This is a genomic window from Streptomyces sp. cg36 (genome assembly GCF_041080675.1).
GTDB lineage: Bacteria > Actinomycetota > Actinomycetes > Streptomycetales > Streptomycetaceae > Streptomyces.
The window spans coordinates 57,672-112,755 of the sequence record NZ_CP163520.1 but is presented as its reverse complement, the minus strand read 5'-3'; the positions used below and the strand labels follow the sequence as shown (position 1 = coordinate 112,755).

Sequence of the window (55,084 nt, the reverse complement as noted above, 5' to 3'; positions counted from 1 at the left end):
CAGCGCAGCAGGCTCCACGCCCAGGCCGCCGTGGTGTCCACGCCGAGCGTCCGGCCGGCGGCCTGGGCGAGCGGGCCCGTCAGCAGCAGGGTGAGCGAGCCGGCCAGCAGCAGGGCGAGCAGCCCGAGCGCGGTGAGCACGATCCGGTGCGCCGTGCGCCAGGTCGAGCGCCGGTCCTCCAGTCGGTGCATGCGGTGCAGGGCCCGCCGGAAGACGGCGAGGTAACTGGAGGCGGACCACAGGGCGCTGGCCGACGCCGTCGCGAGCAGGGGCCACGCCGTCCGGTCGGCACCCAGCAGCCTGCTCAGGACGTCGTGCAGCGGAGCACCGGACTCGGCGGGTGCGTAGGCCGTGACGTGGGTGACGAACTCCGCTGCCGTGTCCGGGCTGATCATGCCGAACGCCAGCACGGTGATCAGCAGCGCGGGCAGCACCGTCAGGATCGCGTAATAGGTCAGGGCCGCCGCGTAGTCGGAGATGTCGTCGTCCCACAGGGACCGGGGGGTGCGGCGCAGCGCAGGCCACCAGGCCGCGGGCGGGCGCGGCAGCCGACCGGCCCGGCGCAGGAGCCCGGCCCGTATGTCAGCGGACACGGGACCCCCGGTGTCGGGGTGTGCTCAGCCGGAGCCTGGTGTACGAGGTGTACGGCGCGGTCGCCAGCTCGGCCTCGGCGGTCAGGGCGTGGAGCGCGGCCAGGACGGTGGACGGGGGTGTGCCCGGGTGCAGCCAGACGCGCAGGCCCACGTCCAGGCGTTGCCGGCGGCGGGGCAGTACCCGGGCACGGGCGCGCTCAACCCCGGGGACGGCCGCGGCGCGTGTGCTCAGGGCCTCCGCGAGGGCCTGGGGGCGGACCGTGGAGTGGGGTGAGGGCAGGGCCAGGTGCCGGGTCGGGCCCGGGCGGAGCTGGGCGAGGGACACGTACGCGAGGAGCACGGTCAGGGCGATCGTCGCGGCCAGGACGGTCGGGGTCCACCAGGCGTCGGCACGGAGCTGTGCCAGGCGGGTGCGGTCCAGCAGGACGGTGTCTGTGCGCGCGGTCGGCCACCATGACGGCAGCCGCGCCCCAAGGGGGCCGCTGGTCAGGGTGAGCCATGTGCCCGTCAGGAGCAGGGTGAGCCCGGCGACGGTGAGGACGGTGCGGTTGGCGGTCGTACGGGCGCGCCTCATCGCGTGTCACCTTCCGGGATGTGAGCGGATGTCGGCACGGGCCGGTCGGGCGCGGGGCCGTGCGTCGCCTCCCCCGGCAGGGGCGGGCGCCAGATCGGCTCGGGGACGACGGTGACGCGCAGGCGAGGGACGCGACGCAGATTGCATGCGGTCAGGGCGGCTCGGGCGGCGGAGGTGACGCAGTCCCGTGTGGCCGCGCGGTCGCCGAAGCAGAGAGCGGCCCGAACGGTGACGCGGCGCCTGCGCACCCGTACGCGTACCGCGCCGATCCCCGCCACGTCCGCCACCGCGTCACGGACCAGCAGCTGCACCACGCAACGGTCCACCGCCGCGTCCACGCGGGCCGCAGGGATCAGGACCGTGGACTGGCGGCGCCGGCCGGGGGTCACCGCGAGCAGGATCAGCCAGACACCGAGCAGCGCCGTCAGCGCGCCGAAAACGACCACGGCCGGATCACCCGGCCCGTGCTCCGACAGCCAGGCCATGGTCCGCGTCCGCCAGGCCGCGGTCGCCCGGTGAGCGGTGTGCACCTGGGCCAGATCGAAGGCGAGCGCACCGCAGGGCACGGCGGCCAGTGCCGTGAGCAAGGCGACGGGGACCCGGCGCTGCGACCACCAACGGCGCGGCGTAGGGCCCTGCTCGCTCTGCGGTGCGGGGGACGCGGGTCCCTCGGGGGCGGCCAGCGAGGTGACCGTGACCCGCGTGGATGCCACACTCAGTCCCGTCAACTGCCCGGTGCGTGCCGTGACATGGCGCTGCACCTCCCGCACGGTGTCGGCGAGGGGAGCCGGGTAGGGCAGCGTCATCCCGAGGGACAGCTCCGCCCGCCCGCCGCGCACGGATGCCGAGGCCCCGGTCGCCCGGGAGGATCCTTGCCGGGGGAGTGCCTCGGTGGCCGCCCGCGCGGCGATGCGGCGCACGGCCCGCTCCGAGACGGTGGTGGTGCCCCGCTCGGCGGAGGCCGTCATCGGCGGCTCCGCTCGACGGCGTCCCGTACGTCCTGGACACTGCCGCCGTTCTCGATCCACCGGCCCAGCGCCCAGCCCAGGCCGCCGAGTGCGGCCACGAGCAGGAAGGCGCCGAACCCGCCGAAGAAGGCGGCGAACGCCAGCGCCATGCCCGCGGCCATTCCCACTACTGGTGTGCTCATGTCCCTCTGCCTCTCACCCGTACGACTCCCCGTGTGCCCGCGCCCGGGCGCCGTCACTCCACGCGGGCCCCGGTGGTGTTGTCGGACTCGTCCTGGTCGGGCAGGTGGACGTCGACGACGGTGATGTTGACCTCGACGACCTCCAGGCCGGTGATCCGCTCCACCGCGTCGACCACGTTCTCCCGGACGTCCCGGGCCACGTCCATGACAGAGACGCCGTACTCGACGACCAGGTCCAGGTCGACGGCCGTCTGCCGTTCGCCCACCTCGACCTTGACCCCTCGTGCGACGTTGGCGCGGCCACCGGGCACCCGGTCGCGTACGGCGCCGATGGTGCGGGAGAGGCCGCCGCCCATGTCGTGCACGCCCGGGATCTCGCGGGCCGCGATACCGGCCACCTTCACGACGACGACGTCGGCGATCGAGGTACGGCCCCGGTCGGGCGCGGGCTGGTCGGCCCCGGCGGCGCCGCCGGACACGGCCGTGGTGCGGGGCGGCCTGCCGGTCTGCGGGGTGGACACGTCCTTGGGGGTGGGCACGGTCTGGGTGGTCATCGCGCGTTCCTCTCGGCTGTGCTTTCGCTGGCTTCTCACTTCGTCAGACCCGGACCGGGCGCGTCTGTGACGCGGGGCCGGAAGGAAATCGGCGGGATGCCGAAGGTGTGCCGCCCCGCCGGTGACGCCGTGTCAGTCCGGGGTAGCAGGAGGGTGTCGATGAGGGGGGACGGCGACCTGGCAGGTCTGGACGTTGCCGCGGTCCGCCTTGGTGGCGTCGGCGGCGGTGCGGGACGGGCTGGAAATGGAGGTGGTGAGTGCGGGCGGAACTACGGCTGCGGGGACGCCCCGGCTTTCGCGGGCCGCGCGTCCGGGACGCCGGCCGTGCCGGTATTCCGGTCGAAGCGCGCAGCCACAGCTCGCGCCGAGACCCCGCCGGACGGGTCGCACCCAAGGTGGGACGCATGTCCCTTCCCGCCGATCCGCGCCCACCTCGGCGACGAGTGACCTGGAAGACATCCATGCGTCCGCCGGTCGCCGAAGTGACGGCGCCCGTCCGCATCCGCCGGGCCCGCGCCGAACGAAGTCCCGCGTAACGGGGACGGCGCCGCGGTGTCCAACCCCTGGAGGACCGGCCTTCGAAAGACCCGACGAGAGGAGCCACCCAGTGGCGGGGGCCCGCACAGCGAGCACACCACCGGACAGCGCACCACCGGACACCCGGCCCGACACGGACGACGCCCTGCTGACGGTCCGTGCCACAGAGGGTGACGAGGACGCGTTCGCCGTGCTCGTGCGTCGGCACGCGCCGTCGCTCACCCGGCTCGCCACCCGACTCCTCGGCAACCGGACCGAGGCGGAGGACGCGGTCCAAGACGCCTTCCTCAGCGCCTGGCGGCGGCTCCCCGAGTTCCAGGGACGCTCCTCCTTCGGGACCTGGATCTACCGGATCGTCACCAATCGCTGCCTGAACGTGCTGCGCGCCCGCAGACCCACCGCCCCGCTGGAAGCGGTCGGCGACGTGCCCGCGGCCGAGCACAGCACCTCTCCGGCCCGGATCACCGAGGGCCGGGACGCGGCGCGCGCACTGCGCGAGGCCCTCGACCTGCTCTCGGCCGAGCAGCGCGCCTGCTGGGTGCTGCGGGAACTGGACGGGCGGTCCTACGAGTTCGTGGCGGAAACAGTGGGCATCAGCCAAGAAGCCGTCCGCGCCCGTGTCTTCCGCGCACGCCGCTGTCTCACACAAGCACTGGGGGCCTGGCGATGACCGACCGGATCGACCCGCCGCACGACACGTCCGCCCACGACGGTGACGACGAACTCCTGCCCTGCGGACGGCTGCTGTCCCGCGTGTGGACCGACTGGGAGGCCCAGTCCGCCGACGCCCACCAGCAGACCTGCCCGCACTGCCGGCAGGCGGTGCGCGGCCTCGACGAACTGGAGTCCGCCGTAGCCGGGTGGCGCACGGAGGCGGCGGACCTTGAGTATGACGACGCCGAGCCGCTGACCCGCCGGATCATGGACGTCGTCCGCCTCGAACTGCGCCCCGGCCGCCCCCTGCCGCTCGGCGAGCCCGCCGAGGACCTGTGGATCATGGAAGCGACTGCGGCCCGCGCCCTGCGCGCCGCGGCGGAGACGGTCGCGGGCGTCCGCGCCGGTTCCTGTCGCCTCCTCGACGTCCGCGCGGACGGCACGGTCGAGGTCCGCCTCGACGTCCACGCACCGACCGGCGTTCCCCTGCCCGACCTCACCGCGCGGGTACGGGAACACGTCGTCCACGCCGCCGACCGCGCCCTGGGCATGGCCGTGGCGTCCGTGCACATCCGGGTCACCGACCTCCTGCCTCCGACGGGCGACGACAACCGGGAAGGCCCCACGGCATGACCGAGCACACCACGAAGACCCCGCACAGCGCGCTGGCCGAGGAACTCGCCACCGCCGTGACCGGCGTACCGGGAGTGGCCTTCCTGCGGCCCGGCCTGGCCGACCGGCTGCGCACCGCCCTGGCCCGGCCGGGGCCGCACCCGGCCGGGCTCCGGATGACCCGGCCGGACGGCACGGGGCCCTGGCACATCGAGATCCACGTCGTGGCGCTCCGCACGGCGCGGACCGTGGACGTGGCCCGCCGTGTCCGTGACACCGTCGGGCACCGCCTGGGCGTCCTGGCCCCCGCCGAAGCCCCGCCCCGGGTCACCGTCACGGTCACGGGGCTCCTCTGAGGCCGGTCACCAGTGGGGCGGAGGCGAGGTCGCCATCAACTGCGCCGCGGCGATCCACACCCCGACCGCAGCCGCCGTCATCCGGAACCTTCGTACGCGCAGAGGGGAGACCGGGTCGGGTCCAGCACCGACCGGCCGTCCGGGAGTTGGTGCCGGAGCGCGTCCGGGGAGTACGGGCGGTACGGGCACGGTGCCGCCCGGCAGCGGTTCGGCGCCCCGCCGTTCTTTCAGCGTCCGGGGCGTGGAAGGCGGCACGACTCGGCGGGTGCGCCGGGGCCGCCGGACCGGCCGCAGGGCGGACTCGGGGGCGGCGCTGGTGGCGGGGCCGGGCACCAGCCCCTGCGCCAAGCCGGTGAGGAAGGCCGCGTAGGACGCCCGCCGCAGACCGGTCGGCGCGGTGCGTCCCGCCTCCCAGGAGCGGACCGTCGACGCGGTCACACCGAACGCGGCTGCCACCTGCTGCTCGGTGAGCCGCCACGCCCGGCGCAGTCGTACGCGCTCCTCGGGGGCCGGCAGCGGGACGTTGCCGTCCCGGCGACGGGGGTGGGACGGCATGGGCTGCTGGGGAAGAACCTCGATCGTCATGACCGTATGACAACCAGTCAGTACGTGATGTGACTTTACGTCAGGTAATGCACCCGTTTGCCGTAGCGGGCTGTCTTCAGCGAGGAGAGGACGTCAAGGCGAGGTGCCCATGCCCGATGCCCGGCCGCCGTCGTCCTGCCACTTCCTCCTCGCGGGCGGACGCGCCGCCTTCCGGCAGACGGCGTCCGGCGATCCCGCCGACTTCGTCCTGCGTCCCAGCGGCTCGCTACCGGGGCCGATCCCGGCAAGCGGCTGCGGAACCTGGCCGCCGACCGCCTGATCGCCCTCAGCTTCTTCGGCCGCGACATTGCCTATGGACAACTGGCCGCCGCCCGCGCTGCGAAGGCCGACCAGCGAGCCGGACTGACGTCGTCTGCGGCAGCGCGGCGCTCCAGAGCACGTCATTGGCGGAGGCCGAGGAACATGCGGCCACCGCCAGGGTGTCCCTGCGCTCCAGGGCTGCGCCTCCCCGGCGAGGCGCAGACGCAGGCGTTCATGGCCGGTTTGCAGCCACCGAACGCTCGTGGGCCCCGTGGGTCCCACTGGGCCACCACGGCCGGGCCCTTTCGGTCACCCCCTGCTGCTCCGCTCCACCGGGTCGTGGCGCCCCGCCTCCATGGCTCCGCCTGCCGGCACGGCGGAGCCATGGGGACGGCCTTGCCAGCCCCGTGACCTGGCGGTCGCCTACGCGGCGGCGCTCTCCGTCAGACTCGGCGGAAGGTCGTCGACCGAGGTGAAGACGTCGTCGAGGCGGACGATGCGCAGTACCTGCCACACTCGCGGAACCGCCCGCACCAGACACAGCCTGCCGCCGTGGCGGGCCACTTCGTCCCGCACGGTCAGCAGCAGCCGGATGCCACTGGCGTCCAGAAACGTCACCGGCCGCAGGTCCAGCACCACGTCGAGGGCGTCCCGGGGGGTCAGCTCACGCAGGCTCGCCGCGCATTCGTGGTACGCCAGGATGTCCAACTCACCGCGCATTTCGATGATGAAGGTCCCGCCGACCGTGCGAGTCCGCACGGAGAAGGCGAGTTCGTCTGTGCTCACGTCGAGCCTGCCTGTTCTCCTCAGAACGGTTGTGCCGTGACGCGCACGACACCTGTATCTATTACTCTCCGTGACATCCGTGAGGCGTGGAGAGGGGTCCATTTCACAAAGCTCCTGCTAGTCGTGATGCCCAGCCCGCTGGCGCCTCGCACCTCCGTGACAGTGTGTAATTCGGCCGCATTTCAAGTGCGGGATTCGGGCCAATGGCGCCGAACGTCCCTTCTGCGTAAGGACGTTCAGGACAGCCCCTCGTGGCGCAGCACCCCCTCCAGCGCGGCCCGCAGCGCCCGGGGAGGGTGACGTCGAGCAGGGAGGCGAGCGGGATGAGGGTGTGCTGGCCTCGTGGTCAGGTGCCTGCCTCGGGCTCTCGGGAGGATGTCGGGGCGCTGGGGTCGGGGTGCAGCAGGACAGGCAGGGTGGCGTGGCCGTTGGCGATGAACGAGGGCCACGGCCGCAGTCGGTCGGCAGGGACCGCGAGGGCCAGGTGGGGGTGGCGGGTGAACAGGGCGCGCAGGCCGCTGGTGGCTTCCAGGCGGGCCAGCGGCGCGCCGAGGCAGAAGTGGACTCCGTGGCCGAAGGCCAGGTGTTCGCTGGAGAGGCGTTCAAGGTCGAAGGTGTCGGCCTGTTCGTGGAGGGCGGGGTGGCGGCCGGCTGCGGCGTAGGAGATGAGGATCGCCTCGCCCTGGGCGATGGTGACACCGTCCAGGGGGATGTCCTGGACGGCGTAGCGCAGCGGGAGGTGGGCGACGGGGGCCTGGTGGCGCAGCGTCTCCTCGACGACCCTTTCCCACGTCACGGCACCAGTATCGATGAGGGCCCGTTGTTCGGGGTGGGTGAGCAGGGCGGTGATGGCCTGGTCGATCAGGTTGACGGTGGTCTCGTATCCGGCGCTGATGACCAGCAGCAGGGTGTCCAGCAGCTCTTGTCCGGTGAGGGGGTGTTCGTCGGTGTCGGTCGGAGTGGCCAGCAGGTCGCTGGTGAGGTCTTCGCCCGGCTGCCGGCGTTTGGCGGTGATCAGGTTGCTCAGGAGGGCGTACAGCTGTGCGGTGTTGGCTTGTGCTTCTTCGGGGGCGAGGGTGGTGTCAAAGACACGGTCGACGAGGTGACGCAGGTCGCTGACCGTGCTGGGGGGAAGGCCCATGAGGTGGGCGATGACCTGGATCGGTAGTGGCAGCGCGAACCGTTCCCGCAGATCGGCTGCTTCTCCCGGCGGAATCTGGTCCAAGTCGTCGAGGAGAGCCTCGGTGATCTCCTGGATGCGGGGGGCGAGGTGGGTGATGCGCCGGGCGCTGAAGGCGGGGCTGATCAGGCGGCGCAGCCGCCGGTGGTCGCCGCCGTAGGCGGTGAACATGTTCTCCACCGCCACCCATAAGGCGAGCGGCCATTTCCCGACGATGTCCTGGGGGAAGCGCGGCCAGTGCTGCCGTGGATCCTTGGACACCCGTGGGTCAGTGAGGAGTTGGCGGATCAGGGCCGGGTCGGTGACAGCCCACGCCTCGATGCCCAGCACATCGACGCGGGTGAGGGGCCCGCGTGCGCGGAGCGCTGCGTCCTCGCCCGCCCGGTCGCGGCCGGCGGGGTCCAGGACGAACGGAGTGTCGGCGCTCATGAGAGTCCCTCCTTCGGCGGCGGAAACAGTGGTGCTGGATGAGAACACCACCGGGAAGGCTGCCAGGGCCCGATGGAAGGGGCCAGGCCGCCGACGGAGCGATTGCGTGGAGGCCGGGCGCAGATCCGGCTCCGCTTACCTGCGGCTGCAGTCATCGCTGACCGGCCAGCAACGCCAACTGCCGTACCACCGTTGGTGGATTCGCCTTCGGCAGGCGCATCCGCACCTGGCGACTCGGTGCTGTCCACAGCTCACCTGGACGGGGTGCTCATCACCATGATGACCCGACGCCTCACCCGCAAAAGGCCCGGCACCAGCCACTGGGCGAAGAAGACGCCCTGATCATGCGGCGTCAGACATCGCGGACGGGTTCGAGGAACTCGAGCCGATTGCCCAACTTGTCGAACGCATAGAAGCGATCGTGACCAGGAAAGTTGTCATCCCAGGTGACGCTCACTCCTTTGTCCTCCAATCGCTTGGCGAGCGCCTGGAGCGAGGTCACAAGGATGCCGGGATGCGCTTTCCTGTTCGGGCGGAAGTCCCCTTCAACGCCCAAGTGGATCTCCAGGCCACCACCTCGGAACCAGCACCCGCCACGAGCCGCCAGCGCCGGCGGCTTCTCGACCTCTGCCATGCCGAGAACGTCTCCCCAGAACTCGCGGCAGAGGTCCTCAGCGCCTGGAGGGATCGCGAGCTGCACGTGATGCAGGCCGTCCAAGGAGTATCCGAGCGTTCCCAGAGCCACAACTTCTCCTCCACCAAGAAATCTTGGCGTCAAGATAATGAGAGCTGAGCGGTCCTGGCAAGGGCGGGGACCCGGCAGAGGGCGCCAGCCTGCACCGGCAGTCGGTCCATCAGCGCCGGAGGGCCCGTCCGGCCCGGTACGCCCGTTTTCCAACTGCGTGATCACCGACTGATGGGAGTCCCCCACACGGCACGGCGTCACGCGTCCTCGTCCACGTCACGGTCGAGGAACCGTCGGCGCCCTTGGTCGGCCCGCTCGGGCGTCCAGGCCCGAGCGGCTGCCGGGCGGATGAGACTGCCCCCTGGACGGCGACGTTTCGTAGGTCAACGACCGTTGCGCAGGCTGACCCCGCCTGCCGGCCACGCGTCGATCCGGACCCAGAAGTTAGCCTCGAGCCGACTCCGCAGTCCTCGTCGAAGTCCCCGGCGCCGGAGGCGCTGAGCTCCTGGCAGGTCGCGGCGGGCAGCGGAGTCCAGTCGGTGTCCTCGGGCACGCCGGGGTCCTTCACGGCGATGGTCGACATGCCGGAGCACTGCTCGTTCCCGGTGGTCTTGTCGGTGAAGCAGGCGACGACCTGGAACCCGCCCGCCGTGAGGCCCGCGTCCTTGGCCGTCTTGGCGGCGTTCCAGCTGAGCGAGGGGACCGGAGCGGCCGTGTCCGTCCGCTTCAGCGGCCAGGAGGCGGGGGCGCCGCCGGTGGCCGTGGTGACGTCACCGACCGGTACGGCCGTCCAGGTGTCGGTGTCGATCGCCTTGTAGCGGTAGGTCACGCCGTACTTGTCCGACGGCGCCACGCTTTCGAGCGTGAGGGGACGGCCGGTGCTCTCGCCGTCGGCCGAACTGGCGATGGCGTCGCCGTCGGCCGGGCTGTTCAGGCTTCCGTACCCGACGTTGAAGGGGTACTCCGTGACCGCGGAGATGTTGCCTCCCCGGTCGACCGCCGCCACGTAGAGGGTGTGCGGGCCATAGTTGGGGACGATGGTGGCGGTCAGGGGGTTGTCGCCCTCGCCCGCGGAGCCCTTGACGAGCTTGGTGGGGTCGGGGTCGTCCAGGCCCCAGAAGTAGCCGACACCGTCAACGGAGCCGGTGTCGAAGGTGCATGGCGCACCGCCGCTGATACGAGGTGTCCACACCTGTGCGGGGTAGCCGGGGCAGGTCACGCTCGGCGCGAAGCACGTGTTGACGCAGCGCGGTGCCACGGACCGTCGGGCTCGGTGAAGCGGCCGACGAAGTGGGTGCCGAGCAGTGCATCGAGGCGGAGGAGCGGGGTGAAGGCGGCAGGCTGGTCGTAGTGAGGGATGTGGTCAGTCCGTGACGGTGGGCGCAGCGGACAGGAGCGGGCGCAGCTCGAGCCATTCGGTTCTGGTGCGATCCACTGTGGCCGCCTTCACCACGGGGACGGAGCCGTTGTGGGATCTCGACATCCCTGGCGGAAGTCTTCCCTGTTCCTGTGCGCGGGCACGGGACGGGGGGGATCCCCCTCCTGTGGTGGAGGGGGATCCCCGGATCAGCCGTCAGGGACGTCAGCTCGCGGTCATCTCGCGCATCTGCATCACATCGTCGCTGGGACCGTCGTAGAACCGCAGCCACACCGTGGCCTTGTCGCCCGGCTTGAGCTTGCGGTCCTTGCCGAACTGCGACTTGGTGAGCACCACCTTGGCATGCTGGTCCTTGCCGTTGCAGACGACGTTCTGGGCCGGAATCCACAAGTCGAAGTCCGTGCCCGGTGCGGTGAGCCCGACGTTGATCCGGCGGGGCGCGCCCGGGTTGCACCGGTAGCTGAACTCCACGGTGGTCGGAGCGGTCAGCTTCAGGGCTTCGATCTTCTCGGGCCCGGCGAAGGGCTTCGCGGTGATCGAAGCCGGGGCCACGCTGGCCTTGGCTGAGGCCGGGGCCACGGTAGCGGTGGCCGAAGCCGGCGCCACAGCGGCGGTGGCGCCCGCCGCGGCGAGCATGGCGATGGCGAGTGTCTTGGGTATGCGCATGGGTTCCTCTGCTTGGTGGTGTCGGGATTGCGCTCGGCTCGTTCGTCCGAGGCAGGACCAGCCCACCAGGCCGGATATTGTTCGGCGACCCGCTCTCCGGGGGCCGAACAATCGCATCGGCCCGTCAGTCGGCGGGGGTTGCGGTGGACGCCCCCGACGCCCCGTACGTCGTGGGGCAAAGAGAGCGCGGGTGCTGTCCGGGGAAGTAGGTGGACTGCTCCAAGGTGGTCAGCTCGCGGCCGGATGCCGCGCAGATCTTGCGGACGGCCGCCGCCGGGTCGGTGAGCGAGAGGCCCCACTGCCGCAGGGTCCCGTCGTCGCCGACGGTGAACAGGCTGCCGCCGTCGCGGCTGTAGAGGACCTTGGTCACCGCACCGGTGTGCCCGGTGAGCGTGGCGAGGGCGTGGTGCCCGGCCGTATCCCACAGGCGTACGGTGCGGTCGCTGCCGGCGGTGGCCAGGGTGCGCCCGTCGGGGGCGAAGGCGATGTCCTGGACGGTGCCGCTGTGGCCGGTCAGGGTGGCCAGGTCGCGTCCCGCGGTCACGTCCCACAGCCGCACCTGATTGCCGTACGGCGCGGCCAGGGTGCGGCCGTCCGGGCTGAACACCAGGTGGGTGAAGCCGAGCCGCTGTGCTCCGAGCGTGTCGCACGGGCCGGTGTAGGCGGTGCGGACCCGGCCCGTGGCGACGTCCCAGACCAGCACCCGTCGGCCGTCACTGCTGGCCAGCGTCCGGCCGTCCGGGCTGAAGGCCATCGTCCGTACGCCGCCGCACAGTTCGTCCCGCGTGGCGAGCCCGCTCGGGCGGGACGCGGTGTCCGCCGGGTGGGGCGGGGTGAGGGTGGTGCGCAGCTGCCCGGTCGTGCTGTCCCACAGGCGCAGTGCGGTGCCGTCGGCGGTGGCCACGGTGCGGCCGTCGGGGCTGAAGGACAGGACGGCGGACCGGTTCTCGCTGCGCGGCAGGGTGGCGCGCACGCGTCCGGAGGCGATGTCCCACAGGGTCACCGCGCCCGTGCGGGCCGCGATGGTGGCTCGGGTGCGGCCGTCCGGGCTGAGCGCCGTGCCGACGACTCCGTCGGGGGCGTCGGACCGGCCGGTCAGGACGTGGTCCGAAGCCGGCTCCCACAGCCGGGTGTCCAGGGCGCCGGTGGCCGCGAGGGCGCGGCTGTCCGGGGTGAAGGCCAGCTCCTGGAGCTCGCCCATGCGCGCACGGTCGGGCAGGGTGGCGCGCGGGCGTCCCGTCGCGGTGTCCCACACCCGTGCGGTGGCGTCACCGACGGCCAGGCTGCGGCCGTCGGGGCTGAGGGCGAGGGCACCTATCTTGGTGGTGCCGGCGGTGTACAGGGTGCGGGTGCGACGGCTGCGGGTGACGTCGACGAGGCGGACCGTGCCCTCGCTGTCGACGGACGCGACGGCGTGCCCGTCGGGTGCGGCCGTCAGCGCGCCCGGACGGCCGCTGTATCCGGCGAGGGTGGCGGTGATGCTTCCGGTGGCTGCGTCCCGGACGGTGACGCCCCCCTGTCCCGGGAGGCCGTCGGAGGTGCCGGTCGCCAGGGTGCTGCCGTCGGCACTGAACACCGCGTCGTACGTCCCCGTGCTGTCCGTGAGCGTCCGTACGTCGCCGTTGTCGCGGTTCCACAGCCGTACGGGCCCGCTGGCGTATCCCGTGACGACGGTCCGGCCGTCCGGGCTGAACCGCAGCAGCTCGACCCTGCCGGAATCCTGCTTCAGCGTCGCCTCCGTACGTCCGGTGCGCACGTTCCTCAGCCGTACCGCCCCGTCGTCGTGGCCCAGGGCGACGGTGTCGCCGTCCGGGCTCACCGCCGGCGGGCGACTGATGTGGGTGCCCACCGCGATGGTGCGCTCCTGGCCGTCGGCCGGATCCTTCAGCCGTACCGTCGCGTCGTACCCGTCCGGGGCAGCGGCGTTCGGGTCGCCGCTCACAGCGGGCAGGTCCAGCGCGCCGACCAGCACGGTGCGCGCCCGGCCGGTCGACGGCTCCCACCGGCGTATCGTGCCGTGGCCCAGGCTGATGGTGAGCGTGCGCCCGTCGCGGTCGTAGGCGAGGCCGTCCGGCCCGTCGGGCAGGTCCGTGAAGGCGAACTGCGCCTCCGCCCTGCCGGTGACGGTGTCCCACACGCGTACGGAGCCCTTCGCACCGACGGCCAGGGACCGGCCGTCGGGTGAGAACGCCAGGGCGCCTACCGCACCGGCGGTCCTGGCCAGCGAGCGGGAGCGGCCCGTGGCGGTGTCCCACAGCCGCAGTACGCCGCGAGCTGTGCCGACCGCCACGGTCCGCCCGTCGGGCGCGAAGGCCACGGTGGTCGCCTTGCCCTCGGAGGCGTCGGGAACGAGGCGGCGCTGGAGCGGCAGGGCGGCGGCCGCGTACAGAGCGGTGGACGCCTCCGCGGTGGGGCTTGCGCGGTAGGCGGCGACGGCCAGCAGGGAGGCGAGGTCGGCGTCGGTGGCCAGCAGTGTCTGCGACTGGGCCGCCAGTTGGCGGGACTGGGCCTGACGCTGGGCGGCCTCGGCGTCCTGGCGCTGGCCCCAGGCGAGTACGGCCGCCACCAGAGCCAGCACCACCAGAACCGCCAGCGACACGGTGGCCGCGTGCTTGAGCCTGCGCTCCCGGGTGGCCGCGGTGCGGCTGGCCGTGAGGAACTCGCGCTCCAGCCCGGTCAGCTCCGCCGTACCGTCACCGGCTGCGAACGTCTTCCCCAGGGTCTCCAGTCGGCCGCCCCGCAGTAACACCCCCCGGTCCCGGTCCTGTTCGCGCCAGCTCTGGGCGGCGTCGGTGAGCTGACGGTGGGCGCGCAGCCGGTCCCGGTCCTCCTCGATCCACCCGGCGAGCCGGGGCCAGGCGGTGATCAGGGCCTCGTGGGCGAGGTCGATCCGGTCGTCGTCGAGGGTGATCAGCCGGGCGCGGGCGAGGTGGTCGAGGACGGTGGTGGTGTCGCCGGGGCCGTCCGCCCCGATCTCGTCGCGGGTGACGGGGCGGCGGGTGTCGGGTGTCCCGTCGCCGGGGGTGATCAGGCGGAGCAGGACCCGGCGGGCGAGGAGGGCCTGGGCGTCGTCGAGGCCGGTGTAGAGGGTTTCGGCGGTACGGGCCACCGCGCCGTCGAGTCCGCCCGCCGCCTCGTAGGCGTGCAGGCTGAGGGTACGGGCGGTGCGGTGATGCCAGGTCTCCAGCAGCGCGTGCGACATCAGTGGGAGCGCGCCGGGTTCGGCCGATACGTCTTTGATGAGACGGGTGGTCAGGGGGCGTTCCACGATCACGCCATGGGCCGCCGGAGGTTTGGTGATCGCTTCTCGCAGTTCGTCCGGCGCCATGGGACCGACCGGAAGGTGCGCGTCACGCAGCACGGTGGCGAGGCCGGGGTGCTGGAGGCAGTGGGTGTAGAAGTCGGCGCGCACCCCCAGCACCACGCGCAGCCGGCTGCCGGGGCTCCGGGCGTCCAGGATCCGCCCGAGGAACGCATCGCGTCCGTCCGCGTCCTGGCAGAGGGTGAAGACCTCCTCGAACTGGTCGATGACCAGGAGGGTGTCCTGCGCGACGCCGTCGGCGGGACGGAGGCTCGCGGCAGGGGTGAAGAGCTTCTCGTGCTCGGTGGCCGGGCGGGGGCCCGGGGTGCAGATCCGCAGGGCCGCGAAGCCCGGTTCGCCGGTGGGGCCGGGGCGTTGGAGACGGGGGAGGAGACCGGCGCGCAGGAGCGAGGACTTGCCGCTCCCGGACGGCCCCACCACCACGCTCACCCGCTCCCGGGCCACCAGGGCGACCAGTTGGTCGGTCAGGGCGCCCCGGCCGAAGAAGAGAGCGCTGTCGCCCGGCTCGTAGCGGGTCAGCCCGCGGTACGGCGTGGGTGCGTCCGGTTCGGCGTCCGTGCGGGCCGCCGCGGTCTCGCGGCGTACGGCCCGCTCGGCCAGGTGCCACCGCGCCTCCCACGCGTCGAGGTCGGCACCGGTGCCGCATGCCTCGACGTAGGCGAGGGCGACGGCCAGGGAGGGCAGTTTCTCGCCGCCCGCCGCCTGGGAGAGCGTGGAGGGCGAGTACCCGGTCTTGTCGGCCAACTCCCGGTACGACAGCCGGGCGTCGCGGCGCAGTCGGCGCAGCTCCTCGGCGAACTCCGCGACCGGCCCCGCTCCCGGGTCCAAAGGTTTCTCGGGCCGCGCCACCATGTCCCCCTGTGTAGATGAGTGGTTCGAGTGGATGAGCGAACCCGCGCTTCGGCCGGTCGCTCCGAACAGTCAAGGCCCGAGTATCCCCGCCGGGTTGGGAGGTGGGCGGCAGGGGGGTGGGGGGTCGGGGCGGGCGGCTCGGGCTCGGGGTGGCGTGGCGGCCATCGGTTGACTTCCCGGATCGATCCGCCCCTCGTCGTGCCCCGTGGTCGCGACCCCATGGCGCCGAGGCTCGTCGGTAGGGCGGGTTTTCGTGGGTGGTGGGGCTGGGGGCGGCGGATTGCCCGATCAGTTCCGTCTCCGCAGGTGGCGATGGTCCGGTCATACGATGCTCCGACGGATACCCCTTGAAGTCGTCCCCGCACACCACGGTGACGTCCTCCAGGCGCTGGCCGTGGTCGGCGAGGGCCGAGCGGGCCGCGCTGAACCTGCTCTCCGGCCCCGCCGGGAACCCCGCCACCACTACGCTCAGCGCATGCCGTTCACCGCGCGCAAGCCACCGGCCCGCCCGCCCTCCCAGCCGCCACCCGGACGACCGCCCAGCGGGCCCGGCCCGGACAAGAACCGCCCGTTCCCGCCCAACCCGCCAGGAACCGGACTCTAACCATGCGCGTCGCACGCCGCCGCTTCGCCCAGCTCCCCGAGGCTGCCCGCGAGGCCATCCAGGAGCGAGTGGGGCCGCGCTGCGCGATCAGCGACATGGAGACGGGCGACAGCTCCGGCGTGGCCGCCCTGCTCACCCCCACCGACGGGCCCCTCATCTTCGTCAAGGGCCTGCCCGAGGGCCATGACCGCGCCCACGAACTGGAACGGGAAGCACAGATCAACCCGTTCCTCCCGCCGTATGCCCCGAAGCTGCTGTGGCAAGCAACAGTGGGCGGCTGGCACCTGCTTGTCTTCGAGGGGATCCGGGCCACCCCGTGGGCGGACTTCCACCCCGGCTCCGCCCACCTCCCACCGGTCGCAGCCACCCTGCGCGACCTCAGCACCCGGCCCGCCCCCAGCATTCCCCTCATGACCGCATGGGACCGGTGGGGCGCCTACTGCCACCCCGACGACGAGCAGCTCCTCACCGGAGGCACGCTCGTCCACACCGATCCGGTCGCAACGAACTTTCTCATCGCCCCAGGGCGGGCCTGGCTCATCGACTGGGCCTGGGCAGGCCGCGGCCCCGCATGGACCGATGCCGCACTGTGGGGCTGCCGCCTCGTCGTGGACGGCCTCCACACCCCCGAACAGGCGCACGCCCAAGCCATGACCATTCCGGCGTTCGCCGCAGCGCCCCGCGACGGTGTGCGCGTCCTCACCGAGGCCGAAGCCCGCTCCTGGGAGGACTGGCAGGCACACGGCACCCCGGGCCTGGACCGCTCGGTGGCAGGCACCCGCGCCTGGGCCGACTTCTGCGCCTGACCGCCTGCCCCGCCCCCTTTGCGGCTGAATCGACGGATGGCGCCCCTTCCCACACCATCGTTCTCACTCCGTCCGTCCGCTCGGCCGCCGACCTGACCGGGCAGCCGGGAGCGGCACAGAAACGGCGTTCCCCAGCAAGTCCGTCTGACGGGCCAGTGAAGACATTGCCGACAGCCTCACCGGCGAAGCTTCGCCGGAACCACCATCGCTCCACCTCTGCCATGTGCCGGACCAAGCCAAGGAGGGTGAGGTTCGACGGCTCTACGGTCGTCCGCGCCAATTGGGCCGGCTCAATCCCGGCGTACTCCCGAGCCTCCCGTGACGCCTGCCCTTGTCCGTCGACGGTTCGAGCAGCGGAGACCGACCACGTGGTGGGTGGTCCACTCCGCAGTGGGCTGAGCTGGCATCGGGACACGTTGCTGGCCCCCTGTGACCGCTGAATTGATCCGGCCGAGTGTGGGGGGACGCCCGCCGCCGGGGCGGCCGACGCGGATACGTCCATGACGGGGATGAGCTGTGGGGCGCCGCCGCAACACCCTTGAGGGTGTCCCGGACCTGGCCACGGGACGGCGGGACGGGGGTGAGACAGCGGGAAGGCCCGCGCGGAGCGCTAGGTTCCCGTTGTCGCCGTCCGGTGCGACACCTGCCGCGGCGGGGGACCGTACGACGGGGCGCCCCCGCCTCCACACCTCTTCAGGGAACCCTCACATGCGCATACGCTCTTCCGCCGTGGCCGCCTTCGCCTTGGCCGCCTCCCTCGGCACCCTGCTGACCACCGCCCCGGCCCAGGCGGCCCCGAAGCCCGACGTCACGATCAACATCGCGGACGGCTACTGCCTGGACATCCCGAACGGCGATGTTTTCAACGGGCAGGTCGTCCAGCAGTGGCCGTGCAACGGAAGCAACGCCCAGCGGTGGAACATCCTCGACGCAGGCGCCAGCCACTTCAAGATTCAGAGTGTTGCGTCGCCGGACTACTGTCTCAACAACTGGAGCGGCAACAACAACACGGGCAACTACATCAAGCTCTTCAAGAACTGCGACAGTGCCGACGCGGCCTTCAACACCATCGGCAACGACGGGGGCAGCAACTACATCCGGTTCCAGCCGATGCACGCGACGAGCAACTGCGTCAACATGTGGGGCGGCCAGACCCAGGGTGCGGTCGCGCGCCTCTACCCCTGCAAGGAGGACGCCCCCAACGCGCGCTTCCGCCTGTGGATGTCCGGCACCGTCTAGACCCGTGTCCCGCGACCGGCCCGGGAGTGCCTCCCGGGCCGGTCTCCGGCATCGGCCGGGGGAGGCCGATGGCCGGCACGTTCTGGAACATCGCGACCCCGGGACCCGAGGTCGCGGCGCTCTACCGCGGCGATCCACGGCTCGCACACGCCATCGTGGACGTCGAACCGCGCCTGGCACGGATCCTGACCGCGCTCCTGGAAGGGGCCATCGCACGGCGCCGAGGGGCAGCGCCACCGCGCTGATCCGCCATCACGCTCGGAGTGCGCTCGGTCCGGACCGTGGTCGTGGGGTTGCGCCCGGAGGCGAGGCAGAGCCCGCATCGCCACTTCGGCTCCCCAACACGGCCACTTCAACCGGCCCTTGACACCCGGTGCGGCCCGCGTATCCGACCACTCCACTCACGCAGGCTCGTCGTGGCAGGTGCGGTGCCTCGTCTCCTTCGGCGGGCGATGTGGCCGGGGGCCTGTGAGGCGCTGAGAAGCCTGTCTGTTGTCGGATCAGGCAGCGTTCGGCCTCCGGAGGATGCGCTGGGGACGCTGGGGAGGGTCCGCTCAGCGGGTGAGGTGATCGTGCGCCCAGTGGGAGATGCCGCCGAGTTTGGCCGCTGCTACGTGGACATCGCCTGTCCGTGTGGGCTGATCCACCTCAAGGTCGTAGCCTTCAAGGCCGGCCTCGTCCTCGATGATCCGGGCAAGGCTGTATGCCTCGGCCATGATCGGTAGCGCGGCCTGTCCCGAATAGCGGTAGGGGATCTCGATGGAGGCCGAGTCTCCTGCGAAGTCCAACTGCAGGTGCCCAGCGGGCCCGTCGCGCCACAGAGTCAGGCTGTAGAGGTACTCCTCGGAGGTGATGGGACCCACCTCCCGTGCTACCTGCCGGGTGAGTCTGTCCCAGGCTGCGCGCTGGTCCCCGGTCAGGTTCACGGGGTCGGGTTCAGCGTCCGGATCATAGGCGGAGTTACGGTCCTGCATGGTCTTGTCGAAGGTGGAGCCAGGCTGAACCCGCAGGAAGAGGATGTCGTAGGTCACCGCCGCAGCCTACGGCCGCGTGCCCCCAGTGCGTTCGCTGTGGCGGATCGGCTGAGCGTTCATGCGGTTGACGACGAGGGGGCGACGCTTGCTGCGGATCATCTGTGGAGCACCGGATCGGGACGGTGCGTAGCCGTGTCGGGTGGTCCGGGGCGAGAGGGCGGGCGCCACTGGCGTTGCGGCAGGGGTGGGGGCCGGACGCTGGCCAGGTTGCGCCGCGCCGCGGCCTGCCGCCGGGGGATCCGGCGGCAAGACCGTACGGCCAACAAGGTCGACTGTCCGGATTCGAGACGTATCGAAGGGCGTTGAGGGCCGAGGCACCCCCTCCCGACACTGGAGCGGCCGGGCCCGGGGTGCCGCTGTCGCAGACGGGGGAGGCACCCCGGGCCCGGGTCCGTCTCCCGGCCGCAGGGCCACGACATGAGGAGCACACCCGCAATGAGACCCCTGAGACCGTCGCGTGGCCACGCCGTGCGCGCGGGCGTCCTGGCGAGCGCCGCGCTGACCGCGACCACCCTGCTCACCTCGCCCGCCCACGCCGACCCCGGCCCGCTGCCGCCCGCCTCCAGCAGCTGCAACCCCGCGGTCGACACCGTCTACTACGACGCCACCGCCCAGGTCACCCCGGTCGTCACCGACTTCCTCGCCATCAACATCACCCCGGGTACCACGGGCCAGCGCACCGAGTCGCTGACCCGGGTCGACTCGGTGACCACCACGGTCAACCAGAGCCAGCAGATCTCCGCCTCGCTCGGCGGCCTGTTCGCCCGGGTGAAGATGAAGGTCGGCTTCTCGGTGTCCACCACCACCTCCTCGACCACCAGCAGCACGGTCACCAACACCTGGAGCTTCAACCAGCCCGGCTACTACGGGCTCTACCGGGGTACTCGGCGCGTCGACGGCCAGTACGTGAAGTACGTCTGCGCCCAGACCGGCTCCACCACCGGCGTCTGGGTCAACGCGGTGAAGGGCGGGGTGGGCACCTACACCACCTACGAGAACCCGGAGATCGGCACGGTCGTGCGCAACTGTGTGCCGGAGCCCGCGGGGTCGGTGCGCAGGGTGGCCCAGGACCGGCTCGGCGTGTGCTGACACCCGCCCGCAATCCGGCCGCCACCGTCTTCGACCGAGGAGCAACGACCGTGAAGAGACCCCTTCGTACTGCCGTGCGGCGCGTCCGCCTGCTCGGCGCCTTGTCCGCGGCCTGTGCGGCACTGCTGCTCACCGCCGTGCCCGCCACCGCCTCGCCCGACCCCACCCGCGACGGGTGGATCTGCGATCCGGGCTGGTACCGCATCAACACGTCCAACAACATGGTCTTCGACATCTCCCAGGGGCCCGATGCGAAGGGCGCCGTGCTCCAGTACCAGTACGTGGGCGTCGCCAACCAGAAGTGGCGGGTGTGCCACTGGCCGGGTGACACCTCGACGGCCGACTACATCTTCAAGAACCAGAAGAACGGGGCCTGTCTGACGCTGTGGGACGTCCAGGACGGCAACTGGGTGACCGAGGGCGACTGCAACGGGTACATCTACGGCAACCAGAAGTTCTGGCTCAACCGCATCCCGGGCACCGACACGTTCACCATGCAGGTCCAGAGCTCCGGCGCCTGGCTTTCGGTGGAAGCGGGCCGCTACGACATCTCCCGCGCCCACATCGTCCAGTACGCCGACCGCGCCGGCGCCTTCTCCCTCACACCCGCCTGACCCGTTCGCCCCACCGCTCCACCATGACGGCCGCCTCGGTGAGGCGGCCGTTCACGGGATGGCCGACGCGGGCGCGGCCCGCGCCAGGCGGAGGCCAGGGGGTGCGCCGCGCCCCCGGACAGCAGCCTCACCGAGATCAGATCAGCATGTTGATTCGCTGCGAGCCCTGACGACGCGGTACGCGATCGTGGATGCGGCGAGCGGTGTGGGGCCGGCTATCCGATTCCTGCGATCAGGGCCGTGGCGGACAACGCCAGTGCGCCGAGCCCGCCGACGATGCCCGCGGCCCTGGCATCCCGGCGGTTGGCCGCACCGCTCAAGTGAATCCGTGCGGCGCATACGAAGGTGAGTCCACCAGCCACGAACCAAGGTCCCCACTACCCAGGCCACCGGGCCGGGGAGCTCGCCGTCTCACGACGCAAACTCATGATCGCCATTGTGCCTCGGCCATCAACGCCCCGTGCGCCGGGGCAGCAGTCGGGCAGTGGCACGACGGTGGACGTACGGGTTGGTGATGGCCGTGACGCGTTACCGTGTCCCGCTGACATTCGCGTACCGCGTCGTTGGAGTGCCTCTCAGCGGAGTCCGCTGTAGGCGGCCATGAGGATCTCCATGCCGCGATGGTCCTCCTGCCGATCCCGGTCGATCATCTGGTTCATGACATAGGCCACCGTCATGCGGGAGTCGGGATCGCTGGCGACCAGCGAGCCGCCCCAGCCGCCCCAGCCGAAGGTGTTGCCGAACTTGCCGAAGCCCACCGTCCAGCACATCGAGGTGCCCAGCACGCGGTCCGTGCCGCGGAACATCTCCTGCCATGCGGGCTCGCACCCCCTGGGGGAGAGCAGCCGCACGCCGCCGGCCGACCCCTGGTTCGCCAATGCCGACTGAACCAGGGCGACGGAGCGGGCGTTACCGAAGCCGTTCACCGCAGGGATCTGCCCGCGGCGCCAGGCCGAGGAGTTGGCATCCTTGACCCGGATCGTCACACCGGTGTTCTCCCGGCGGGTGCCCTCCGGTCCGAACGGTGCACTGGCGGCGTACTCGTCGGTCAGTGACACCGGTGCGATGAGGGGTGCGACGCGGTGGTCATGTCCGATGGGGAGGCCGATGTGGAAGTCCGCACCCAGAGGTTGGGCCACTTCTTCGGCGAAGAACTCGCCAAGACCGCGGCCCGTGACGCGCCGGACGATCTCCCCCACAAGAAAGCCGAAGCTGAGCGCGTGATAGCCGGCGGCCGTTCCCGGCTCCCATTCGGGCGCCTGCGCGGCCAGCCCTGCCGTGACGCCCTCCCAGTCGTAGAGCTCCTCGACCGTCGTCGGCCCGGACAGGTCCGGCAGCCCCGCGGTGTGCGACAGTACGTGCCGCACCAGCACCTTCTCCTTGCCGGCCGCGGCGAACTCGGGCCAATAGGCGGCGACCGGCGCGGACAGAGCGAGCTCGCCCCGGTCGGCCAGGATCAGCGCGCACAGGGCGACCACGTTCTTGGTCGTCGAGTTCACACCGATGAGGGTGTCGCGCTCCCAGGCGACGGAGCGGTCCACATCGGCGTATCCGCCCCAGATGTCGACCACCGGCTCGCCGTCAACGTAAACGGCCGCCGAGGCACCCACGTCGTCCTTTCCGAGCAGAGCGGCAAGAGCCGCCCGGACTGCCTCAAACCGCGGCTCACAGAAACCCTTGACATCAGTCATGGGCGTAAGTCTCATGCTGGGTCAGGGCTCCCTGCCCGACAATTCCCGCACGAGCTTTGTCGGGCTGGCGCGACCACGGCTTCGATACTTCAGCAAGGCGGCCTGACGGCCGCGCGGAACCGCTCCCGCCTTGGCCCCACGGTCGGCCCATGTCCGGTCGATCGGTCGATGCCCAACTGCGTGCGGCGGTGGGGAAGCGAGAAGAAAGGACGGACAGGCGTGCTGGAGCGGCTGAATCAAGCGCTGGCCCATCTTGACGACTGCCTCGACCGGGAGGTCGACATGGCGGAGGTGGCCCGGATCGCCGCGGTCTCGGAGTACCACTTCCGGCGGCTGTTCGCGGCGCTCGCCGGGATGCCGCTCCCGGTCTATGTGCGGCGCCGGCGCATGACCCTCGCCGGGGCCGAGGTGCTGGCCGGGGACCTGACGCTGCTCGACATCGCGGTCCGGTACGGGTACGGCTCGGGAGAGGCGTTCGCCCGGGCGTTCCGGTCGGTGCACGGCATCGGACCGGGCGAGGCCCGGCGCACGGGTGCGGTGCTCACCGCGCAGCCGCGCATGTCGTTCCGTGTGGTCGTGGAAGGCAGTACGCCCATGTGCTACCGGATCGTGGAGAAGAAGCCGTTTCGGGTGATCGGCAAGAAGGCCCGGCTCCCACTCGTACCAGAGGGGCTCAACACGGCGGCGGTGGCGCACCTGGAGAGCCTGGACAAGGCGGCGATCGTACGGATGAAGGAGCTGGCCGGCCAGGAGCCGTACGGGATCTTGTCGGCGGTGGTGTACTTGACCGACAGCCGGGACGAGGGCGCCGAAGCCGACTACTGGATCGGCGTGGTGACCGGTCCCGAGGCAGCTGCCGAGGAGCTCGACGCCCTCGACGTGCCGGCCGGGACCTGGGCCGTCTTCGACCACCACGGGCCCTACCCGAGCGCCCTCCAGGAACTCTGGCGGGACGTGTTCACACAGTGGTTCCCCTCGAACCCGTACACGAGCCGGGCAGGTCCGGAGCTCCTGCGGACGCGGCCGGTGGAGATCGGCGCGGAGACCGACTCCCAGCTGTGGATTCCGGTCGAGCGGAACAGCGGGAGCACCGGGGCGTGAACGCCTCGGTCACACCGCCCCGCAAACCCACCGTCCATCCCGAGCTGCGGCACGCACTTCCAACAAAGGTTTGCCCGGGCAGCTGAGACACGCAATTGGTGTCCAGCTCCTGCCCCGCGGGCGGCTGCGGGCCGCCCCGGCAAAATTTCCAGCAGGGCAGCACGGAGATCGATCTTGACCTCAAGCTTGCTTGAGGTTCTACGGTGCTTGTATCAGCGATCACTTCCAAGGGGGCACCGCACATGACGACCCAGCACATATCCGATGCCGGACTCGCCGCTCAGCCGGCTGCGTACTGGACCGGATTGGCCTATGAGGCCATCATCGCGTTCACCCGAGCCCAGCAGGCCGAACTGGGCTTCACCCAGCCCCAGTTCTGGCTGCTGCGCAACCTGTCGAAGAACGACATCTCCTCCGACGGCCGCGGCATGACGATCCCCGAACTCCAGCAGGCCATGAGCTCTTACATCCGGCCCGAAGACGACCTGACGGCAGAGGCGGAAGTCCTGCTGGAGCGCGGTTGGCTCACCCGCGACACCGGGGGACGACTGTGGATCACTTCCTCGGGCGAGGAGGCTCGTGTCGGCCTCCAGCAGCACGCCCCGGCCATCCGGGCGCGCATCCACCAGGGCATCGATGACGCCGACTACGTCACCACACTGAAAGTGCTCCAGCAGATGATCCGGAACACGGGCGCCACCCCAGCCTGACGAGGGCTCAGGACGGGGCGTTTTGCCTGTACGCGCCGGGAAGGGCTGGTCGATCTGCCGGGTCGGTAGCTACCCGTTCTGTTGTTGTCGACCTGTGACGACTGGATTGGTTGGCGAACAACCAGCCGAGGCGGGTCGGGTATGCAGTCGAGCCCAGGCGCTGGTGGGCGGCCTCTGGTCGCGGTGCTGGCTGGCCTTTCGTCACATGGGGAGCGAGTACAGGCGTACTGGCCCTGAAGGCCAGCGGGCATCGTCGCTCAAGGGCGTCACCATGGTCCGCAACGGCATGGTCACCAAGCGGTCCTCGGGTTGTTCGACGGTGACGTCGTTGTCGAGAGGCTGCCATCCGAGTCGCTGGTAGAGCGGGACGAGGGGAGGGCGGCAGAACAGGAGTGCGTGGTGAGGGCCCATGGCGCGGGCGTGTTCCAGGGCGGCTGTGACGACGAGCCGGGCCAGGCCCTGGCCTTGCACGCGGGGTGAGACGGCCACGCCGCCGACACCCACCACCTCTGTCCTGGTGTCGCCGACCGCGACAGACAGGAGCCGCAGGCCGGCGTGTGCCACGAGCCGGCCGTCGTGTCTGATGCCGAAGTGCTCTTCCTTCGGCAACCAGGTCAGACCGGCCGAGGCGACACCGAAGGGATCATCGCTGGTGCCGAGGATCTCTTCCTGATCCGCTTTGGTGTACTGGGGGAGTCGCACCGCGGTCGGTGCTGCAGGGCGTCGGTTCTCAGACATTCCTCCATGATGATCTCTCCGCCGGGCGGTGGCCAGGTGATTCTCCGGTCACCACCGTCGGCCGGCCGGTCCGTGCTCGGTCGAACTCGACCGGCCGTGGCACTTTCCCGCTGGAGCGTCGACAGACGGCTTCGCCAAGTCCACCCCCCACGGGTACGTCAACCCGGCGGGTCCGATCGCGCTGGCCGGTTCGGTCCCGTAAGGCGTAGAGGTCCAGACAAGTGCCGTCGAGGAGTTGCGAGCAGGGCTGTCATCAACAGCCTGTCTTTGGGGCAGGCAGGGTCTCGCCCTCTATTTCTGCCGCTCTCCCGTGACGGGTGTTTATCGGTTGCCCTATCGCGTGGCCGCGGTGTTCTGTCTCACCGCCGTGTCGTCGTCCTCACCGGGGGTCGTGCGCGTGCGGGGCATGCTGCTGCTCGCTTGCCGCAGGAGTGTGAGGGCCTGTTCGGAGGGGGAGCCGGCGGGGGTGGTGCAGACAATGAGTGTCTGTTCCGGTGCGCGGGCGATGGACAGGGTCTGCTGAGTCACCGTCACCGTGCCGACGACGGGATGGTGCAGCTCGTACGACGCGGCATCGCACGGCGCCACGCGGTGGTCCGCCCACAGTGCGGCGAACTCCGCGCTCTTCATTGTCAGTTCGCCGATCAGTGCCGCGAGGAGCGGGTCCTGCGGATGTCTGCCGGCGGCGATCCGCAGGTTGCCGACCACGGCGCGCGCCTTGCGTTTCCGGTCCGTGTACAGGTCCTGGCAGTGCGGGTCGAGGAACAGCATCCGGCTCATGTTCGGACGCAGTACCGGGTCTTGCGGGTCGAGGATGCCCAGGTGACCGGCGAGCAGGGCATGGCCGAGGGTGTTCCAGGCCAGTACGTCCGTACGGCGGCCGAGGACCATCACAGGGACGCCGTCGAGGGCGCGCAGGAGGTCGTGGGTTTCGTCGGTGAGCCTCTCCGGCCGCGGGCGGCGCGGGCCGCGTGTGTGGCGGCCGGCCTCGGCGAGCCGGCCGAGGTGCGCGCGTTCGTGGTGGTCGAGCAGGAGGGCACGGGCGATCGCGTCGAGTACCTCGGGCGAGGCTCCGCGGGACTGGCCCTGTTCGAGCCGTGCGTAGTAGGAGACGCTGACGCCGGCCAGCTGCGCCAGTTCCTCGCGCCGCAGGCCGGCCACCCGTCTGCGGGGCCCGAGGTCGCGCAGACCTACGTCCTCGGGTCGCAGCCTGGCTCGTCGGGCTTGGAGGAAGGTGCCGAGCGGGCCGGGTGCGTTCATCGCCCCAGTATTCAGGGTGCGGCTCGCCCCAGCCACACCCTGCCAGGGGTGGGAAAGGAGGGGAGTGGCTCGTGCCCGGCCATGCGTCCAAGCTCGTTCCCGTCCAGCGACGTACACCCGGCCCGAGGACGGACCCCATGGATCAGACCCCTGAGCAGATCATTCTTGGTGATGTCACCGTCACCCGTGTCAGGGAGTTCTACGGCTCGGCCGAGATGTCCCCCGGCACGTTCTTCCCGGACAGCCCCGACGGTTCGTGGGCTGAGCACCGTGACTGGCTGGCGCCCGACTTCTGGGATCCGCGGACGGACGAGTGCCGCACCGCGGTCCAGTCCTGGCTGCTGCGCAGCGAGGGGCGCACGATTCTTGTCGACACCGGTGTGGGCAACCACAAGGACCGGCCCTACGCACCGGTGTGGAACCGCTTGGACACGGATTACCTCGACAACCTCGCCGCCGCCGGTGTGCGGCCCGAGGACGTGGACATCGTGGTCAACACCCATCTGCACATCGATCACGTCGGCTGGAACACCCGCCTCGACGGCAGGGACTGGGTGCCGACCTTCCCGAACGCCACGTACCTGATGCCCCGGCCGGACTTCGCGTTCTGGGACCCGGCCAATGGGTACAGGAGTGTGCTCGGCCGCGGAAACCAGAACGTCTTCGAGGACAGCGTCACGCCCGTCCATCAGGCGGGACTGGCCCACCTGTGGGAGGGGTCGTACCGGATCGACAAGAACCTGCGCCTCGATCCCGCTCCCGGGCACACCCCCGGCTCGTCCGTGCTGACCTTGGAATCCGGCGCCGATCAGGCCCTGTTCGTCGGGGATCTGGTGCACACCGCGCTGCAGATCGCGGAGCCGGACACCAACTCCTGCTTCTGCGAGGACCCGGCAGAGTCCCGCGCCACCCGGCGCCGACTGCTGGGCCGCGCCAGCGAGAACCACGCGCTGGTGTTCCCGGCCCACTTCGGCGGCCACGGCGCGGCGGAGATCGCGCGCAGCGGCTCGAAGTTCGCGATCAAGCAGTGGGCGGGCTTCTCCCGCATCTCCTGACGTCCCCTGACTTTCCCCGCTCACCCCTTCCGGAGAGGAAGCTCCCGTGGACCGGCAGACAGATCCGTACGTCGAAACCCCGGCGGGCGCCGTGCGCGGCCTCCGTGGCCGATCAGGCGAGCGCTACCGCGGCCTGCCCTACGCGGCGCCACCGACCGGCGCCGGCCGCTTCGCCCCGCCCACCCCCCACCCGCGCTGGTCCGGTGTACGGGACGGCACGCGGCCCTCGCCCACCGCTCCCCAGCCGGCCCGCGACTTCGGCCGCCTCGACATGGCCCCGTACTTCGGGCCGGGCTGGGTGCCCGGCGAGGAATACCTCGCCGTCGACGTCCACACGCCTGCCGCCGATGACGGCAGGCGCCCCGTCATGGTCTTCGTGCACGGGGGTGGCTTCGTCACCGGCTCGAACCGCGCGGCACTCTACGACGGCAGCGCGTTCGCCCGCGACGGCGTGGTCCTGGTGACGGTGAACTACCGGCTCGGCATCCCCGGCTTCCTCGACCTGCCGGGCGCGGTGCCCAACCGCGGACTGCTCGATGTGCTCGCCGCACTGGGCTGGGTACGCGAGACCATCGCGGCCTTCGGCGGCGACCCCGAAAACGTCACGGTCTTCGGCCAGTCCGCGGGCGCCACTCTCGTCGGCGCGCTGCTCGCGACACCGCAGGCCAAGGGCCTGTTCCGGCGAGCGATCATCCAGAGTGGCAACGGCACCGGCGCGTTCACCGCGGAGCAGGCGCAACGGGTCAGCGCCGCAGTGGCCGCCGCGCTGGGCGTCGAACCGACCGCCGAGGCGTTCGCCCCGATCCGCGACGGGCGCTTGCTGGAGGTCCTGCCCGCACTGGCCGGCCTCGACCTGCGCACCCCTGCCGCCAGGGACCCGCTGGCCGGGCTCAGCCCGTTCAGCCTGGTCCTGCCGGTACAGCCCGCCGACGCCCTCGCTGACGGACCGGCCGCAGACATCGACCTGCTCATCGGCACCAACACCCAAGAGGGACACCTCTACCTCGTACCGCAGGGCGTCCTGGAGTCCACCACGCAAGCCGAGGTACGCGCTTTCGCCGCCCGGGTGCTTGCGGACCCGCAGAGGGTCCTGGCCGCGCACCGCGCGGCACGGCCGGACGCGACACCGGGCGAGCTGCGCTCCGCAGTCCTCGGGGAGGTCCTGTTCGAGGCCGGTACGACGCGCATGGCGCGTGCCCACGCGCGGATCTCGGGCGGACGCACGCACCGCTACTCGTTCGGGTACCGCTCGACGGCTCTGGACGGGCGGCTCGGGGCCGCCCACACCGTCGAACTGCCCTTCGTGTTCGACCTCGCCGACGAACCCTGGCTGCACGGGGACACCGGCCTGCTCGGCCCCGCCCCCGCCCCGGCCGGTCTGGCGGCCCAGATGCACGGCGCCTGGGTCGCGTTCGCCCGCACCGGCAGCCCCGGCTGGGCCGCCTACGACCCGCAGCGTCCCACGGTGGAAGTCCTCGGGGGAGGAGGAACCGGCTGACGCGGAGTTTCCTCGCGAGGGGATGCGTCACGGACGGGGTGTCTTGTTACGGGTTCACCCCCGGTGCGGATCAGGTTCAGTCCGCTGTCCGCCGGTATGCCCCGGCCCGGGCGGCGGCCTCGGCGGCTGCCGCCGCACGGTCGGCGGCGGTCTCGTCCAGAGGGTCGGCGGTGGTGAGCATCCGGTAGTAGAGCGGGGCCGAGACGGCCCGGATCACCTCGGACGGGTCGGTGTCGGACGGGAGTTCGCCGCGCTCCACGGCCTCGGTGACGCATGGTGCCCATTCCTCGACCCGGCGCCGGTAGAAGAGCCGCAGTGCTTCGGCGGTGCCCGGGTCGTCGTTGGCGGCGACCAGGACGGCGCGGAACAGCGCGCCCTGCCGGGGGTCGGCGAGGGTGCGCCGGACCAGTCGGGCGTTGGCCCGCAGGTCCTCGGTGAGCGAGCCGCTGCGGGTGCGTGGCAGCGACTGTTCGGCCATGTCGGTGAGCAGGTCGGCGACCAGGGCGGTGGTGCTGCCCCAGCGCCGGTAGACGGTGGTGCGGCCGACTCCGGCGCGCTGGGCGAGGTCGCCGAGGTCGAGGCTGCTGAAGCCGTGGGCGACGAGGGCCTCCTCGGCGGCCCGCAGGACGGCGGCGCGGACCCGGGCGGTGCGACCGCCGGGGCGGAGGGTGCCGGGGGTGGAGGGCTCGTCGATCATTAACGGGATTCCTGTTCCATTAGCCGGGTGGAGTCTGCTAGCTTCGAACCATCTTAACGGAACCAGAGTCCCATTAGGGGCTTCGAGGAGGCACCACCATGTCCACGACCTCAGAGCCCACCTCCACCGGCATGGAGTACCGCCGCCTCGGCGCCTCCGGCCTCAAGGTCCCCGCGCTCAGCCTCGGCACCGGCACCTTCGGCGGACGCGGCCCGCTGTTCGGCGCCTGGGGCAGCACCGACGTCCAGCAGGCCCGCCGCCTGCTCGACATCGCCATCGACGCCGGGGTCACCCTCTTCGACACCGCCGACGTCTACTCCGACGGCGCCGCCGAAGAGGTGCTCGGCCAGGCCCTGCGCGGCCGTCGCGACCAGGTGCTCATCTCCACCAAGGCCGGACTGCCGCTCGGCGACGGCCCCCAGGACGCCGGCACCTCCCGGGCCCGGCTGATCCGCTCCGTCGAGGACGCGCTGCGCCGCCTCGACACCGACCACCTCGACCTCTTCCAACTGCACGCCTACGACGCCGCCACCCCGATCGAGGAAGTGCTGGCCACCCTGGAGGACCTGGTCCGCGCGGGCAAGATCCGCTACACCGGCGTCTCCAACTTCTCCGGCTGGCAACTGATGAAGTCCCTCGACCTGGCCGAGCGCCACGGCCGCCCCCGCTACGCCGCCCACCAGGTCTACTACTCCCTGATCGGCCGCGACTACGAGTGGGAGCTGATGCCGCTCGCCGCAGAAGAGGGCGTCGGCGCCCTGGTCTGGAGCCCGCTCGGCTGGGGCCGCCTCACCGGCCGCATCCGCCGGGGCGAGCCGCTCCCGGCCGGCTCCCGGCTGCACGACACCGCCGACTACGGCCCGCCCGTCGAGGAGGACCTGCTGTTCCGGGTGGTCGACGCCCTGGACGAGGTCGCCGCCGAGACCGGCCGCAGCGTCCCCCAGGTGGCGATCAACTGGCTGCTGCGGCGCCCGACCGTCTCCTCCGTCATCATCGGCGCCCGCAACGAGGAGCAGCTGCGGCAGAACCTCGGCGCCGTGGGCTGGTCGCTGACCCCGGAGCAGGTCGCCCGCCTGGACGCGGCGAGCGCGCGCACGGCCCCGTACCCGTACTTCCCCTACCGCCGCCAGGAGGCGTTCGCCCGTCTCAACCCGCCACTCGCGGGCTGACGCCGCCGGGGGTGTGCTCCGGCACCGACCGGGCCCTTCCGGGCACCGCGCGGTGTTCGGTCCGGCCGGGCGCCCACCCCGCTACCAGGGTCATTTCATGAGGACGTGCGGACGGCGAAGGTGCGGGTGCGGCGCGAGACGTACTGGTGGCGTGCCGGAGTCGAAGCCCGCGAACGGACCTGTACCCGTCGGCGCCACCCTGACGCCGGCGCCGCTCCCGCGGACGGGCCCGGTCCACCTCCTGGTGGACCGGGCCCGCTGTCGTACCGCTGCCCTCGGCGGTGTCAGAGGATGATCTGCTCGCCGCCCGAAGCCTCCAGGCGGGCGATGGCGCTACGGACCGCCGCCACGAACTTGTCGTAGACCGGGGTGGTGCTGGTCGCCCGGCCCGCGATGGTGTTCACGCTGAACATGGACTTGCGCAGCTCGGTGGTGATCTCCAGCTGGGCGCCCTTGCCGAGCAGGGTGCGGTTGCAGATGTTGGACGGGTCGACGCCCGCCAGGTCCGGCTCGGTCGACCCGTCGATGGTCTGGAACCCGGCGCTGCTCAGCGCGGCGCGCAGATACGTCTTGAAGGTGGTGTTGAGACCGCCGACCACGACGGCCTCGGGGCGTGTCGAGGGCGCTCCGGCCTGGGCGGCGGTGCAGCCGTGCAGGCTCACCACGTTGAGGTTGGCGGCGGCGATGGACAGGGCCACCTTGTCGTCGCAGTTCTTCGAGGTGACGTGCAGCTGGCTGTTGTCGCTGCTGCGGATCGCCTCGAACATCCAGTAGTCGTACGCCGGGCCGCCCTTGGCGGAGAGCGTGGCCGGGTCGTATCCGGCGATACCGAGGCAGAGTTCGGAGGTGCCGCCCTCGATGCCTCCGCCGTGCAGCGCCAGGACGGCGGTGCGGCCGTAGGCGACGGCGCCCTTCTGGTCGCTGTCGACCTGCTCGTGCCGCTTGTAGCGTCTGGCGAAGTCGGTGCCCTCCTTGCCGGCGAGCTTGGTGTAGAGGTCGGTGTTGGAGTCGTAGAGGTCGTTCGCGCCCGTGGCGTGCGCGGCGGTCGCGCCGAGCCCGCCCATCAGCGGACCTGCGACGGTGGCGGTGGCCAGGGCGGTGAGAACAGTACGACGGCTGGTGGTAGTCATGGCCGTAATGATCCCTATGCCCTGCGGACGTCCGGACGCCGGGGTCTGATTTCAGCCGTATCGGTGCTATTCGGCCATCCCGTCGGGCCCCGGCTCCCGAATCAGGAACGGCTCCCGAATCGGGAACGGTTCCAGGAGCCCCCGCTTCTTGACCTTCTTCTTGGAGCCGCCGTCGGACGCCTGCTCGTCGTCCGGCCCAGCTTCGGCCAGGTCGCCCTCGGGATCCTGGGGGCTTGATTCCTCGTCTTGCCCGGACGCCGCGATGTCGGGGACGACTTCGTCGGCCGTGCCGAAGCCGAGCGGCTCGGCCTCGGGGTCCTGCGGGGCGGGGGTGCCGCCGGGCGAGGGCTGCTGCCCTGGTGCGGGCGCTGCGGGGCCCTGGCTGCCGGTCCGCGGCATCCCGGCGTCATCCACGTCGATCGCGCAGGCATCCGGGTCCGAGTAGTACCACACCTGTCCGGTGCCATCGCGCACCCAGCCGGGGAGCGTCCCGCCCTGCGCCCGATCGAGATCGTGGACGTATCCGAGGGGCAGGGACTGGCGCGGCTCGCCGCGTTCGGCCGCGGCCCGGCCCCAGATGACCCCTCGCGGCAGCCCTCCCCGCTCTGGGAGGGGCCTTGCACGAAATGTCGAGGAGCTCTGCACGCCTCGCACATCCCGGCTCAGTGAACGTGCCTAAATTCAAGGGTGTTGCACACGGCGACCGCGTCAGTGACGCCGTGGTCATCATGATTGTTGAAGCATGGCGTGTCTCGCCGTGAAGAGGGGGTTTTATGTCCTGGCGTCGAAAGACCCAGAAGGGGATCGGCGTTCTCGCCGCGCTGCTGGCGTCGGTGGTGGGTGTGAACGCGCAGGCTTCGGCTGCGGACGAGCTGCCCAAGCGCACAACCGGGAGGACAGTGCCGTCGGCGTCCTCCGATGACAGGCACTGGTTCATGCTCCAGAACCGTAATGGTTTGTGTCTGCACGCAAGCGCAGGAGGAGTCCCTGGTTCCTGGGTGACCCAGGAGAAGTGCAACAAGGGCGAGAACGGGCAGTGGTGGACCTGGTGGACCGTACAGCCCAATGACGGCTCCGAAGTGCCCAGATTGGTCAATGGGTTCGGGAATTGCCTGGACACCTGGAACGGGAACAATCCCGGTACCGTAATCGTCTGGACATGCAACCACGGGTCGACTCAGAGCGTGCGAATGGGAGCCCGATGGAACATACAGAATTATGACGGGAAGTCGGTCGAGCCGCCGGGCTTGTCCACCTCTCCGGGGACTCAGATGATCATGTGGCCGACCAATGGAACCGACAATCAGATGTGGTTCGAAACCTGGTAAACGGCTCGCGTGCGCCGACTCCGGCTGAGCCCGTTCTGTCGAGGTGGCGGCGCTTGGTTCCTCGTGAAGCCATGCGCACGGGGGCGGCTCCACTGACGGGCCAGGGGCGACAGGGGGCGCCGGCGGGTGCGGCCAGAGGCCGCCGAGCGGTGCGTACCGGGTACCCGCGACATCATCGGCTGCCTTCCGGCTCACCGTGCGGTTGCTGGGACGGCCGCGTTCGGTGCCGATCACCGCTCCGGGTGGCGCGCGGATTTCACCATCCACAACACGATCATCAGACCAACAGCAAAATCGGACGAAGACTGCCGCGATCCGGCAATAAACCCCGGCGCCCTCCCGTGTAGTGACCTTCGGGTGGGGGAGGGACGCTTTCGCGGCGGCGACTTGACCGTCCGGACCGCCCCGTGGGCCGGACACACACTCGGCAACGACCAAATCAATGGGGGATTCATGAAGCTGTACCGTGCGGCACTCGTTGTGGTTACCGGCGCGCTTGCGCCTGCCCTGATGCTGTCCACTCCGGCTCTCGCCGCCACCGGTTCGTCCTCGTCATGCGGCGCCGCCGCGGTCGCGGCCACCGATGGCGGCTCACCGTACGACACGATGTCGGAGAACGACCTGCGGTTCACGGTCTTTTGTATCCTCGGGGACCCCGCCACCGGCTGGAGTGTCAACCGCGCGGCGCAGAAAGCGCTCGACGGCACCGTCGACGACCTGCGGAACTTCTTGAAGACCGGACGCGCGATCGCACAGGACGATGACAACAGGTTCGCGATCTTTACCATCCTCGCGCAGCACCCATCGGACAAGGCCGTGAAGCGCGAGGCGTCGAAGGCGCTCGAAGGTACCGCCGCGGACCGCGCGTACTTCCTGCAGACGGGTCTGCGGCTGGCCCAGGCGGAGGACGACCGCGTGGCGATCTTTATGATCCTCGCCGATAAGGCGAGCAGCAAGGCGTTGCGCGAGGCGGCGGAGAAGGCATTCAGGGGCACTCCGGAGGAGATGCGGCACTTCCTGGAGGTCGGCCGCTACCACGTCTGACCGACCGGGCCGCCTGCCATGGCTGTACGGCAGGCGGCCGTCGCTGTTGCTGCGGTCATCGACCCACGTCGCATCGCGGCGCTGCGTCAGCTCTCCTCCGGTTCACAGGACGGGACGCGCTGGTCGAGGCTGTTGGCGAACCCCTTGCGGTTCCAGGGCTGGTGGAGGGGTTGGGTATCGCCAGTGTGTCGTTCGCCCGGACGGTCAGGACCGCTGCCGGGCGTCGCGGTCCATCGGGCCTGCCTGCTCCGCCACACCCAGGGGTGGACGCCCACCGTCCCCGGTACGGCGCCGGTCCAGGACGCACCTTCGTGCGTGCTCACCTCGCCCCGGGTGACCGGCGCGTCTCCGGATCAGCCGCGCCCCTCCAGAGCCACCGGGCCGGGGCACGGGACGAGGGTTCCGCGGTGCAGAGCGGAGTCGGTGTACGCCGGGGTGCCCACGGCGGTGGGCTGGCCGTAGGCGAGGTCGGGCCGACGGAGGTAGCGATCCAGGGAAGCGGCGAGCAGGCCGGCGTCCTCCGCGGTGCCGAACCTCGCCAGCGCCACGCAGTGGGCCCGGTTCGTACAGCAGACCTCGCTCTCCAGCAGCAGCGCTCCCAGACGGTCGCGGAAGTGCTCGCGGCGCGAGACGGCGGAGTGCTGTGGCACGAAGAGGCGGGCGGCTGGTTCGTGGTCTGCTGCGAGGGCCTGGACGCGTAGGCGCGGGTGTACTTCGGCGCCGATAGTGCGCACGTGGAGTCGGTTGCCGCCATCCTGCGTGACCTGGGCCGGCGCCGGGCGCCGGAGGCGGTATGGCGCACGGGGCGGGAGTTCTGGGGCCGGGTCCTGCGACCCGGCTGACCGGCCGACGCGGACCGGGGACCGACACCGTCACCGCCCGCCCCACGCTGTCCGGAAGCTCAGGCATCGTCGAAGGGGGCGCATGAAGAACCACATCAAGGCCATCAGGTGACAGGTGCACGGCCGAGCCCCGCTCCGCCTTCTTCGCGGCAACGAGGTTGACCCGGAGCCGAAGGCCTTGAACGAAACCGACGAGTCAGATGTCGACGGTGGGCCCGAGGGTGTCCAACCAGACGTCGAAGACGAAACGTGTGTCGTTGGGCCCGCCCTCCAGTCACCATGTGCTCACAGTGGCGACATCGTCCGTGATGTCTTCGATCGTGCACTGGATGCTGGTCGGGCACGGGTAGGTCGACGTCGACGTCAGGTTGCCGCCGAAGTAGGCTGTCTTGCCCACCAGTTGGTGAGGACGATCATAGGCGTCAGCGAACTCCACCAGCACCAGCCCCGGTTGCGGATCGTCGGTGAGCCAGCACACCGCAGTAGCGGGCAGTTCGCAACCATCACCCTCGACTAAACTCGACTCCATGGCCGCATGGTACCAAGGGGCCATGTCTCCCGAATGGCCTCGCTGGTGGGCTGCGGGCTCTTCAACGAGCGGCACAAGGGATCGTTGAGCTCTGCGCGTACGGCAGCCTGTCGACCCGTCAACGACGTTGAACCACGCCCCAGGAGCGGCCAAGTGCCTCATCGGGGCCAGGGCCGTGTTGTCCAGAACCCAGCTGATCCCGATGCCGCGTTCGCCACCGGCCCGCGCGTCCCCGACTGTCGCCACAGCGTCGGCCACGGCCCCGACAGTGAGTTCACCCTCTGGCTCGCCGACCACCACACCGGCGCCTGGGCCAGCATCGACTACACCCCCGACGCCACCACCTTCGAGATTGCCCGGTACGGCCCACGCCGCCTGTGGGGCGAAGCCGAAGCCGCGACGCGCTGGTGGCAGAGCGCAGGAGATCCCGCACGGACCCGCTTCGGCCTCACCATCACGCCCACCGACCAGTGGGTATGGCCCGATGCCCCCCACACCCGCGCAACGGAGCAGGCCAGGCGGACGTAGTGACGAACTCGCAGCACGGTCCAGGGACGGGGCCAGGCGCGGGCGCCGTGGCAGTGGCAGGCGCGCGGGCGCGACCGCGGTGACCGGGAGCCCACCCGCCCCGCGTTCCGCGTCGCCGTCGAGCAAGGGAGATCCTGGTGTGGGCTGCCAGCGGGTTCCTCTCGGGCATCGAATGCGCCTGATACGGGGAGGACATGCCCGCCCAGCTCCCGTCGACCGATCGGATCACGATCGAAGTCGAATGAACGGCGGCCCGGACGTCCAAGTGCTGCCCGGCGCGGAACACAAAGGGCAACGGGCGCCGACGTGAGGGTGTTGGTTCGCGTCTCGCAGGTCCCTTTGTCGTTGACGATGGCCTCTGTCCGGCCAAAGGGGCAAGACGGTGAGGCGAACTCCTGTCCCATCGCATTCCATCGGGCGGATTCTCACTGCCTCGCAGTCGCATCAGACGCGTTCTCGCGGCGCCGGGTGCCTACCGGGCGGGCGTGTGAGGTCGGCCGGAGGCAGCTTCCGGCCAGGTTGTGGTGTTGGGGTGGCGGGATCCGAGCGGGATGATTTCGCAGTGCTCTGATGGGGATACGTTCGGTTACACACGCGGTCGCTGTGCGGCCGTCTCGCCGGAGCGGTGAAGTGGGGTGCCGGGGTCTGGTGGTCGTCGAGGTCTTGCAGGGTGCCGGTGCCCGCTCCCGTTCCTTCCCTCTGGAGTGCTCCTGTGTCACCCACACCCGGTGTCTATGTCGAAGAGGTCCTCAGCGCAGGTCTCACGGTTTCGGTGAGCCTGACCGCCGTTCCGGCCCTCATCGGCGACTTCGCCGACGTTTCCGATGGTGCGGCTGTCGTGTCGAGCTGGCTCGACTACCTGGACAGGTTCCCCGCCGCGAAGGACGACGCCACGGCCCTGCCTGCGAGCGCGCTGCGCGGCTACTTCCACAACGGCGGGGGGCGCTGCTACCTGGTCTCCACCAGTGGCCGCACCCTGGACGAGGCGCTGGCGGACGTAGAGAAGTTTCCGGACGTCACCATCCTGGTTGCCCCTGGCCTGTGGGACCAGGGAGAGGAGACGGCCGGCCAGTGGGCGCAGGCGCTGACCGCGTACGCGGCCGGACACCAGGCCATGGCCGTCCTGCACGCCGGCCGCGACCACACCCCCGAGCAGGCCAAGGCCGCCGTGGACGCCTGGAACCTCGACGGGCGCTATGCGGCGGTCTACCACCCGTGGCTGCTGCCCGTCGGCGGGCAATCCACCGAGGCGGTGCCTCCCTCCCCCGTGGTGGCGGGCACTTGGTGCCGTTCGGATGCCGAACGCGGAGTGTGGAAGGCGCCGGCGAACATCACCCTGCGCGGCTACGCCCCCTTGCAGCGTGTCTCCGACACCCAGCATGAAGCGGGCCAGCCCGTGAACTTCATCCGCGAGTTCCAGGGCCGGGGCGCGGTGGTGTGGGGTGCCCGCACCATGGCTGCCGAGCACGACCGCGACTCGCGGTACATCCCCGTCCGGCGCCTCGTCAACAGCGTCGAACGCGACGTGACGGCGATGCTCAGGTTCGCCGTCTTCGAACCCAACACCGCGCCGACCTGGACACAGGCAAGGTCAGCCATCGACGCCTACCTGCACAACATCTGGCAGCAGGGCGGCCTCATGGGCAGCAGGCCGGAAGAGGCGTACTTCGTCCAGGTCGGCGAGGGCATCACGATGACCCAGGACGACATCGCGGCGGGCCACCTCATCGTCAAAATCGGCCTCGCCCCAGTGCGACCCGCCGAGTACATCATCCTGCAGTTCATCCAGGAGGTAGGCCAGGGCTGAGCCCTCGGGGGCAAGGACCAGGACTGCTCGCACACCGCGCCCGTGAGCTGCCGCCGGCCGGTAATAGGAAAGCACCGCGACGAGGCCCACGGGACACGGTCGTGAGACGAAGCTCCCCTGGCCCCGAATGAGACGGCCCGAAAACCCCCAGGTCATCAATCCGGTATGGGACATTCCGAATTGGAACCTGCAGGGGGAATACTTGCCTCGCGGCGGGGCGGGCCGTCCTCGAGGTAACTCAGGGCGTGCGGCGTCGCGGCTTCCTGATCCAGTCCCAACTGAGGGCAACGGTCACCCTGGAGACCGGTCGCGTGGCCAGAGTGGCCGTGTGGGGGATGGGTCGTTAGTTGTCGGGGGTTGCGGGTGGGCCGAGCTCGGGTGGCCATGGTGTGGTCGACGGGTTGCTCATGAGCTGGAGTTCCAGGTGGCGGAGCCAGGCGCCGGGGTCCTTCACGGTGGTGGTGAGTTCGTTGAATGCCCAGACCAGTACTCCTTGCGTGGTGTTCTTGGGGAAGATCCGGCAGAAGTCCGGCACCAGCTCGATGGCGGGGTCGTCGGGCCGCAGACGGTCGTAGGGCGGGTCCAGTTGGTAGGACACCTTGCCTGCTTGCTGCGGGGAGATGGCCAACACCGCCCGGAGCGCTGTCAGCCCGTAGAAGTCGAAGAGCTTGTCGAGGGCGTTGTGGGGCCTGTCCCAGTGGGGGTCGATCCAACGCTCCCTGTAGGCGGCGAGCATCGCGCCGTACGCGGCCGAGGCCGGGGCAAGGCGGTCCATCGCCGTCCGCGCGGCGGTGCGCGCGGTGTCCAAGGGGCCCACCAGTGCTCGGTACTGCTCGCCGAGTGACGCGCCGAGCGAGCCGCGCAGCGCTTGGTCACAGTCATGTTCGACACGTGTCAGGTCGGGCATGGCGGCCCGGGCGGCGGTGCCGACAGCCGTCTCCTCGACGAGCAGGGGCAGCAGTTTCCGGGCTGAGGAGCCGGTGACCGCTGCTTCGGCCTGGCTGAACGGCGCGATGAGGTTCAGCAACGCATCACGTACTTGGCCGAGTTCGACGGTCTTGGCGGCGCGCAGGTCGTCCAAGAGGGGCGCCCGTTCGAGGAGCGCGGCCACCGCGGCATCGTTGGCCGTGGCCAGTGCCGCGAGCGCTGCCCCGGCTTCGGTACGGGCCGCAAGGCCGTCCAGCATCGTCGTGACGGTGGTGGACGGCTGCATCATGTCGCGGTCGGTCAGGCGCGGTTCGGCGTCGCGCAGCAGGGCGAGGGCCTGGGCCGCGATGTCGGAGCGCCGCTGGACGGCCGCTTCGCGGAAGGCGTCCGCACCGGTACGAGCCAGTTGCTGTACGAGGTCTCGCCATTTCGAGCGGCGCTTGTCGGGGATGCCGGCGAGCGCCTGCGGCGGCAGCTGCACGGGCTCCCCGGCCATCCGCAGTCGGCGTTCGGTGTCGTCGATCCAGCGGTCCACCCGTTCGGTGGCGCAACGCCGTAGCTGGTCGTCGGTGGCGGATATCGGCGCGGGCATGTGGCCTCCCCGGGGAGATGTCGTCGCTGCCGGACGGCCGCTTCCCAAGAGCGGCATGGCCTCCCACCCCTGGCGGCCGTCTTCGGGGAGTGTGCCATAACGGGCTGATCGAGATCAGACAAACCCGCGGAAGCCCGGCGCGTCATCACCGGCCGAGCCCATGGTGACTTTCCGGAAGGTTGTGTTCTGGACGGTTCCGGCCGACGGACTCGACGGCATCAGTGCCGAGCCCCGGGCCCCCGCGACGTGCTGGAAGCGTGAGCTGGTGGCGGCCAGCCGTCCGGCGCCGGGACATCGTTCTTGCCGCCCGCACGTACGGCCACGTGTACCGCGACACCCGCGCCGACTTCACGGCGGGCGGGGGCCGTACCGAGCCGGCCGACTTCCTCACGATGGCGGGCCCACGGCCGGCCGCCGGCGCTGACGGCTCCTCCGGTGGACGGCCTGCCGTTCGGACATGCCACGGCTCTCGGACCAACCCTCGTCCAACGGGTACGTACTGCCGTAGTCGCTGGTCCGCTGGTGCTACAGCAGCGGCATCCGCTTGCAGGCTCGCATTTCGTCAGCGGGTGCGAGCCCTTGGGTTGTTGGCTCAATGGAGCAGCGGTTCGGCCTGGCCGTCCGCGTACCGTGCACGACTGCCTGTGCGCCTTCGGGCGGTGCGTCCTGCGGGGCGGCGACGCCTGCTCTTCCTCGGCCACGGCGCCGAGCAGCGGCGGCTGCGGGACGCGCCAAGGCCCGTGTCCTTCCCGCCCGCCGCGCCGTACGAGCCGGGCTCCCGGCCGACTGTCCGGCCGGCATCGGCCCAATCGGCCGAAAAGAGGTGCATGCTGGGCACCAACAGGGATCGAGTTCCTGTCGGGAGGTCGAAAGAGTGAACGGCGGCAAAGGGAGACGGCGCCTGGCCAGCCGCGCCTCGGCCGGCAAGGGAGCCGCGGCGCACCGGTCGGCCGGTGCCCGCAGACGGCTCGGCCGGAGCGCCGGTGAGGTCCCCCTCGACCGAATCACCACGCGCGATCGGCTCGCCTGGCTGAGCTCCGCCGGCTCCAGGATCGGCACCACTTTGGACTTGGAGCGCACCGCCCAGGAGCTGGCCGAGTTCACCGTGCCCGCCTTCGCCGACGGGGCCGCTGTCGACATCCTGGAGAGCGTCCTGCGGGGCGACGAGGGCTCACGGTGGACGGGTGCGGGCGTCCCGCTCATGCGGGCCACAGCGCTGGTCGCCATCAAGGAACTTTCCGCCCTGGAGCCCACTCCGGTGGGCGAGACCTTCGTCCGCACGGAGCAGGCGCACGAGACGCTGCTGCACCGGTACTGTCTGCGGCAGGGCAAGCCCGTGATGGTGAGCCGGATGCGGAACGACGACTTCATCAAGGTCGCGCCCACGGAGAGCGCCGCGGCGAAGATGCGTGCCGCCGGAGTGCACAGCTATCTCGCGGTGCCGCTGATCGCCCGCGGGCTGCTGCTCGGCAGCGCCGACTTCGTACGCGGCCCCGGAACACCAGCGTTCTCCTCCACCGACCTCGCACTGGCGGAACACCTGGCCTCCCAGGCCGCCGTCTACATCGACAACGCCCGGCTGTACGGGCGCGAGCGTGAGCACGTCGTCTCGTTGCAGCGCACTCTGCTGCCGCGTGCGACCCCGGTGACGCCGGGGCTGCGTGTGCAGGCCGAGTACGCGCCCTCGACGGCCCACCACGGTGTGGGCGGGGACTGGTACGACGTCATGGCCCTGCCCGGCGGACGTACGGCCCTCATGGTGGGCGACGTCATGGGCCACGGGCTGCCCGCGGCCGCGACCATGGGGCGTCTGCGGGCGGTGGCCCGCACCCTGATGACCCTGGACATGGCTCCGGAGCGCGTCCTGGCCCGGCTCGACCTCGCCACGCGTGACCTGGAGGACGAGCAGGTCGCCACATTCCTCTGTGCTGTCTTCGACCCGGCCGACTCGACCTACACGCTGGCCAGTGCCGGGCACCTGCCACCGCTGCTCCTCGACGGGCGGGGTTTCGCCGAGTTCGTGGACCTGCCCATCGGCGCGCCGCTCGGCGCGGGAGTGATTCCGTACGACCCGGTCCGCCTGAAAGTCCCGGCAGGCGGCAATCTGGTCATGTACACGGATGGTTTGGTGAAGGCCCGGCATGCGGACCTGGACGACCAGTTGGAACGCCTGCGCTCGGCGGCGCGCGGTATGGCACCCGAGGTTCTGGAAAGCGGAGGCTTGATCGAGGGCGCCCCCGCCGGCACTGCCCGTTTCGACGAGGCCGTGCTCCTCGTCGCGACGATCGCCTCCGCCGCTCCCGCCGGCCTCCGCGAGTGGCAGCTGCCGCAGGAAGGGCGTGCGGCGTCCGTCGCCCGGGGCCTGGTCACGGACCAGCTCGCCGCGTGGGATCTGACGGAGCTCGCCGACGTGTGCGAACTCGTCGTCTCCGAACTCGTCGGCAACGCCCTGCGCTACGGCAACGGGCCCGGCCGGCTCCGGCTGCTGCGCGATGAGCGACTCGTCGTGGAGGTCTCGGACACGGGCCCGGACCTGCCCCAGATCCAGCACGCGGATCTCAGCGACGAGGGCGGCCGGGGCCTCCAGCTCATCAACATGCTGTGCCGCAGATGGGGCTCCTGCCGCACCGTGACCGGCAAGGTGGTCTGGGCGGAGCAGAACCTGCCTTCGTGAGGACCGCCGCAGCCGCTGGACGGCGGGGACGCGGGGCCGCGGCACGGTTGCAGCTCTCTCAGCCGGGCACGGGTGCTGAGCTGGGGCGGATCGGGCACGAGCTGGGCTGCCCCGGACTGCCCCCGGTTCCGGCTGGTCCTGGAGGAAAGAGGAAAAGGTGCCTCTATGGTTTTCGTCAAGCCGTAGCGGGTGTGGGTGGTTGGTAGAAGGTGCCGTCGCGGAGCATCGCGAAGAGGACGTCGATGCGGCGGCGGGCGAGTGCGATGAGGGCCGGGATGTGGTGTTTTCCCTCGCGGCGTTTGCGGTCGTAGTAGGCGCGTGACTCGGGCTGGGAGAGCGAGGCGAACGCGGCGAGGTAGAAGGCCCGTTTGAGTTGTTTGTTGCCTCGCCGGGAAGGATGTTCGCCGCGGATGGACGTGCCGGAGTTCCGGGTGACGGGTGCGAGGCCGGCGTAGGCGGCGAGGTGGCCGGCTGTGGCGAAGCCGCTGGCGTCTCCGACGTCGATGAGGATGCGGGCCGCGGTCCTGATCCCGATGCCGGGCATCGAGATCAGGACCTGGGAAAGAGGGTGGGCCTCCAGGAGTTCCTCGATCCGGGCCGCGAGGAGTTTGCGCTGTTCAAGCACCGACTGGAGCGAACTGGCGAGGCTAGGGACGATCAGCGCGGCAGCGTCGGTGCCCGGGACGACGACGGTTTGTTCGTCGAGTGCAGTGAAGATGTCCTCGACCAGCCGCTCCGCCATCCGCGGCGCTTTGGGACGTATCAGGGTCACGAGGCGACGGCGTCCGGCTTTACGGATCTGGGCCGGGGAGCCGAACTGGTCCAGCAGCCTGAGCACGGCCGGGTGCTGGATCCGCGGTCCCAGGACCCGTTCCAGGGACGGGTGGATCTGTGTGAGGAGGCCGCGGAGCCGGTTCGCGATCCGGGTGGACTCGCCCGCGAGATCGTCGTCGAACCCAACAATCATCGCGAGCTCGGCAACGGTCTCGTCCGCGAGATCGATCGTCCTCAGGGTGTGGGGCATCGCTCTGGCGGCATCCGCGATGATGAACGCGTCACGAGCGTCCGTTTTCGCCTCACCGGGGTAGAGATCGGCGATCCGTCGCATCGTGAGTCCGGGCAGATAGGCGACCTGGCAGCCCGCGTCCCGGGCGACGGCCAGCGGCAGGGCCCCGATGGAAGCCGGCTGGTCGACGACCGCCAGTACCGTTCCGTGCTTGGCCTTCAGTTTGTCGAACAGCTCCTGCAGCTTTGGCTCGCTGTTGGGAAGCGGCTTGTCGAACACCTTCTTCCCCGCCTGGTTCACGGCGGCGGCGTGGTGATCGCCCTTGCCGACGTCCAGGCCCAGATAGACGTCGATGCCAGTCTCGTCCGACATGCCCTTCGCTCCCGTGCTCGCACTCTTCCCCGGCTTCACCTGCGGCATCAGCGTGCCGGCATCCACGTTACGAAGAGACTGCCCGAAGGCGCTCGTGCCTCTAATCAGCGGTCTGCCAATGCCTTCGGCACCGGCGACACCACCTTTTCGATCATCTCGACTGGGGGCTCGAGTCATACCGGGGCCGAAGGCCGGGAGCCTCATTGCGAGGCCACGAAGACGGTAACGGGGCCGGGGGATGCCGTTCATGCTGTCGGGCGCGACGGCCGGGCTGTGCTGGACATCCCTCACGACACAGTTCCCGCTCAGGGCTTGGTACGGGCGGTTGTTGGTGTTGACGGAGAAGGCTTGACGCGGTCGCTCTGCGGGAAACCGACGACGGTGCTGCGTGCCTCCTTGCCCCTGGGCACGGGGGACTGTGGGTGGTGCCGTAGTCGTTCGTCGTTCACGAAGGCGGTGCCGGTGAGGACGTCCCACGGCTTCTGCGTGTCAGTCGCCGCAATCTCGCACCTGTCCTCACCAGGCGCCTCCGGCGCGGCGACGGGTCAGCGCGCGAACTTCTCGACAGCCGCCGGGGTGACGGGGGTGAAGAAGTTGACGAGGTTGCCGTCAGGGTCGCGGAACAGCAGCGACCGGTTGCCCCAGGGCATGGTGGTGGGCTCGTTGACGAAGTCGGTGACGACGTCGGCCAGATTCTGATGGACGCGATCCACGTCGTCGACGAGGAACTCGATGATCGCGCTGTGGTTGTCCGCCGGGCGGGCGGAGCCCGGCGCGAACAGCGGGACCGTGCGGGTACTGGCGATGGCGAGGGCAGCCCCGCCGGCGGTGCGCAATTCGGCGAAGTCCTCGGTGGCCCAGGTAGCCGGCACCCCGGTGGCCCGCTCGTAGAACTCGACGAGGCGGACGACGTCGCTGGTGATGATCCGGATGGAAACGAAACGCATGAACGACTCCCTGGCTCGAATGTGTCACTTACACCGCGCAGGCTAGGACTAATAGCGGACAGAATCGGTCCTGTATCTGCCTATGCTGTACATATGCCTCGACCTGCCGGCCGCGTGCTGACCCTCCTGGAGCTGCTGCAGTCGGGCGGTACCCGCACGGCGGCCGAACTCGCCCATCGGCTTGCCGTCGAAGAGCGCACGGTGCGCCGGTACGTGGAGCAGCTGATCGACCTCGACGTGCCGGTCGAGTCGGTGCGCGGCCGCTACGGCGGGTACCGCCTGGCGCCCGGATACCGCCTGCCGCCGCTCATGCTCAGCGACGACGAGGCGCTGGCCGTGCTGCTCGGCCTGGTCGCCGGCCGCCGAACGGGCCTGACCGCGCAGCACACGGCAAGCGAGACGGCATCCGCGAAGATCCGCCGGGTCCTGCCCAAACACCTCGCCCACCGGCTCGCCACGCTCGTGGACGCTCTCGACTTCACGGATCAGCCCGGTGAGCCCGCCACCCCGGACACCGACACCCTGCTCACCCTCGCCGACGCGGTGCGCCACCGCCGACCGGTCTCCCTCCGCTACACCGACCGCGGCGGACGGCTCAGCCACCGTTCGCTGCACGCCTACGGAATCGTCGCCCACACGGGCCGGTGGTACGTCACGGGCACGGATCCCGAGATCGGCGAGGACCGTACCTTCCGGCTCGACCGCATCGCCGAGGCGAGGGCGCTGCCCGGCTCCTTCGACGAGCCCACGGGCCCGAGTCCGGCGCAGCGCGTGTTGTCGGGATTCGCCACCGCTGCCTACCGGCACGAGGTGACCCTGCGCATTCAGGGGAGCGTCGACCAGATCCGCGCCCACCTTCCGGCCGGCGTGGCGGTCCTGGAGGAGTACGAGCCCGAGGCAGAGGAGGACCGGGCTGGCGAGCGCTGGCTGCGCGTCGAGCTACGGGCGGAACGGCTCGACTGGTTGCCCGCGGTGCTGGCCGCACTGGACCGGCCCTTCGTCATCGAACGCCCCGATGAACTGCGTGACCGCGTTCTCGCGCTAGCCGAGCGCCTCATGGCCTTCGCCCGCCGAGCTGCCACGCGCTAGACGCATTTGTGGCGGGGGCTCGCCGCTACGGGCCCCGCTGCCAGGGCAGGGGGCCCGTTCTGCCCGACGGTGGCGATGGCGGCCCTCAAAGTGGTGTGCTCCGAGCCTGCTGCATACAGCCGCTGGAACGCTTCCCGGACCTGGGCGGCGGTGACGGCAATGGCATCGTCGCACGGACAGAGCCGGGCCGCGTCCAGTACGGCGGTCCACGACGTCCGTCCCCGCTCCAAGGCGGCCACAAAGAAGTAGGGCCACCCGGGAATCATCTGGGCCGAGCCCCTGCCACGGCCGTACGTGTGACAGAACAACTGGTCCGGGCTGGTTTTTGCGTCCGGCCGCCGTCAGTTGCTCCCATCGCGTGCCGACACCCCGGGCCGGGTAGGCCAGTTGCGGCGGATCCGGCGGCCTCACCCTGGTGCGCAGACCGGGGACGGTGAACGCCGAGAAGTGAACGCCTGGCACATGCTGGCTGGAGCAGTGCACACGACTGCCCTCACGTGCCTCGGGGTCTCGGGTCCCAGAGGCCGTCGGCTTCGCCGCGGGCGAGGTGGTCGGCGTAGACGCCGACTTTCCAGGCGATGACGGACCGGCACTCCTCCAGCGCCTGGATCTGTGCGTCGACGCGCTGTCGGTGGCCGTCGAGCAGGCGCAGGCGTTCCGCCTCGTTGCCCGGTCCGTGGCGGACGAGTTCGGCGAAGTACTTGAGGTCGGCGAGCGGCATACCGGACTCGCAGAGCTTGACGCAGATCAGCAGCCACTCGACATCGAGCGAGGTGTAGCGACGCCGACCGCCCGATGTGCGCTGGACCGGTCCGACGAGCAGGCCCTCGCGCTCGTAGAAGCGCAGGGCGTGCACGCTCAGTCCGGTCCGCTCGGCCACCTCGCCGATGCCCAGCGACTGCACGGAAGCCCCGGTGCTCGTCATGCCGCACACTCCTGCACTTGATCTAGACCTCGCTCTAGATCGTAGCGTCAGCGGCATGACCCTTACTGAACAGCAGCCGCTCGGCTCTCCCTTCTCCACCGCCACCACCTGCGAGGACGTCATGGCCGACCAGGACCTTTCGGGCAGGACCGCCGTGGTGACCGGGGGCTACTCCGGGCTCGGTCTGGAGACGACCAGGGCGCTGACGGCCGCCGGAGCCCGGGTCATCGTGCCCGCCCGGCGTCCCGGCCTCGCCCGTGCCGCTCTCAAGGAGATGAGCCACTGTGAGGTCATCCCCACGGACCTCGCCGACCTCGGCAGCGTGCGCACGGCCGCCGCGCACATCCGTGATCGTCTCGACCGGCTCGACCTGCTGATGGCCGTCGCCGGAGTCATGGCCACCCCGGAGCGGCGCGTCGGACCCGGCTGGGAGGGCCAGCTCACCACCAACCACTTCGGACACTTCACGCTCGTGAGTGAGCTCTACCCGCTGCTGGCCGCCGCGGACGGCGCGCGCGTCGTGGCCAACAGCTCCGCCGGACACACCCTCACTGGCATCCGCTGGCACGATCCGCACTTTCACACCGGCTACGACAAGTGGCTGGCCTACGGCCAGGCCAAGACCGCCAACTCCCTGTTCGCGGTACATCTCGACACGCTCGGGCGAGGCGACGGGGTACGCGCGTTCGCTCTCCACCCGGGCAAGATCATCACCGGGCTCCAGCGGGAGATGACGCTGCAGGCGCAGATCGACCGCGGTTGGCTGGACGGACACGGCAACGTCGTCGGCGACGGGTTCAAGACCCCCTCCCAGGGAGCGGCCACCGGCCTGTGGGCCGCCACGTCCCCGCTCCTCGACGGCCGCGGCGGCCTCTACCTGGAGGACTGCGACGTCGCCCGCGTATCCGCCCCCGGCACCCCCATGGACGACGGCGGCGTCCGCGCCTACGCCGTCGCCCCCGAGGCGGCAGCCCGCCTGTGGGACCTGTCGCTCGCCGCGACCGGCGCCACGCCGATCACGCGATGAACCCGAGCTCCGAGCACACGCCCTGCCTGCTGTCGCGTGCGACAGCGCCGCCGACGTCGGCTGTCGAGACGGCCGCGTGTTTCCGGACGACGCAGGGCTTGGCCGCGTTGCTCGCGGTGAGTACGGGGGCGGGGCGTGCTGCCAAGGGGCCGATTCCCGTGGGGCACCAGGGGCCGCGCGCGATGGCTGCCCGAGCGACGAGAGGTTCTGTCACGTCACGCCCGCCACTGACCGGCCCGTCGCTCGCCAGGCATCCGGGGAACAGCACCGCGACGTTGCCTCCGGCCCCGCCGCTTCCCGTCCCCGTCGGCAACGGCCCGGCGGACCTTGCCCCCGAGGGCGCCGAGCCGGAGAACCTGTCCTACGGTTGTGAGAGCAGCTTCCCCGACGGCGAGGCTGTCCTCGCAGCCGCGAGGGCCAGTGGCCAGGGCCGGCCGGACCTGATCGAGCGGCGGGCGTCCGCGTTGGGTGCCGTGACCCTCCGTCCGAACAGGATTTCGCCGGGCCCAGGGCGTGCGTCTGCGAGGCTGGTGTCCAAGCCGCCCCGGGGCGCCGTGTGCATCTGGGCGCGAGGTGCTTGCCGGACTCGATCCATCCGGAGTGATGCCATGGAACTCGACCGCCTGCTCCCCACCTACGACCTGCGCTCCCGGTTCACCCGGCGTGTCGCGGCGGACCCGGCGACTGTGTGGCGGGCGCTGAGCGAGGTCACCGTGCGGGAACTGCCCGTCTACCGGACGCTGATAGGGCTGCGCCTGGGTGGCCGGGGCGGGGTCGAGGGGACGTTTCTCGACAGTTTCCCCGCACCCACCTTGGTCACCGTGGACGGCGAGGAACTGGTGAAGGGCATGGTCGCCCGGTTCTGGCAGATCCGTCCCCAGACCGCCCCGGTCGCCCCGGGCAACGCGGAGGCTTTCAGCGTGTTCGACGAGCCGGGCTGGGCCAAAGCGGCCCTGAGCCTGCGCGTCGCGCCCGACACCGGCGGCTCCCTGCTGTCGTTCGAGACCCGGGTGCACTCCACCGACGCCCGCGCCCGACGCGCCTTCCGGGCCTACTGGCTGTTCATCCAGCTGGGTGGGGCGGCATACATCAGGATCGAGGTACTGCGCGCGGTGGCCCGTCGCGCCGAACACGCCACCGCGTCAGGCCGCCCGTAGATGCACGGGTCGCGCTGGCCGGCCTGTCCGGCCTCCAGGACGGGGTTGATCCACGGCCTTCCGGTGGGTCTGGCCAGCGGGGTGCCGGGCGGGGGCGTGGGTGATCACCTGATCCGGGCGGTCGAGCGGTGGGGGGCTGAGCGCGGTGCCACGACGCTGCGGTTGTCCGTCATGCCGGACAACCGCAAGGCGACCGCGCTCTACGAGCGGCACGGTTTCACGGACACGGGTGAGCCCGGCGATCTCCTGCCCGATGGCGGCGGCAGGGAACGGGGCATGGCGAAGAGCCTGGCCACTGTCTGATCCCCACACATCGGGGCACGACGGGATTCCTCCCCGGCGGTGCCGACGGTACGGCCGAAGGATCCGAACCCGTACCGCGAATCAGGCGGCGACGAGCTCCCGCTCGCGGTCCGGCGTCTTGACCATGGGCTTCTTGTTCGGCAGCGAGAGCCGGAAGACCTTGTGCCACGCCGAGAACACCTGCTTGGGCAGCGGCCCGGTGACGTACTCCAGCTCGTACTTTTCGAACAGGGCGCGCACCTTCACCGCGACCTCGGCGTAGCGGTTGCTCGGCAGATCCGGGAACAGGTGGTGCTCGATCTGGTGCGAGAGATTGCCGGTCATGAAGTGCATGGCCTTGCCGCCGCTGATGTTCGCCGAGCCCATCATCTGGCGCAGGTACCACTGGCCGCGTGTCTCGCCCTTGATCGACCGGCGCTCGAAGACCTGCACACCCTCGGGGAAGTGCCCGCACATGATCACCGAGTGGGACCAGATGTTGCGGACCAGGTTGGCGGTGAACGTGGCGGCGAGCGTGTGGAGGAACGACGGGCCCGACAGCAGCGGGTGGATCACGTAGTCCTTCAGCACCTGCTTGCGGATCTTGCGGCCCACGGCCTTGGCTCGCGCGCGGAACTCGGGGTTCTTGCGGCCGTGCCTGTCCAGGTTCTTGCCGAGTTCGAGGTCGTACGCCGCGATGCCGTACTCGAAGAAGCAGGCGTTGATGAAGTTCCACAGGGGCTGGCCGAGGTGGATCGGGTGCCACTTCTGGTCCTCGTCGACGCGCATGATGCCGTAGCCGAGGTCGTTGTCCTTGCCGATCACGTTGGTGTACGTGTGGTGCAGCTCGTTGTGCGAGTGCTTCCACTGGTCGGAGGGGGAGACGTGATCCCACTCCCACGTCGTGGAGTGGATCTTCGGGTCCCGCATCCAGTCCCACTGGCCGTGCAGGACGTTGTGTCCGATCTCCATGTTGTCCATGATCTTCGCCACGGACAGTCCCGCGGTGCCGAGCAGCCACGCGGGTGGGAAGATCGAGAACAGCAGCACGCCCCGGCTGACCAGCTCCAGCTTGCGCTGCCCCGAGATGACCTTACGGATGTAGGCGGCGTCCTTCTCGCCGCGTGCGGCGATCACCTCGTCGCGGATCGCGTCCAGTTCGCGGCCGAGCTCCTCGATCTGCTCCGCGGTCAGGTGGGCGGTGGGGTCGATGGCGGTCAAGGTGCTCCTACCGTTCGATGTCGCAGGGGCCCGCCGCGGCGGACACGCAGGTCTGGATGAGGACGCCCGGCTCGGCCTCGGTGATCTCTCCGGTGCGCAGATCGCGGACGGCGCCCGCCTTGAGCGGCGAGACGCAGCCGAAGCAGATGCCCATGCGGCACCCGGAGGGCATGAGCACGCCGGCCTCCTCGCCGATGTCCAGCAATGGCGTGGCGCCGTCCGCGTCGACGGTCTTGCCGGTGGTGCTGAACGTGACCTCGCCGCCGTCGCCGGCGACGACGATGCTGGGGCGGAAGCGTTCGGTGTGCAGGCGCTCTGGGACACCGTGCTCGCTCCAGTGCTTCTCCGCGGCGTCGAGCAGGCCCGCGGGCCCGCACGCCCAGGTCTCGCGCTCGGTCCAGTCGGGCACGAGTTCGTCGAGGCGTGCGAGGTCGAGCATGCCGTCCGTGTCGGTGTGCAGCTCGGTCAGGCGCAGCTTCTTGCCCGCGACCAGGTCGTGCAGTTCGTTGCGGAAGATCACGTCGTGCGGCTGCGGTGCGGAGTGGACCATGACGGCGTCGTCGAATTCGGTGTCGCGCAGCATGCCCATCACGGGCGTGATGCCGCTGCCGGCCGTCAGGTAGAGCACCTTGGCGGGCTTGGCCTGCGGCAGCACGAAGTCACCGGTCGCCTGGTCGAGCTGGATCAGTGTGCCGGGCTTTACCCGGCGAACGAGGTGGTTGCTGACTTTGCCGTCCGGGATCGCCTTCACGGTGATCGTGACGCGGCCGTCCTGGCGCTTTGCCGGCGAAGTGAGCGAGTACGCACGCCACAGGCGCACCCCGTCGACGTCGACCCCGATCCGCACGTACTGACCGGCCGTGTGGCCGCGCCAGCCCCGTCCCGGCCTGATCACGATGGTCGCGGCGTCACCCGTCTCAGGGTGGACGGCCTCGATGCGCCCCCGCAGGTCAGCACCCGCCCGCAGCGGGCTGACCAGGTCGAGGTAGTCCGACGGCAGCAGCGGCGTCGTGACCATCTCCAGCAGTTTCCACGCCCTGCTGCGGAGGGCTGCACTCGTCATGGCTTCAGCTTGCTGCGCCTTGAGGCGTAAAGTCCTGACCGTAGGACGTGAATCTGGGCAGCAGAATTGTTCGCAGGGAATAAAGCGTGAGCCATGCAATGCGGAGGGTCAGCGAACTGGCCCTGGATGAGAGGACGGTCACCGCGCTGCGTGGTGCGCTGACGTCCACCGCCGACGAGGTCGTCCAGGCGATCATCGACGAGGTCCCTCCCTACGCCAACGCCCTGTCGGGCCGCATGGGCGCCACCATCCGCCGGGCCGTCCGCACCGCCTTGGGGCACTACCTGGACCTCGCGAGCGGGAACGCCACCGGCGGCGACGCCAGTGACGCAGCCTACGAGCTGGGGCGCGGCGAGGTGCGCGACGGCCGTTCGATGGACGCCCTGCTCAGCGCCTACCGCGTCGGCGCCCGCGTGGCCTGGCGATGCCTGGCAGCGGGTGCCGTGCCCGCAGGTCTGCCCGCCGCCGAGGTCGCCAAGTTCGCCGAGCTGACCTTCGCCTACATCGACGAGCTCTCCGCCGCGAGCGCCGCCGGCCACGCCGACGAACTGGCCGCCCGGGGCAGGGCCCACGAGCGCCACCTCGAACACCTGGCCCGTGACCTCCTCGCGGGCGCCAGCCCGGATGTGCTGCTGGCCTCCGCTCAACGGGCCGCATGGCAGCCTCCGCGTTCACTGACCGCAGTCCTGCTGCCCGCCGCCCAGGCCCGGCCCGCCTACCGCGAGCTCGACCCGAGCACCCTCGTACTCGACGATCTCCCGGACGCCACCGGTGTGCTGCTCGTCCCCGACGCCGACCGGTCACATCTCTTGCGGCAGCTGGCCGACCGCGCCGCCGTGGTCGGCCCGGCCCGACCGTGGGCTCGTGCGTCCGCCTCGTACGCCCGAGCCGTACGCGCGCGCTCCCTATCCCGCGACATTCGCGACACCGAGGACCACCTGCCCGAGCTGGTCCTGAGCGCCGACGCGGACGCGTTCGCCAACCTTCGTGCCCGAGCCCTCGCACCGTTGCGGACTTTGCCTGCCGCGACCGCACGGCGGCTGGAGGAGACGTTGCGGGAGTGGCTGCTGCACCAGGGCAGGCGGGACGAGGTGGCGGCGGCGCTGTTCGTCCATCCCCAGACGGTCCGGTACCGGATGTCGCAACTGCGGGAGCTGTTTCCGGATCTCGCCTCTCCACAGCGGATCCTCGAACTGACGCTGGCGGTCGGCCTTCGGGCCGGTTGACACGTACTTCACCCGTCCACGACCGCGTCCGCGAGCAGTCCAGGAATCGTGCCCCGTTCCCGGTGCCGCCAGATGGCTCGTACAACCCGGGGAGGAGCCTTCGAGCACCTGGTCGGTGAGCTTGGGCCGCCGTGCCCTGGAGAACGGCTTTCACGCCGTCGTGGAGGGCGCCGTCCTGGCAGGAGCTGACGGCAGGCGGGCGGGTGGGCTCGCAGCCGGGTGACCGGCGGGGTGTTCGGGCCGAGTCACCAGGGGGGCGGTCGGGCCTCGCGCCGGGGATCACTGTGGTTCTGCGACGGCGCCGTGCTTCCTTGCGGCAAATCGACCGGACGGCCGCCCGGGTCGGCCTGGCCCACCGCGCGAGGGATGATGGGGAGGGAACGACAAGACGTGAGGCCAGGAGTGTCGATGACGAAGCGGGTTCACCGACCCCGTGAGGACGCCGAGTTCAGTTTCATCCTCGGGATGAGCACAGTACCCGTCCTCGCCTACTTCACCGGGACATGGCCCAAGGCGATCGAGCCCTGCCGGTTGATGGACCTCGTCGTGGGCGGCATCGCCGAGGAGTACATGGGTCGCCTGACGGTCGTCCGCGCCGACATCACCCGTTGTCCGGCCGCGACCGAGCGCTACGGAATCACCGGAGCCCCGTCCTACGTCCTGCTGAAGGAGGGCGAGGTGGTGGCGCAGGCCGCGGGGCCCGTGACCACCGCCGAGGCACGGGAGTTCCTGGACAGCCACCTCTGAGCGGCGGTTGCGACATGTCGCCGCCACGAGGCGGGCTTCGGCGTCGATGATGGCCTGCACGCACGGCGAGTACCGAAGCAGTTCCTCGACGAGGCGCCGACGGCGCGGTCCCGGACCGGGATCACGACCGGTCCGTATCCGCGACGGGCCGTGTAGTGCTGTGGCCGGGATGGCCGACCGGGGCGGGAGGCGGCGGGTGGGACGAGCGTACGCGCAGCGGCTGGTGCTACTGGGGTATGCAGGAAGAGACGGCACGCTCCGCGATCGACACGTTCATCTCCGCGTTCAACGCCTCGGACGACAGCTCTGTGACTGCCCTGCTGTCCCAGGCCCTGACCTCAGATGTGGTGTTCTGGGGGCCGTTGGGTCGCAGTGAAGGCATCGAGGCGGTCGAGCGGTTCGTCCTGGACATCCGGCGCCACCCGGCGGGGACGGGCACGATGGTGCGCTGCTCAGTGGTGGACATGCCTGATGAGTGGGCCCGCTACCAGTGGGTCTTCACGACGCCGGGTAGAGGCCCCCGTCTGGCGGGAACGGACGTCGTCCATCTGCGGCGGAGCCTCATCGACCAGGTCATCGTCTTCGCGGGGAGATCGGGCCGCCCGCCTCCTGAGTCGTACCTCTGCCGCGCGGGCGCGTTCGTTGCGTTGGGCAGCAGGTACGTGGGGTTCACGTTCCGGCTCGCTCTCGGGCTCACGCGCGGGCCCTCCCCGTGTGAAAGTGCCTCCTTCACCGTGGTCCACGGCGCGGCCCATGCCTGGGTTCGCAGCGGGAAGGACGGAAACAGTCCCGGGGCTCGTGTGCAGGCATCGGCGCAGCGCGGTCCGGCCGCCGAACGGATGCGGCTCCTCTTTCCGCGTACCGTCCTGTGCCGCTTCCACGCGAACGCCGCCAGCGCCGGTGGCCTCGACACCGCTGAGAAAGCCGGTGATGCCTGCGGGGGCGGGGCACAGAGCGATCCAGCGAAGTCCGCGCCGGCCGTCGGCTTCGACAGAGCCGGGGAAATGCTCGATCTGCTGCCCCGTTGGAGGGCGCCCGGGGCGACGGCAGGCGGTGAGGTGCCGCATGCCCGTTAACCGTTGCCGGCCAACCCCCGTCACCGGGCATGCGGGCGGATGATCAGGCCCGTCGGCCCGCTGTGGCGATCACCTGCGCCGGGGAGTTCGCAGCGTACTGCGCTGAAGGAGACACCGTGGAAGGCTGCGCCTTTGAGGCGGTCGCGATGCGTTCGTCGGCAGCTCGCGGGAGGAGGGCATCTGGTCTTTGACCTGCTCAAGGCCGGGCAGGCCACGCGAATGCGCCGGCCGGCTCCTGCGCCCCGCACGGGGTACCGGAGACGGCCGGTCGATGAGGAGTGCGTCAGGGGGTTACGGCCGGGCTCTTCGGCTGTGGCGGGCCGTACCCGCCGTTGGTTACAGGGCTCGGGTGAGGCGGTCGGTGAGCAGGCGGGTGAAGCGGGCCGGGTCGGGCAGGTCGCCTCCTTCGGCGAGCAGTGCGCTGCCGTATACCAGCTCGGCGATCTCCGCCAGGGCGGGGTCGTCGGCGTTGGTGGCGTGTGCCGTGCGCAGTGCGGTGATCAGCGGGTGCTTGGGGTTGAGTTCCAGGATCCTTTTGACGGTGGGCAGCTGCTGTCCCATCGCCCGGTACATCTTCTCCAGGGTCGGTGTCACGTCGTGGGCGTCGCCGACGATGCACGCCGCTGAGGTCGTCAGCCGGGACGACAGGCGGACCTGCTTGACCTGCTCGGACAGGGCAGTGGCCAGCCAGGGGAGCAGGGCGGCGAAGTCCTGCTCGCGCTGGGCCTTGTCGGCGTCGGTTTCCTGCTCGCCGTCGGCGGACGTTTCGAGGTCGACCTGGCCCTTGGCGATGGACTGCAGAGGGTGCCCGTCGAAGGCGGGGACCTGGTCCACCCATACCTCGTCGACGGGGTCGGTGAGGATCAGGACCTCGTATCCCTTGGCGGCGAAGGCTTCCATGTGAGGGGAGTTCTCCACCATCGCGCGGGTTTCGCCGGTCAGGTAGTAGATGCTCTCCTGGCCGTCCTTCATGCGCTCGACGTACTCGCGCAGCGTGGTGGTCTTGTCCGGGTCGTGGGTGGAGGCGGCCGATACCAGCTCCAGCAGGGCCTGGGTGTTGTCCGCG

The 55,084-nt window shown here is 70.7% G+C and carries 52 protein-coding genes and 4 pseudogenes (2 of these 56 only partly in view); 25 read left to right on the top strand and 31 right to left on the bottom strand.

Annotated elements, in window-relative coordinates; translation table 11 throughout:
• The 5 genes in view from AB5J87_RS00555 to AB5J87_RS00535 are tightly spaced (at most 53 nt apart) and all read right to left on the bottom strand, a layout consistent with a single transcriptional unit that may run on beyond the window.
• Positions 1–593, bottom strand: partial view of a YihY/virulence factor BrkB family protein gene (locus AB5J87_RS00555; RefSeq protein ID WP_369372650.1) — the 5' portion only. Its footprint begins 313 nt before the window's first position; 593 of the gene's 906 nt are visible here — the first part of the coding sequence; the start codon lies at positions 591–593; its stop codon lies off the left edge, out of view.
• Positions 583–1,167 (bottom strand): hypothetical protein, encoded by a 585-nt coding sequence (locus tag AB5J87_RS00550; protein ID WP_369372648.1) that lies wholly within the window; start codon positions 1,165–1,167, stop codon positions 583–585. Before AB5J87_RS00550 ends, AB5J87_RS00555 begins: the two co-directional genes overlap by 11 nt.
• Positions 1,164–2,135 carry a DUF6286 domain-containing Asp23/Gls24 family envelope stress response protein gene (locus tag AB5J87_RS00545; protein ID WP_369372646.1) on the bottom strand — a complete coding sequence of 324 codons (972 nt, stop codon included), beginning with the start codon at positions 2,133–2,135 and terminating at the stop codon, positions 1,164–1,166. The genes AB5J87_RS00550 and AB5J87_RS00545 overlap by 4 nt, the downstream gene beginning before the upstream one ends.
• Positions 2,132–2,317: a hypothetical protein gene (locus AB5J87_RS00540; protein WP_369372644.1), complete on the bottom strand. Its 186-nt coding sequence runs from the start codon at positions 2,315–2,317 to the stop codon at positions 2,132–2,134. Before AB5J87_RS00540 ends, AB5J87_RS00545 begins: the two co-directional genes overlap by 4 nt.
• Before the next feature lie 53 nt (positions 2,318–2,370).
• Positions 2,371–2,871, bottom strand: coding sequence for an Asp23/Gls24 family envelope stress response protein (locus AB5J87_RS00535; RefSeq protein ID WP_369372642.1), 501 nt, complete (start codon positions 2,869–2,871; stop codon positions 2,371–2,373).
• Positions 2,872–3,478: 607 nt separating this feature from the next.
• Here AB5J87_RS00535 and AB5J87_RS00530 point away from each other — a divergent pair.
• The 3 genes from AB5J87_RS00530 to AB5J87_RS00520 are packed head-to-tail and all read left to right on the top strand — an operon-like array spanning position 3,479 to position 5,030.
• Positions 3,479–4,078, top strand: a complete 600-nt coding sequence (locus AB5J87_RS00530; RefSeq protein ID WP_369372640.1) for an RNA polymerase sigma factor — start codon at positions 3,479–3,481, stop codon at positions 4,076–4,078.
• On the top strand, positions 4,075–4,695 hold the full coding sequence (locus AB5J87_RS00525) for an Asp23/Gls24 family envelope stress response protein (RefSeq protein ID WP_369372638.1): 621 nt from the start codon (positions 4,075–4,077) through the stop codon (positions 4,693–4,695). The genes AB5J87_RS00530 and AB5J87_RS00525 overlap by 4 nt, the downstream gene beginning before the upstream one ends.
• The gene (locus AB5J87_RS00520) at positions 4,692–5,030 is read left to right on the top strand and encodes a hypothetical protein (protein ID WP_369372636.1); all 339 of its coding nucleotides are present in this window, start codon (positions 4,692–4,694) and stop codon (positions 5,028–5,030) included. Before AB5J87_RS00525 ends, AB5J87_RS00520 begins: the two co-directional genes overlap by 4 nt.
• 6 nt (positions 5,031–5,036) lie before the next feature.
• Here AB5J87_RS00520 and AB5J87_RS00515 read toward each other — a convergent pair whose 3' ends face one another.
• The gene (locus AB5J87_RS00515; RefSeq protein WP_369372634.1) at positions 5,037–5,615 is read right to left on the bottom strand and encodes a helix-turn-helix domain-containing protein; all 579 of its coding nucleotides are present in this window, start codon (positions 5,613–5,615) and stop codon (positions 5,037–5,039) included.
• 109 nt (positions 5,616–5,724) lie between these two features.
• Here AB5J87_RS00515 and AB5J87_RS00510 point away from each other — a divergent pair, with 109 nt between their 5' ends.
• Positions 5,725–5,895, top strand: a complete 171-nt coding sequence (locus tag AB5J87_RS00510) for a hypothetical protein (protein WP_369372632.1) — start codon at positions 5,725–5,727, stop codon at positions 5,893–5,895.
• Between the two features lie 404 nt (positions 5,896–6,299).
• Here AB5J87_RS00510 and AB5J87_RS00505 read toward each other — a convergent pair whose 3' ends face one another.
• From AB5J87_RS00505 to AB5J87_RS00475, 7 genes are all read right to left on the bottom strand, one after another.
• Positions 6,300–6,662, bottom strand: a complete 363-nt coding sequence (locus AB5J87_RS00505; protein ID WP_369372630.1) for an STAS domain-containing protein — start codon at positions 6,660–6,662, stop codon at positions 6,300–6,302.
• Positions 6,663–7,008: 346 nt separating this feature from the next.
• On the bottom strand, positions 7,009–8,271 hold the full coding sequence (locus AB5J87_RS00500; protein WP_369372628.1) for a cytochrome P450: 1,263 nt from the start codon (positions 8,269–8,271) through the stop codon (positions 7,009–7,011).
• 352 nt (positions 8,272–8,623) lie between these two features.
• Positions 8,624–9,016 carry a glyoxalase gene (locus AB5J87_RS00495; RefSeq protein WP_369372626.1) on the bottom strand — a complete coding sequence of 131 codons (393 nt, stop codon included), beginning with the start codon at positions 9,014–9,016 and terminating at the stop codon, positions 8,624–8,626.
• Between the two features lie 109 nt (positions 9,017–9,125).
• The gene (locus AB5J87_RS00490) at positions 9,126–10,148 is read right to left on the bottom strand and encodes a hypothetical protein (RefSeq protein ID WP_369372624.1); all 1,023 of its coding nucleotides are present in this window, start codon (positions 10,146–10,148) and stop codon (positions 9,126–9,128) included.
• A 23-nt stretch (positions 10,149–10,171) separates the two neighbouring features.
• The gene (locus tag AB5J87_RS00485) at positions 10,172–10,315 is read right to left on the bottom strand and encodes a DUF6000 family protein (RefSeq protein WP_369383316.1); all 144 of its coding nucleotides are present in this window, start codon (positions 10,313–10,315) and stop codon (positions 10,172–10,174) included.
• Between the two features lie 223 nt (positions 10,316–10,538).
• Positions 10,539–11,000 (bottom strand): hypothetical protein, encoded by a 462-nt coding sequence (locus AB5J87_RS00480; protein WP_369372622.1) that lies wholly within the window; start codon positions 10,998–11,000, stop codon positions 10,539–10,541.
• A gap of 124 nt (positions 11,001–11,124) precedes the next feature.
• Positions 11,125–15,174 carry a helix-turn-helix domain-containing protein gene (locus AB5J87_RS00475; protein ID WP_369372620.1) on the bottom strand — a complete coding sequence of 1,350 codons (4,050 nt, stop codon included), beginning with the start codon at positions 15,172–15,174 and terminating at the stop codon, positions 11,125–11,127.
• Positions 15,175–15,780: 606 nt separating this feature from the next.
• Here AB5J87_RS00475 and AB5J87_RS00470 point away from each other — a divergent pair.
• Positions 15,781–16,584, top strand: coding sequence for an aminoglycoside phosphotransferase (locus AB5J87_RS00470; protein ID WP_369372618.1), 804 nt, complete (start codon positions 15,781–15,783; stop codon positions 16,582–16,584).
• A gap of 154 nt (positions 16,585–16,738) precedes the next feature.
• On the opposite strand, the pseudogene AB5J87_RS00465 reads toward AB5J87_RS00470, so the two are convergent.
• Positions 16,739–16,879: pseudogene (locus AB5J87_RS00465) on the bottom strand (DUF664 domain-containing protein); the annotation flags it as partial.
• Between the two features lie 413 nt (positions 16,880–17,292).
• Between AB5J87_RS00465 and AB5J87_RS00460 the strand changes: the two are divergent.
• Both AB5J87_RS00460 and AB5J87_RS00455 read left to right on the top strand, forming a co-directional pair.
• Positions 17,293–17,823 (top strand): RICIN domain-containing protein, encoded by a 531-nt coding sequence (locus AB5J87_RS00460; RefSeq protein WP_369372616.1) that lies wholly within the window; start codon positions 17,293–17,295, stop codon positions 17,821–17,823.
• Between the two features lie 68 nt (positions 17,824–17,891).
• Entirely contained in the window at positions 17,892–18,068 is a 177-nt protein-coding gene (locus AB5J87_RS00455) for a hypothetical protein (protein WP_369372614.1), read from the top strand.
• 309 nt (positions 18,069–18,377) lie between these two features.
• On the opposite strand, the gene AB5J87_RS00450 is transcribed toward AB5J87_RS00455, so the two are convergent.
• On the bottom strand, positions 18,378–18,854 hold the full coding sequence (locus AB5J87_RS00450; protein WP_369372612.1) for a hypothetical protein: 477 nt from the start codon (positions 18,852–18,854) through the stop codon (positions 18,378–18,380).
• A 438-nt stretch (positions 18,855–19,292) separates the two neighbouring features.
• Between AB5J87_RS00450 and AB5J87_RS00445 the strand changes: the two genes are divergently transcribed.
• Both AB5J87_RS00445 and AB5J87_RS00440 read left to right on the top strand, forming a co-directional pair.
• On the top strand, positions 19,293–19,946 hold the full coding sequence (locus tag AB5J87_RS00445) for a hypothetical protein (protein ID WP_369372610.1): 654 nt from the start codon (positions 19,293–19,295) through the stop codon (positions 19,944–19,946).
• A 50-nt stretch (positions 19,947–19,996) separates the two neighbouring features.
• A complete protein-coding gene (locus AB5J87_RS00440; RefSeq protein WP_369372608.1) occupies positions 19,997–20,560 on the top strand; it encodes an RICIN domain-containing protein in 564 nt (187 codons plus the stop codon).
• 575 nt (positions 20,561–21,135) lie between these two features.
• On the opposite strand, the gene AB5J87_RS00435 is transcribed toward AB5J87_RS00440, so the two are convergent.
• Positions 21,136–22,251 (bottom strand): serine hydrolase domain-containing protein, encoded by a 1,116-nt coding sequence (locus AB5J87_RS00435; RefSeq protein ID WP_369372606.1) that lies wholly within the window; start codon positions 22,249–22,251, stop codon positions 21,136–21,138.
• Between the two features lie 219 nt (positions 22,252–22,470).
• Here AB5J87_RS00435 and AB5J87_RS00430 point away from each other — a divergent pair, with 219 nt between their 5' ends.
• Together AB5J87_RS00430 and AB5J87_RS00425 are read left to right on the top strand one after the other, a co-directional pair.
• Complete coding sequence (locus tag AB5J87_RS00430; RefSeq protein WP_369372604.1) at positions 22,471–23,352, top strand: GyrI-like domain-containing protein; 882 nt, start codon at positions 22,471–22,473, stop codon at positions 23,350–23,352.
• A 242-nt stretch (positions 23,353–23,594) separates the two neighbouring features.
• Positions 23,595–24,062 carry a MarR family transcriptional regulator gene (locus AB5J87_RS00425; RefSeq protein ID WP_369372602.1) on the top strand — a complete coding sequence of 156 codons (468 nt, stop codon included), beginning with the start codon at positions 23,595–23,597 and terminating at the stop codon, positions 24,060–24,062.
• 201 nt (positions 24,063–24,263) lie between these two features.
• On the opposite strand, the gene AB5J87_RS00420 is transcribed toward AB5J87_RS00425, so the two are convergent.
• Together AB5J87_RS00420 and AB5J87_RS00415 are read right to left on the bottom strand one after the other, a co-directional pair.
• Positions 24,264–24,800, bottom strand: coding sequence for a GNAT family N-acetyltransferase (locus AB5J87_RS00420; RefSeq protein ID WP_369372600.1), 537 nt, complete (start codon positions 24,798–24,800; stop codon positions 24,264–24,266).
• Positions 24,801–25,133: 333 nt separating this feature from the next.
• Positions 25,134–26,060, bottom strand: a complete 927-nt coding sequence (locus AB5J87_RS00415; RefSeq protein ID WP_369372598.1) for a helix-turn-helix domain-containing protein — start codon at positions 26,058–26,060, stop codon at positions 25,134–25,136.
• A gap of 137 nt (positions 26,061–26,197) precedes the next feature.
• On the opposite strand from AB5J87_RS00415, the gene AB5J87_RS00410 reads away from it, so the two are divergent.
• Complete coding sequence (locus AB5J87_RS00410; protein ID WP_369372596.1) at positions 26,198–27,115, top strand: MBL fold metallo-hydrolase; 918 nt, start codon at positions 26,198–26,200, stop codon at positions 27,113–27,115.
• Positions 27,116–27,161: 46 nt separating this feature from the next.
• Positions 27,162–28,613, top strand: coding sequence for a carboxylesterase/lipase family protein (locus tag AB5J87_RS00405; protein WP_369372594.1), 1,452 nt, complete (start codon positions 27,162–27,164; stop codon positions 28,611–28,613).
• 76 nt (positions 28,614–28,689) lie between these two features.
• Here AB5J87_RS00405 and AB5J87_RS00400 read toward each other — a convergent pair whose 3' ends face one another.
• Positions 28,690–29,310, bottom strand: coding sequence for a TetR/AcrR family transcriptional regulator (locus tag AB5J87_RS00400; protein WP_369372592.1), 621 nt, complete (start codon positions 29,308–29,310; stop codon positions 28,690–28,692).
• A 131-nt stretch (positions 29,311–29,441) separates the two neighbouring features.
• Here AB5J87_RS00400 and AB5J87_RS00395 point away from each other — a divergent pair, with 131 nt between their 5' ends.
• Positions 29,442–30,479: an aldo/keto reductase gene (locus tag AB5J87_RS00395; protein WP_369383315.1), complete on the top strand. Its 1,038-nt coding sequence runs from the start codon at positions 29,442–29,444 to the stop codon at positions 30,477–30,479.
• Positions 30,480–30,763: 284 nt separating this feature from the next.
• On the opposite strand, the gene AB5J87_RS00390 is transcribed toward AB5J87_RS00395, so the two are convergent.
• On the bottom strand, positions 30,764–31,609 hold the full coding sequence (locus AB5J87_RS00390) for a poly-gamma-glutamate hydrolase family protein (protein WP_369372590.1): 846 nt from the start codon (positions 31,607–31,609) through the stop codon (positions 30,764–30,766).
• Between the two features lie 66 nt (positions 31,610–31,675).
• Complete coding sequence (locus AB5J87_RS00385; protein WP_369372588.1) at positions 31,676–32,083, bottom strand: hypothetical protein; 408 nt, start codon at positions 32,081–32,083, stop codon at positions 31,676–31,678.
• 1,307 nt (positions 32,084–33,390) lie between these two features.
• On the opposite strand from AB5J87_RS00385, the gene AB5J87_RS00380 reads away from it, so the two are divergent.
• On the top strand, positions 33,391–33,981 hold the full coding sequence (locus tag AB5J87_RS00380) for an ALF repeat-containing protein (protein WP_369372586.1): 591 nt from the start codon (positions 33,391–33,393) through the stop codon (positions 33,979–33,981).
• A gap of 356 nt (positions 33,982–34,337) precedes the next feature.
• On the opposite strand, the pseudogene AB5J87_RS00375 reads toward AB5J87_RS00380, so the two are convergent.
• Positions 34,338–34,616: pseudogene (locus AB5J87_RS00375) on the bottom strand (DUF6000 family protein); the annotation flags it as partial.
• A gap of 481 nt (positions 34,617–35,097) precedes the next feature.
• A complete protein-coding gene (locus tag AB5J87_RS00370; protein ID WP_369372584.1) occupies positions 35,098–35,352 on the bottom strand; it encodes a hypothetical protein in 255 nt (84 codons plus the stop codon).
• 153 nt (positions 35,353–35,505) lie between these two features.
• On the opposite strand from AB5J87_RS00370, the gene AB5J87_RS00365 reads away from it, so the two are divergent.
• Both AB5J87_RS00365 and AB5J87_RS00360 read left to right on the top strand, forming a co-directional pair.
• The gene (locus AB5J87_RS00365; protein ID WP_369372582.1) at positions 35,506–35,880 is read left to right on the top strand and encodes a hypothetical protein; all 375 of its coding nucleotides are present in this window, start codon (positions 35,506–35,508) and stop codon (positions 35,878–35,880) included.
• A 712-nt stretch (positions 35,881–36,592) separates the two neighbouring features.
• Positions 36,593–37,687: a phage tail sheath family protein gene (locus AB5J87_RS00360; protein WP_369372580.1), complete on the top strand. Its 1,095-nt coding sequence runs from the start codon at positions 36,593–36,595 to the stop codon at positions 37,685–37,687.
• Positions 37,688–38,030: 343 nt separating this feature from the next.
• Here AB5J87_RS00360 and AB5J87_RS00355 read toward each other — a convergent pair whose 3' ends face one another.
• A complete protein-coding gene (locus tag AB5J87_RS00355; RefSeq protein WP_369372578.1) occupies positions 38,031–39,206 on the bottom strand; it encodes a hypothetical protein in 1,176 nt (391 codons plus the stop codon).
• A gap of 874 nt (positions 39,207–40,080) precedes the next feature.
• On the opposite strand from AB5J87_RS00355, the gene AB5J87_RS00350 reads away from it, so the two are divergent.
• On the top strand, positions 40,081–41,880 hold the full coding sequence (locus tag AB5J87_RS00350) for a SpoIIE family protein phosphatase (protein ID WP_369372576.1): 1,800 nt from the start codon (positions 40,081–40,083) through the stop codon (positions 41,878–41,880).
• A gap of 175 nt (positions 41,881–42,055) precedes the next feature.
• Here AB5J87_RS00350 and AB5J87_RS00345 read toward each other — a convergent pair whose 3' ends face one another.
• Positions 42,056–43,258: an IS110 family transposase gene (locus AB5J87_RS00345; protein ID WP_369383314.1), complete on the bottom strand. Its 1,203-nt coding sequence runs from the start codon at positions 43,256–43,258 to the stop codon at positions 42,056–42,058.
• A 545-nt stretch (positions 43,259–43,803) separates the two neighbouring features.
• Complete coding sequence (locus AB5J87_RS00340) at positions 43,804–44,205, bottom strand: VOC family protein (protein WP_369372574.1); 402 nt, start codon at positions 44,203–44,205, stop codon at positions 43,804–43,806.
• A gap of 93 nt (positions 44,206–44,298) precedes the next feature.
• On the opposite strand from AB5J87_RS00340, the gene AB5J87_RS00335 reads away from it, so the two are divergent.
• On the top strand, positions 44,299–45,294 hold the full coding sequence (locus tag AB5J87_RS00335; protein ID WP_369372572.1) for a helix-turn-helix transcriptional regulator: 996 nt from the start codon (positions 44,299–44,301) through the stop codon (positions 45,292–45,294).
• A gap of 104 nt (positions 45,295–45,398) precedes the next feature.
• On the opposite strand, the pseudogene AB5J87_RS00330 reads toward AB5J87_RS00335, so the two are convergent.
• Together AB5J87_RS00330 and AB5J87_RS00325 are read right to left on the bottom strand one after the other, a co-directional pair.
• Positions 45,399–45,632, bottom strand: a pseudogene (locus tag AB5J87_RS00330) (transposase); the annotation flags it as partial.
• Between the two features lie 155 nt (positions 45,633–45,787).
• The gene (locus tag AB5J87_RS00325; protein WP_369372570.1) at positions 45,788–46,219 is read right to left on the bottom strand and encodes a MerR family transcriptional regulator; all 432 of its coding nucleotides are present in this window, start codon (positions 46,217–46,219) and stop codon (positions 45,788–45,790) included.
• A 55-nt stretch (positions 46,220–46,274) separates the two neighbouring features.
• Between AB5J87_RS00325 and AB5J87_RS00320 the strand changes: the two genes are divergently transcribed.
• The 3 genes from AB5J87_RS00320 to AB5J87_RS00310 all read left to right on the top strand — a co-directional run bounded on the left by AB5J87_RS00320 (position 46,275) and on the right by AB5J87_RS00310 (position 48,706).
• On the top strand, positions 46,275–47,246 hold the full coding sequence (locus AB5J87_RS00320) for an oxidoreductase (protein WP_369372568.1): 972 nt from the start codon (positions 46,275–46,277) through the stop codon (positions 47,244–47,246).
• Positions 47,247–47,854: 608 nt separating this feature from the next.
• Positions 47,855–48,403 (top strand): hypothetical protein, encoded by a 549-nt coding sequence (locus tag AB5J87_RS00315; protein WP_369372566.1) that lies wholly within the window; start codon positions 47,855–47,857, stop codon positions 48,401–48,403.
• Positions 48,404–48,706, top strand: coding sequence for a GNAT family N-acetyltransferase (locus tag AB5J87_RS00310; protein WP_369372564.1), 303 nt, complete (start codon positions 48,404–48,406; stop codon positions 48,704–48,706).
• 81 nt (positions 48,707–48,787) lie between these two features.
• On the opposite strand, the gene AB5J87_RS00305 is transcribed toward AB5J87_RS00310, so the two are convergent.
• Entirely contained in the window at positions 48,788–49,906 is a 1,119-nt protein-coding gene (locus tag AB5J87_RS00305) for a fatty acid desaturase (RefSeq protein ID WP_369372562.1), read from the bottom strand.
• 7 nt (positions 49,907–49,913) lie between these two features.
• A complete protein-coding gene (locus tag AB5J87_RS00300) occupies positions 49,914–50,969 on the bottom strand; it encodes a ferredoxin reductase (RefSeq protein WP_369372560.1) in 1,056 nt (351 codons plus the stop codon).
• A gap of 86 nt (positions 50,970–51,055) precedes the next feature.
• Between AB5J87_RS00300 and AB5J87_RS00295 the strand changes: the two genes are divergently transcribed.
• The 3 genes and pseudogenes from AB5J87_RS00295 to AB5J87_RS00285 all read left to right on the top strand — a co-directional run.
• The gene (locus AB5J87_RS00295; RefSeq protein WP_369372558.1) at positions 51,056–52,195 is read left to right on the top strand and encodes a helix-turn-helix domain-containing protein; all 1,140 of its coding nucleotides are present in this window, start codon (positions 51,056–51,058) and stop codon (positions 52,193–52,195) included.
• A 408-nt stretch (positions 52,196–52,603) separates the two neighbouring features.
• Positions 52,604–52,942 carry a thioredoxin family protein gene (locus AB5J87_RS00290; RefSeq protein WP_369372556.1) on the top strand — a complete coding sequence of 113 codons (339 nt, stop codon included), beginning with the start codon at positions 52,604–52,606 and terminating at the stop codon, positions 52,940–52,942.
• A gap of 236 nt (positions 52,943–53,178) precedes the next feature.
• Positions 53,179–53,532 (top strand): annotated as a pseudogene (locus AB5J87_RS00285) (nuclear transport factor 2 family protein); the annotation flags it as partial.
• Positions 53,533–54,354: 822 nt separating this feature from the next.
• Here the strand turns inward: AB5J87_RS00285 and htpG are convergent.
• Positions 54,355–55,084, bottom strand: the 3' end of a protein-coding gene (gene htpG, locus AB5J87_RS00280) for a molecular chaperone HtpG (RefSeq protein WP_369372554.1). The gene runs 1,190 nt beyond the window's last position; the window shows 730 of its 1,920 coding nt (coding positions 1,191–1,920); its start codon lies beyond the right edge, outside the window; the stop codon is at positions 54,355–54,357.

Excerpts from the sequence above, each read along its gene's own strand:
- AB5J87_RS00470 (WP_369372618.1), top strand. The coding sequence starts at position 15,781 with ATGCGCGTCGCACGCCGCCGCTTCGCCCAGCTCCCCGAGGCTGCCCGC.
- AB5J87_RS00290 (WP_369372556.1), top strand. The coding sequence starts at position 52,604 with ATGACGAAGCGGGTTCACCGACCCCGTGAGGACGCCGAGTTCAGTTTC.
- AB5J87_RS00510 (WP_369372632.1), top strand. The coding sequence starts at position 5,725 with ATGCCCGATGCCCGGCCGCCGTCGTCCTGCCACTTCCTCCTCGCGGGC.
- AB5J87_RS00355 (WP_369372578.1), bottom strand. The coding sequence starts at position 39,206 with ATGCCCGCGCCGATATCCGCCACCGACGACCAGCTACGGCGTTGCGCC.
- AB5J87_RS00525 (WP_369372638.1), top strand. The coding sequence starts at position 4,075 with ATGACCGACCGGATCGACCCGCCGCACGACACGTCCGCCCACGACGGT.
- AB5J87_RS00550 (WP_369372648.1), bottom strand. The coding sequence starts at position 1,167 with ATGAGGCGCGCCCGTACGACCGCCAACCGCACCGTCCTCACCGTCGCC.
- AB5J87_RS00400 (WP_369372592.1), bottom strand. The coding sequence starts at position 29,310 with ATGATCGACGAGCCCTCCACCCCCGGCACCCTCCGCCCCGGCGGTCGC.
- AB5J87_RS00410 (WP_369372596.1), top strand. The coding sequence starts at position 26,198 with ATGGATCAGACCCCTGAGCAGATCATTCTTGGTGATGTCACCGTCACC.
- AB5J87_RS00325 (WP_369372570.1), bottom strand. The coding sequence starts at position 46,219 with ATGACGAGCACCGGGGCTTCCGTGCAGTCGCTGGGCATCGGCGAGGTG.
- AB5J87_RS00455 (WP_369372614.1), top strand. The coding sequence starts at position 17,892 with ATGGCCGGCACGTTCTGGAACATCGCGACCCCGGGACCCGAGGTCGCG.
- AB5J87_RS00300 (WP_369372560.1), bottom strand. The coding sequence starts at position 50,969 with ATGACGAGTGCAGCCCTCCGCAGCAGGGCGTGGAAACTGCTGGAGATG.
- AB5J87_RS00380 (WP_369372586.1), top strand. The coding sequence starts at position 33,391 with ATGAAGCTGTACCGTGCGGCACTCGTTGTGGTTACCGGCGCGCTTGCG.
- AB5J87_RS00310 (WP_369372564.1), top strand. The coding sequence starts at position 48,404 with ATGCACGGGTCGCGCTGGCCGGCCTGTCCGGCCTCCAGGACGGGGTTG.
- AB5J87_RS00335 (WP_369372572.1), top strand. The coding sequence starts at position 44,299 with ATGCCTCGACCTGCCGGCCGCGTGCTGACCCTCCTGGAGCTGCTGCAG.
- AB5J87_RS00415 (WP_369372598.1), bottom strand. The coding sequence starts at position 26,060 with ATGAACGCACCCGGCCCGCTCGGCACCTTCCTCCAAGCCCGACGAGCC.
- AB5J87_RS00395 (WP_369383315.1), top strand. The coding sequence starts at position 29,442 with ATGGAGTACCGCCGCCTCGGCGCCTCCGGCCTCAAGGTCCCCGCGCTC.
- AB5J87_RS00445 (WP_369372610.1), top strand. The coding sequence starts at position 19,293 with ATGAGACCCCTGAGACCGTCGCGTGGCCACGCCGTGCGCGCGGGCGTC.
- AB5J87_RS00315 (WP_369372566.1), top strand. The coding sequence starts at position 47,855 with ATGGAACTCGACCGCCTGCTCCCCACCTACGACCTGCGCTCCCGGTTC.
- AB5J87_RS00425 (WP_369372602.1), top strand. The coding sequence starts at position 23,595 with ATGACGACCCAGCACATATCCGATGCCGGACTCGCCGCTCAGCCGGCT.
- AB5J87_RS00515 (WP_369372634.1), bottom strand. The coding sequence starts at position 5,615 with ATGACGATCGAGGTTCTTCCCCAGCAGCCCATGCCGTCCCACCCCCGT.
- AB5J87_RS00370 (WP_369372584.1), bottom strand. The coding sequence starts at position 35,352 with ATGGAGTCGAGTTTAGTCGAGGGTGATGGTTGCGAACTGCCCGCTACT.
- AB5J87_RS00320 (WP_369372568.1), top strand. The coding sequence starts at position 46,275 with ATGACCCTTACTGAACAGCAGCCGCTCGGCTCTCCCTTCTCCACCGCC.
- AB5J87_RS00500 (WP_369372628.1), bottom strand. The coding sequence starts at position 8,271 with ATGAGCGCCGACACTCCGTTCGTCCTGGACCCCGCCGGCCGCGACCGG.
- AB5J87_RS00475 (WP_369372620.1), bottom strand. The coding sequence starts at position 15,174 with ATGGTGGCGCGGCCCGAGAAACCTTTGGACCCGGGAGCGGGGCCGGTC.
- AB5J87_RS00480 (WP_369372622.1), bottom strand. The coding sequence starts at position 11,000 with ATGCGCATACCCAAGACACTCGCCATCGCCATGCTCGCCGCGGCGGGC.
- AB5J87_RS00520 (WP_369372636.1), top strand. The coding sequence starts at position 4,692 with ATGACCGAGCACACCACGAAGACCCCGCACAGCGCGCTGGCCGAGGAA.
- AB5J87_RS00340 (WP_369372574.1), bottom strand. The coding sequence starts at position 44,205 with ATGCGTTTCGTTTCCATCCGGATCATCACCAGCGACGTCGTCCGCCTC.
- AB5J87_RS00345 (WP_369383314.1), bottom strand. The coding sequence starts at position 43,258 with ATGTCGGACGAGACTGGCATCGACGTCTATCTGGGCCTGGACGTCGGC.
- AB5J87_RS00390 (WP_369372590.1), bottom strand. The coding sequence starts at position 31,609 with ATGACTACCACCAGCCGTCGTACTGTTCTCACCGCCCTGGCCACCGCC.
- AB5J87_RS00435 (WP_369372606.1), bottom strand. The coding sequence starts at position 22,251 with ATGACTGATGTCAAGGGTTTCTGTGAGCCGCGGTTTGAGGCAGTCCGG.
- AB5J87_RS00545 (WP_369372646.1), bottom strand. The coding sequence starts at position 2,135 with ATGACGGCCTCCGCCGAGCGGGGCACCACCACCGTCTCGGAGCGGGCC.
- AB5J87_RS00535 (WP_369372642.1), bottom strand. The coding sequence starts at position 2,871 with ATGACCACCCAGACCGTGCCCACCCCCAAGGACGTGTCCACCCCGCAG.
- AB5J87_RS00540 (WP_369372644.1), bottom strand. The coding sequence starts at position 2,317 with ATGAGCACACCAGTAGTGGGAATGGCCGCGGGCATGGCGCTGGCGTTC.
- AB5J87_RS00460 (WP_369372616.1), top strand. The coding sequence starts at position 17,293 with ATGCGCATACGCTCTTCCGCCGTGGCCGCCTTCGCCTTGGCCGCCTCC.
- AB5J87_RS00420 (WP_369372600.1), bottom strand. The coding sequence starts at position 24,800 with ATGTCTGAGAACCGACGCCCTGCAGCACCGACCGCGGTGCGACTCCCC.